Annotated in this window: 53 protein-coding genes, 1 tRNA gene and 1 pseudogene (2 of these 55 only partly in view); 21 read left to right on the top strand and 34 right to left on the bottom strand. The window is 66.9% G+C overall.

Features of this window, described 5'->3' with window-relative positions; translation table 11 throughout:
• The 3 genes from G4D77_RS06005 to G4D77_RS06015 all read right to left on the bottom strand — a co-directional run.
• Positions 1–54 (bottom strand) — tRNA-Leu (locus tag G4D77_RS06005) (it extends 33 nt beyond the left edge of the window).
• Between the two features lie 120 nt (positions 55–174).
• Complete coding sequence (locus G4D77_RS06010; RefSeq protein ID WP_016449589.1) at positions 175–3,390, bottom strand: efflux RND transporter permease subunit; 3,216 nt, start codon at positions 3,388–3,390, stop codon at positions 175–177.
• Positions 3,387–4,610 carry an efflux RND transporter periplasmic adaptor subunit gene (locus tag G4D77_RS06015; RefSeq protein ID WP_154834815.1) on the bottom strand — a complete coding sequence of 408 codons (1,224 nt, stop codon included), beginning with the start codon at positions 4,608–4,610 and terminating at the stop codon, positions 3,387–3,389. The genes G4D77_RS06010 and G4D77_RS06015 overlap by 4 nt, the downstream gene beginning before the upstream one ends.
• A 174-nt stretch (positions 4,611–4,784) precedes the next feature.
• On the opposite strand from G4D77_RS06015, the gene hpnC reads away from it, so the two are divergent.
• The 4 genes from hpnC to G4D77_RS06035 all read left to right on the top strand — a co-directional run bounded on the left by hpnC (position 4,785) and on the right by G4D77_RS06035 (position 9,127).
• Positions 4,785–5,669, top strand: a complete 885-nt coding sequence (gene hpnC / locus G4D77_RS06020; RefSeq protein ID WP_017404284.1) for a squalene synthase HpnC — start codon at positions 4,785–4,787, stop codon at positions 5,667–5,669.
• A 67-nt stretch (positions 5,670–5,736) separates the two neighbouring features.
• Positions 5,737–6,582: a presqualene diphosphate synthase HpnD gene (hpnD, locus tag G4D77_RS06025; RefSeq protein ID WP_016449592.1), complete on the top strand. Its 846-nt coding sequence runs from the start codon at positions 5,737–5,739 to the stop codon at positions 6,580–6,582.
• The gene (hpnE, locus tag G4D77_RS06030; RefSeq protein ID WP_154834816.1) at positions 6,579–7,982 is read left to right on the top strand and encodes a hydroxysqualene dehydroxylase HpnE; all 1,404 of its coding nucleotides are present in this window, start codon (positions 6,579–6,581) and stop codon (positions 7,980–7,982) included. Before hpnD ends, hpnE begins: the two co-directional genes overlap by 4 nt.
• Positions 7,983–8,107: 125 nt before the next feature.
• Complete coding sequence (locus G4D77_RS06035; protein WP_017404287.1) at positions 8,108–9,127, top strand: Bug family tripartite tricarboxylate transporter substrate binding protein; 1,020 nt, start codon at positions 8,108–8,110, stop codon at positions 9,125–9,127.
• Between the two features lie 45 nt (positions 9,128–9,172).
• Here the strand turns inward: G4D77_RS06035 and G4D77_RS06040 are convergent, their stop codons facing one another.
• The gene (locus G4D77_RS06040; protein ID WP_016449595.1) at positions 9,173–9,856 is read right to left on the bottom strand and encodes a GntR family transcriptional regulator; all 684 of its coding nucleotides are present in this window, start codon (positions 9,854–9,856) and stop codon (positions 9,173–9,175) included.
• A 167-nt stretch (positions 9,857–10,023) separates the two neighbouring features.
• Here G4D77_RS06040 and pcaC point away from each other — a divergent pair, with 167 nt between their 5' ends.
• The 3 genes from pcaC (at position 10,024) to G4D77_RS06055 (ending at position 12,412) form a co-directional block, all read left to right on the top strand.
• Positions 10,024–10,422, top strand: a complete 399-nt coding sequence (gene pcaC / locus G4D77_RS06045; RefSeq protein ID WP_016449596.1) for a 4-carboxymuconolactone decarboxylase — start codon at positions 10,024–10,026, stop codon at positions 10,420–10,422.
• A gap of 10 nt (positions 10,423–10,432) precedes the next feature.
• On the top strand, positions 10,433–11,296 hold the full coding sequence (locus tag G4D77_RS06050) for an NAD(P)-dependent oxidoreductase (protein WP_154834817.1): 864 nt from the start codon (positions 10,433–10,435) through the stop codon (positions 11,294–11,296).
• A 132-nt stretch (positions 11,297–11,428) separates the two neighbouring features.
• Positions 11,429–12,412, top strand: coding sequence for a tripartite tricarboxylate transporter substrate binding protein BugD (locus G4D77_RS06055; protein WP_154834818.1), 984 nt, complete (start codon positions 11,429–11,431; stop codon positions 12,410–12,412).
• Between the two features lie 7 nt (positions 12,413–12,419).
• Here G4D77_RS06055 and G4D77_RS06060 read toward each other — a convergent pair whose 3' ends face one another.
• The 4 genes from G4D77_RS06060 to G4D77_RS06075 are packed head-to-tail and all read right to left on the bottom strand — an operon-like array spanning position 12,420 to position 14,933.
• Positions 12,420–13,010 (bottom strand): class I SAM-dependent methyltransferase, encoded by a 591-nt coding sequence (locus G4D77_RS06060; protein ID WP_154834819.1) that lies wholly within the window; start codon positions 13,008–13,010, stop codon positions 12,420–12,422.
• 19 nt (positions 13,011–13,029) lie between these two features.
• Positions 13,030–13,242, bottom strand: a complete 213-nt coding sequence (locus tag G4D77_RS06065; protein ID WP_016449600.1) for a DUF2788 domain-containing protein — start codon at positions 13,240–13,242, stop codon at positions 13,030–13,032.
• Positions 13,243–13,298: 56 nt separating this feature from the next.
• Positions 13,299–14,132, bottom strand: a complete 834-nt coding sequence (locus G4D77_RS06070) for a DUF2189 domain-containing protein (RefSeq protein ID WP_016449601.1) — start codon at positions 14,130–14,132, stop codon at positions 13,299–13,301.
• Between the two features lie 30 nt (positions 14,133–14,162).
• Positions 14,163–14,933, bottom strand: a complete 771-nt coding sequence (locus G4D77_RS06075; protein ID WP_016449602.1) for an HAD family hydrolase — start codon at positions 14,931–14,933, stop codon at positions 14,163–14,165.
• Positions 14,934–15,024: 91 nt separating this feature from the next.
• Here G4D77_RS06075 and hemH point away from each other — a divergent pair, with 91 nt between their 5' ends.
• The 4 genes from hemH (at position 15,025) to G4D77_RS06095 (ending at position 18,619) form a co-directional block, all read left to right on the top strand.
• Complete coding sequence (gene hemH, locus G4D77_RS06080) at positions 15,025–16,122, top strand: ferrochelatase (RefSeq protein WP_154834820.1); 1,098 nt, start codon at positions 15,025–15,027, stop codon at positions 16,120–16,122.
• A gap of 146 nt (positions 16,123–16,268) precedes the next feature.
• Positions 16,269–17,243: a sulfurtransferase gene (locus tag G4D77_RS06085; protein WP_017404609.1), complete on the top strand. Its 975-nt coding sequence runs from the start codon at positions 16,269–16,271 to the stop codon at positions 17,241–17,243.
• A 93-nt stretch (positions 17,244–17,336) separates the two neighbouring features.
• Positions 17,337–18,434, top strand: a complete 1,098-nt coding sequence (locus tag G4D77_RS06090) for a YeeE/YedE thiosulfate transporter family protein (RefSeq protein ID WP_016454056.1) — start codon at positions 17,337–17,339, stop codon at positions 18,432–18,434.
• An 11-nt stretch (positions 18,435–18,445) separates the two neighbouring features.
• The gene (locus G4D77_RS06095) at positions 18,446–18,619 is read left to right on the top strand and encodes a hypothetical protein (protein WP_016449605.1); all 174 of its coding nucleotides are present in this window, start codon (positions 18,446–18,448) and stop codon (positions 18,617–18,619) included.
• Between the two features lie 37 nt (positions 18,620–18,656).
• Here the strand turns inward: G4D77_RS06095 and G4D77_RS06100 are convergent, their stop codons facing one another.
• From G4D77_RS06100 to G4D77_RS06145, 10 genes are all read right to left on the bottom strand, one after another.
• A complete protein-coding gene (locus tag G4D77_RS06100; protein WP_016449606.1) occupies positions 18,657–19,652 on the bottom strand; it encodes a rhodanese-like domain-containing protein in 996 nt (331 codons plus the stop codon).
• A gap of 110 nt (positions 19,653–19,762) precedes the next feature.
• Positions 19,763–20,683: an alpha/beta fold hydrolase gene (locus G4D77_RS06105; protein WP_154834821.1), complete on the bottom strand. Its 921-nt coding sequence runs from the start codon at positions 20,681–20,683 to the stop codon at positions 19,763–19,765.
• 62 nt (positions 20,684–20,745) lie between these two features.
• Positions 20,746–22,950, bottom strand: a complete 2,205-nt coding sequence (locus G4D77_RS06110) for a 3-hydroxybutyrate oligomer hydrolase family protein (protein ID WP_154834822.1) — start codon at positions 22,948–22,950, stop codon at positions 20,746–20,748.
• A gap of 52 nt (positions 22,951–23,002) precedes the next feature.
• On the bottom strand, positions 23,003–24,070 hold the full coding sequence (locus G4D77_RS06115; protein WP_013803326.1) for a branched-chain amino acid ABC transporter permease: 1,068 nt from the start codon (positions 24,068–24,070) through the stop codon (positions 23,003–23,005).
• 13 nt (positions 24,071–24,083) lie between these two features.
• Positions 24,084–25,076: a branched-chain amino acid ABC transporter permease gene (locus G4D77_RS06120; protein WP_034391650.1), complete on the bottom strand. Its 993-nt coding sequence runs from the start codon at positions 25,074–25,076 to the stop codon at positions 24,084–24,086.
• Positions 25,073–25,822: a branched-chain amino acid ABC transporter ATP-binding protein gene (locus tag G4D77_RS06125; protein ID WP_016454051.1), complete on the bottom strand. Its 750-nt coding sequence runs from the start codon at positions 25,820–25,822 to the stop codon at positions 25,073–25,075. Before G4D77_RS06125 ends, G4D77_RS06120 begins: the two co-directional genes overlap by 4 nt.
• Positions 25,819–26,601: an ABC transporter ATP-binding protein gene (locus G4D77_RS06130; protein ID WP_154834823.1), complete on the bottom strand. Its 783-nt coding sequence runs from the start codon at positions 26,599–26,601 to the stop codon at positions 25,819–25,821. The genes G4D77_RS06125 and G4D77_RS06130 overlap by 4 nt, the downstream gene beginning before the upstream one ends.
• 3 nt (positions 26,602–26,604) lie before the next feature.
• On the bottom strand, positions 26,605–27,798 hold the full coding sequence (locus G4D77_RS06135) for a substrate-binding domain-containing protein (RefSeq protein WP_047474939.1): 1,194 nt from the start codon (positions 27,796–27,798) through the stop codon (positions 26,605–26,607).
• Positions 27,799–28,146: 348 nt separating this feature from the next.
• A complete protein-coding gene (msuE, locus tag G4D77_RS06140; RefSeq protein ID WP_154834824.1) occupies positions 28,147–28,728 on the bottom strand; it encodes an FMN reductase in 582 nt (193 codons plus the stop codon).
• A 297-nt stretch (positions 28,729–29,025) separates the two neighbouring features.
• Positions 29,026–29,928 (bottom strand): LysR family transcriptional regulator, encoded by a 903-nt coding sequence (locus G4D77_RS06145; protein WP_016449615.1) that lies wholly within the window; start codon positions 29,926–29,928, stop codon positions 29,026–29,028.
• A 111-nt stretch (positions 29,929–30,039) separates the two neighbouring features.
• Here G4D77_RS06145 and G4D77_RS06150 point away from each other — a divergent pair, with 111 nt between their 5' ends.
• The 3 genes from G4D77_RS06150 (at position 30,040) to G4D77_RS06160 (ending at position 33,145) form a co-directional block, all read left to right on the top strand.
• Complete coding sequence (locus G4D77_RS06150) at positions 30,040–31,014, top strand: Bug family tripartite tricarboxylate transporter substrate binding protein (protein WP_074923848.1); 975 nt, start codon at positions 30,040–30,042, stop codon at positions 31,012–31,014.
• 54 nt (positions 31,015–31,068) lie between these two features.
• On the top strand, positions 31,069–31,914 hold the full coding sequence (locus G4D77_RS06155; RefSeq protein ID WP_154834825.1) for a substrate-binding domain-containing protein: 846 nt from the start codon (positions 31,069–31,071) through the stop codon (positions 31,912–31,914).
• A 163-nt stretch (positions 31,915–32,077) separates the two neighbouring features.
• The gene (locus G4D77_RS06160; RefSeq protein ID WP_481764313.1) at positions 32,078–33,145 is read left to right on the top strand and encodes a porin; all 1,068 of its coding nucleotides are present in this window, start codon (positions 32,078–32,080) and stop codon (positions 33,143–33,145) included.
• 32 nt (positions 33,146–33,177) lie between these two features.
• Here the strand turns inward: G4D77_RS06160 and G4D77_RS06165 are convergent, their stop codons facing one another.
• Entirely contained in the window at positions 33,178–33,426 is a 249-nt protein-coding gene (locus G4D77_RS06165; RefSeq protein WP_154834827.1) for a hypothetical protein, read from the bottom strand.
• A 29-nt stretch (positions 33,427–33,455) separates the two neighbouring features.
• A complete protein-coding gene (locus G4D77_RS06170; RefSeq protein WP_154834828.1) occupies positions 33,456–34,223 on the bottom strand; it encodes a hypothetical protein in 768 nt (255 codons plus the stop codon).
• A gap of 338 nt (positions 34,224–34,561) precedes the next feature.
• Here G4D77_RS06170 and G4D77_RS06175 point away from each other — a divergent pair, with 338 nt between their 5' ends.
• The gene (locus tag G4D77_RS06175) at positions 34,562–34,990 is read left to right on the top strand and encodes a hypothetical protein (RefSeq protein WP_154834829.1); all 429 of its coding nucleotides are present in this window, start codon (positions 34,562–34,564) and stop codon (positions 34,988–34,990) included.
• Between the two features lie 70 nt (positions 34,991–35,060).
• Here the strand turns inward: G4D77_RS06175 and G4D77_RS06180 are convergent.
• Positions 35,061–35,842, bottom strand: a protein-coding gene (locus G4D77_RS06180; protein ID WP_411529076.1) for an IS5 family transposase whose coding sequence is annotated in 2 segments (ribosomal slippage) — positions 35,061–35,530 and positions 35,530–35,842 — 783 coding nt in all. Because the reading frame shifts where the segments join, the coding sequence is not laid out codon by codon here.
• Positions 35,843–36,307: 465 nt separating this feature from the next.
• On the opposite strand from G4D77_RS06180, the gene mauJ reads away from it, so the two are divergent.
• Together mauJ and G4D77_RS06190 are read left to right on the top strand one after the other, a co-directional pair.
• Positions 36,308–37,657, top strand: coding sequence for a methylamine utilization protein MauJ (gene mauJ, locus G4D77_RS06185; protein WP_154834830.1), 1,350 nt, complete (start codon positions 36,308–36,310; stop codon positions 37,655–37,657).
• 156 nt (positions 37,658–37,813) lie between these two features.
• Complete coding sequence (locus G4D77_RS06190) at positions 37,814–38,686, top strand: HNH endonuclease (protein WP_046988657.1); 873 nt, start codon at positions 37,814–37,816, stop codon at positions 38,684–38,686.
• Positions 38,687–38,753: 67 nt separating this feature from the next.
• Here G4D77_RS06190 and G4D77_RS06195 read toward each other — a convergent pair.
• Together G4D77_RS06195 and G4D77_RS06200 are read right to left on the bottom strand one after the other, a co-directional pair.
• Positions 38,754–38,981: pseudogene (locus G4D77_RS06195) on the bottom strand (IS5/IS1182 family transposase); the annotation flags it as partial.
• Between the two features lie 140 nt (positions 38,982–39,121).
• Complete coding sequence (locus G4D77_RS06200) at positions 39,122–39,772, bottom strand: LexA family protein (RefSeq protein ID WP_046988656.1); 651 nt, start codon at positions 39,770–39,772, stop codon at positions 39,122–39,124.
• 73 nt (positions 39,773–39,845) lie between these two features.
• Between G4D77_RS06200 and G4D77_RS06205 the strand changes: the two genes are divergently transcribed.
• From G4D77_RS06205 to G4D77_RS06220, 4 genes are read left to right on the top strand one after another with little or no spacing between them, the layout of a single operon-like run.
• On the top strand, positions 39,846–40,076 hold the full coding sequence (locus G4D77_RS06205; RefSeq protein WP_012204455.1) for a helix-turn-helix domain-containing protein: 231 nt from the start codon (positions 39,846–39,848) through the stop codon (positions 40,074–40,076).
• A 4-nt stretch (positions 40,077–40,080) separates the two neighbouring features.
• Entirely contained in the window at positions 40,081–40,779 is a 699-nt protein-coding gene (locus G4D77_RS06210; RefSeq protein ID WP_154834831.1) for a hypothetical protein, read from the top strand.
• Positions 40,722–41,516: a hypothetical protein gene (locus G4D77_RS06215; protein WP_227740802.1), complete on the top strand. Its 795-nt coding sequence runs from the start codon at positions 40,722–40,724 to the stop codon at positions 41,514–41,516. Before G4D77_RS06210 ends, G4D77_RS06215 begins: the two co-directional genes overlap by 58 nt.
• Complete coding sequence (locus G4D77_RS06220) at positions 41,516–42,259, top strand: hypothetical protein (protein WP_016454041.1); 744 nt, start codon at positions 41,516–41,518, stop codon at positions 42,257–42,259. The genes G4D77_RS06215 and G4D77_RS06220 overlap by 1 nt, the downstream gene beginning before the upstream one ends.
• Positions 42,260–42,277: 18 nt before the next feature.
• Here G4D77_RS06220 and G4D77_RS06225 read toward each other — a convergent pair whose 3' ends face one another.
• The 11 genes from G4D77_RS06225 to G4D77_RS06275 form a co-directional block, all read right to left on the bottom strand.
• The gene (locus G4D77_RS06225) at positions 42,278–44,788 is read right to left on the bottom strand and encodes a TonB-dependent siderophore receptor (protein WP_154834832.1); all 2,511 of its coding nucleotides are present in this window, start codon (positions 44,786–44,788) and stop codon (positions 42,278–42,280) included.
• Positions 44,789–44,899: 111 nt separating this feature from the next.
• Complete coding sequence (locus G4D77_RS06230) at positions 44,900–46,006, bottom strand: FecR family protein (protein ID WP_046988654.1); 1,107 nt, start codon at positions 46,004–46,006, stop codon at positions 44,900–44,902.
• 120 nt (positions 46,007–46,126) lie between these two features.
• Positions 46,127–46,684 carry a sigma-70 family RNA polymerase sigma factor gene (locus G4D77_RS06235; protein WP_047471487.1) on the bottom strand — a complete coding sequence of 186 codons (558 nt, stop codon included), beginning with the start codon at positions 46,682–46,684 and terminating at the stop codon, positions 46,127–46,129.
• 162 nt (positions 46,685–46,846) lie between these two features.
• The gene (locus G4D77_RS06240; RefSeq protein WP_154834833.1) at positions 46,847–48,022 is read right to left on the bottom strand and encodes a DUF4272 domain-containing protein; all 1,176 of its coding nucleotides are present in this window, start codon (positions 48,020–48,022) and stop codon (positions 46,847–46,849) included.
• Between the two features lie 96 nt (positions 48,023–48,118).
• Positions 48,119–49,651 carry a sigma-54 interaction domain-containing protein gene (locus G4D77_RS06245; protein WP_154834834.1) on the bottom strand — a complete coding sequence of 511 codons (1,533 nt, stop codon included), beginning with the start codon at positions 49,649–49,651 and terminating at the stop codon, positions 48,119–48,121.
• A 42-nt stretch (positions 49,652–49,693) separates the two neighbouring features.
• Positions 49,694–50,014 (bottom strand): ArsR/SmtB family transcription factor, encoded by a 321-nt coding sequence (locus G4D77_RS06250; protein WP_016449629.1) that lies wholly within the window; start codon positions 50,012–50,014, stop codon positions 49,694–49,696.
• Between the two features lie 140 nt (positions 50,015–50,154).
• Complete coding sequence (locus G4D77_RS06255; protein WP_154834835.1) at positions 50,155–52,677, bottom strand: TonB-dependent receptor; 2,523 nt, start codon at positions 52,675–52,677, stop codon at positions 50,155–50,157.
• A gap of 86 nt (positions 52,678–52,763) precedes the next feature.
• Positions 52,764–53,804: a siderophore ABC transporter substrate-binding protein gene (locus tag G4D77_RS06260; RefSeq protein WP_154834836.1), complete on the bottom strand. Its 1,041-nt coding sequence runs from the start codon at positions 53,802–53,804 to the stop codon at positions 52,764–52,766.
• A gap of 65 nt (positions 53,805–53,869) precedes the next feature.
• Positions 53,870–54,832, bottom strand: coding sequence for an iron chelate uptake ABC transporter family permease subunit (locus tag G4D77_RS06265; protein WP_016454036.1), 963 nt, complete (start codon positions 54,830–54,832; stop codon positions 53,870–53,872).
• Entirely contained in the window at positions 54,832–55,836 is a 1,005-nt protein-coding gene (locus G4D77_RS06270) for an ABC transporter permease (RefSeq protein ID WP_016449633.1), read from the bottom strand. Before G4D77_RS06270 ends, G4D77_RS06265 begins: the two co-directional genes overlap by 1 nt.
• Positions 55,833–56,333, bottom strand: partial view of an ABC transporter ATP-binding protein gene (locus tag G4D77_RS06275; protein ID WP_154834837.1) — the 3' portion only. It continues 1,305 nt past the right edge of the window; only the last 501 of its 1,806 coding nucleotides appear in the window; the start codon falls outside the window, past its right edge; its stop codon occupies positions 55,833–55,835. Before G4D77_RS06275 ends, G4D77_RS06270 begins: the two co-directional genes overlap by 4 nt.

Genomic DNA, 56,333 nt, shown 5'->3' on the forward strand with positions numbered 1-56,333 from the left:
ATTGCTGGCGTCAGGACCTAAACCTGGTGCGTCTACCAATTTCGCCACCCGCGCTGGTTCTTGGGGGAGCCGCCTGCGCGGCGGCTCCTAGGTCAGGGCGCAGATTCTAGCCGCAATTGCGGGGTGCATTGCCATACCCCGGATTTGAGCGGCGGCCTCCGCGTTTTCGCTGCATCAATGCGTGGGCTCGCGGCGCACGCGGAACACGGCGGCGTACATGGCCGGCAGCGCCAGCAGTGTCAGCACCGTGGCCACGATCAGCCCGCCCATGATGGCCACGGCCATGGGGCCCCAGAACACGCTGCGCGACAGCGGGATCATGGCCAGCACGGCGGCAGCGGCCGTCAGCACGATGGGGCGCAGGCGGCGCACGGCGGCTTCGATGATGGCGTCCCAGGCCGGCACGCCGCGCGCGCGGTCGGTCTCGATCTGGTCGATCAGGATCACCGAGTTGCGCTGGATCATGCCCATTAGCGCCACCACGCCCAGCAGCGCCACGAAGCCGAAGGGCCGGCCCAACAGCAGCAGCGCCGCCGCCACGCCGGGAATGCCCAGCGGCCCGGTGATGAACACCAGCAGTGAACGACTGACACTGCGCAGTTGCAGCATGAGCAGCGTGAAGGTGAGGAACAGCATCACCGGCACGCCGGCAACGATGGCGTCCGAGCCCTTGGAGCTTTCCTCCACGGCGCCGGCCACATCGATGCGGTAGGCCGTGTCGCCTGCGGCGTGCCAGCGCGCCTCGATCTCGCGCAGGCCCGGCAGCAGCGCATGGGTCAGCGTTGCGCCCTGCAGGCCCTCGCGCACATCGCCCTGCACGGTGATGGCGAACATGCGCTTTTCTCGCCACATCACGCCGGGTTCCCAGACCATCACGGGCTTGGCGATCTGCGTGAGCGGGATCGACTTGCCCGATGCCGTGGGCAGGTAGGCATTGGCGATATCGGTGATGGCGTCGCGCTCCGAATACGGCGTGCGCAGCACGATGTCGATGAGCTTGTCACCCTCGCGGAACTGGCCCACGGTGGAGCCGCTGAGCATGACGCGGGCCGCCTGGGCGATGGCCTGGCTGCTCACGCCCAGGGCGCGCGCCTTGTCCTGGTCCACCTCCAGGCGCACGGCCTTGACGGACTCGTTCCAGTTGTCGTTGACGCCGCGCATGTCGGCGTTGGCGATCATGGCCTGCTTGACCTCGTCGGCATAGGCCCGCAGCTTTTGCGGGTCGGTGCCGGAGACGCGGAACTGCACCGGATAGGGCACGGGAGGCCCGTTGGGCAGCAGCTTGACGCGGCCGCGCACCTCGGGGAACTCCTGGGCCAGCAGCGCCGGCAGCGCCTTGCGCAGCCGCTCGCGCGTGGGCAGGTCCTGGGCCACCAGGATGAACTGCGAGACGTTGTTCTGCGGGAACACCTGGTCCAGCGGCAGGTAGAAACGCGGCACGCCCGAGCCTACCCATTCGCTGACCGTGCGCACGCCGTCGAGCTTCATGAAGCGCTCTTCCACGCGGCGCGTGACGGCCTCGTTGGCGGCCAGCGACGTGCCTTCGGGGAACCAGATGTCCACCAGCACCTCTGGCCGGCTGGAATCCGGGAAGAACTGCTGCTGCACGCGCGACATGCCCACCAGGCCCAGCGCGAAGACCAGCACCGTGATGGCGATGGTCAGCCAGCGGTGCGTCACGCACCAGTTCACGGCGCGCCGGAAGCGGTTGTAGAACGGGCTGTCGAAGACCTCATGCTCGGCTGAGGACGCATTGAGGTTGGTCTCCTCGATGGGCACCTCGCCCGAGGCCACCTCGGGCGGCAGCGTGGCCGCGTGCGGCGGGCGCTTGAGCAGCAGCATGCCCAGGTAGGGCACGAAGTACACCGAGGCGAACCAGCTGAGCACCAGCGCAATCACCGTCACCGCGAAGATGGCGAAGGTGTACTCGCCCGTCATGGACTTGGCCATGCCGATGGGCAGGAAGCCCGCCGCCGTGATCAGCGTGCCGGTCAGCATGGGCTTGGCCGTGATCTCGTAGGCAAAGGTGGCAGCGCGGTACTTCTCGTAGCCCTCCTCCATCTTGCGCACCATCATCTCCACGGCAATGATGGCATCGTCCACCAGCAGGCCCAGCGCGATGATCAGCGAGCCCAGCGACACCTTGTGCAGGCCGATGTTCCAGTACCACATGGCCAGGAAGGTCGCGGCCAGCACCAGCGGAATCGTGATGGCCACCACCAGTCCCGGGCGCGGATCGATGTACCAGCGCTTCCACAGCGGCTGGTGGCCCTCGCGCTTGTGCAGGCCCAGGCTGATGAAGCTCACGGCCAGCACCACCACCACGGCCTCGATCAGCACCTGCAGGAATTCGTTGACCGAGTCGGCCACGGCCTTGGGCTGGTCCTGCATGTTGGCCAGCTCCACGCCCGCCGGCAGCGTGCGCGCGATGTCGCCCACGGCGCCGCGCAGGGACTTGCCCAGGCGGATGATGTCGCCGCCCTTGGTCATGGACACGCCCAGCGCAATCGTCTCGCGCCCCTGGTGGCGCACCTTCACATTGGCCGGATCGGCATAGCCGCGGCGGATCTCGGCGATATCGCCCAGGCGCAGCTGCGCGCCCGATGCGCCGCGGATGGGCATGGCGCGCAACTCGTCCACCGCCAGGAACTGGCCGGCCACGCGCACCTGCACGTCCTCCCGCGGCGTCTGCAGCACGCCTGCGCCCTCGATGGCGTTTTGCTGGCCCAGCTGGCCGAGCACCTGGTTCATGTCCAGGCCCAGCTGCGACAGGCGGCGCTGCGACAGCTCGATGTAGACCTTCTCGTCCTGCACGCCGAACAGCTCGACCTTGGCCACATCGGGCACGCGCAGCAGCTGCTGGCGCACGTCGTCGGCCATGGTCTTGAGCTCGGCGTAGCTGAAGCCGTCGGCCTGCAGGGCGTAGATCACGCCATAGACATCGCCGAACTCGTCATTGAAGAACGGCCCCTGCACGCCCTGCGGCAGGGTGTAGCGCATGTCGCCGATCTTCTTGCGCACCGTGTACCACAGCTGCTGGACATCGCCGGGGCGCGAATTGTCCTTGAGCTGGAAGATGATCAGCGACTCGCCGGGCTTGGAGTAGCTGCTGATCTTGTCGGCGTAGGGCACCTCCTGCAGCGTACGCTCGATCTTGTCGGTGACCTGCTCGGCCATCTGCTGCGCCGTGGCGCCCGGCCAGTTGGTGCGCACCACCATGGCGCGGAAGGTGAAGGGCGGGTCTTCGTCCTGCCCCAGCTGGAAGTACGAGGCAAAGCCCAGCAGCAGCAGCACGACCATGAAATAGCGCGTCAGCGCCACATGGTCCAGCGCCCAGCGCGAAAGATTGAAGTGCCCGCCCTGCGGCGCCTTGTGCTTGGGCCCGCTCATTGGGCCGCCCCGCTGGACGCAGCACCTGCGGAAGCTGCGGCACCTGCGGCGGCAGGCGCCTGTGCCGGCTGCTGCGTCTTGTCATACCGGTCCTGATAGACCGTGACCTTCTGCCCAGGCGTGAGCACATGCACGCCGGCGGCCACCACCTGCATGCCGGGCGTCAGGCCGGCGGCAATCACGGCCTCGTTGCCATCGGCCGTGGCCAGTTGCACGGGCTGCAGCTTGACCGTGCTGCTGGCGGCATCGAACACCCACACGGCCGTGCCCTGGCCGCCGCCGCCTTCCTGGCGCAGCGCGGTGGTGGGCAGCTTGATCACGGGCTGGCCCGTGGGGCCCATGCCCTCGGGCAGCGCATGGACCGTCGCGCCCAGCGGCGGCACGGCGGCTGCGTCCGAAGTGGGCAGTGCCACCTTCACCTGGTAGGTGCGCGTGACCGGATCGGCACTGGCCGCCACCTCGCGCACCTGGCCCTGCAGCGGCTGCATGCCGGCCGACCACGGGCGCACATTCACTTTCTGGCCCACGCGGATGGCGCCGCGCTTGTCTTCGGGTACCACGAACACAACGTCGCGCGGGCCGTCCTGGGCAATGCGCACCACGGGCGAGCCGGCCGACACCACCTGGCCCGGCTCGGCGTCTATGCCGGTCACCACGCCGGGCACATCGGCCAGCAGTTGCGCATAGGCCTCCTGGTTGCTCTGCGATGCCAGCTGCGCCTTGGCCTGGTCCAGCGTGGCCTGGGCGGACTTGAGCGTGGCCTCTCGCCGCTCCAGCTCCGCACCGCTGATGAAGTTCTGCGCCTTCAGCTGCGAGTAACGCCTCACATCGGCGGCGGCAAGATCGCGCTGCGTGGTCGCGGCCGCCACCTGGGCGCGCGCGGCGTCAGCTCCCAGCCGGTAGTCGCTGGCATCGAGCCGCGCCAGCAACTGGCCTGCCTGCACGTGCTGGCCCAGTTCCACCTCGCGGCGCACGAGCTTGCCGGCCACGCGAAAGCCCAGGCGCGACTCTATGCGCGCGCGCACCTCGCCCGCGTATTCCAGTTGCGTGTCCAGCGCGCCCACGCCTACAGTGAGCAGCTTGACGGCGCGCACCGGCTCGGGCGGCGGCTCGGCCTTGGAGCAGGCGCCCAGTGCCAGCGCGGCGGCCAGGCACAGAGGGGCAAGAAGAAGATGGCGCGGCAAAGCGCGCGCGGCAGGGTTCGATGGCAAGTCGGGCATGTGGATCCGGGAGGGCTGGTGCGAAAAGCGGCTGCGGGCTGCAAGATCCGGGCAACATGCCGCGGCAGCTGGCTGGCGCCGTTTACTGACTGACGGGTTAGTAATTTAGGAGAAGCCCTTGAGCCCGTCAAGTGAAATGCATGGCCTTGCGCGCAGCATCGACAATCGGCCACCGTGAAGTCCACCGCTCCCACCCTGCCCGCCTCCCCCGCCCCGGTCACGCACTACGAGAACTTTCCCGTGGCGTCCTGGCTGTGCCCGCCCCGCTTGCGCCCGCCGATTGCCGCGCTCTACCACTTCGCACGCACTGCAGACGATCTGGCCGACGAGGGCGACGCCACGCCGTCCGAGCGCCTGGCTGCGCTGGCCGCCTACCGTGCCGACCTGATGGCGCTGGGCACCGAAGGCGAGGCCTCCATGCTCGCCCGCACGGCCTGGCCTCTTGTCTTTGCAGGGCTGGCGCCGCAAGTACGCGCCCACCAGCTGCCGCTGGCGCTGATGGACGACCTGCTCAGCGCCTTCGCACAGGACGTGCGCAAGACCGATTCCGGCACCACCTACGCCGACCGCGCCGAGCTGCTCGACTACTGCCGCCGCTCGGCCAACCCCGTGGGCCGGCTGCTGCTGCATCTGTACGGGGTGGATGATGCCGAATCGCTGGCCCGCAGCGACGCCATCTGCACCGCCCTGCAGCTGATCAATTTCTGGCAGGACTTCAGCGTGGACCTGCCACGCCAGCGCCACTACCTGACCGATGCCGACTGCGCCGCCCATGGCGTGCGGCGTGAAGACCTGCGCGCCGAGCCCGCTGCACTGACCCCTGCCGTGCGCGCACTGTTGGCCGAGCAGTCGGCCTGGGCGCGTGCACTGATGCAGTCCGGCGCACCGCTGGTGCACCACCTGCCGGGCCGCATCGGCTGGGAGCTGCGCCTGGTCGTGCAGGGCGGGCTGCGCATCCTGGACAAGGTCGATGCGCTGCAGGGCGCCAGCCTCTACCGCCGCCCCACCGTCGGCAAGGCCGATGCGCCGCTGCTGCTGTGGCGCGCCCTGCGCATGTGATGGCGGGCCGGCCGTTGCGACACCCAGGCTTTGGCCCCCAGCCGTCCATGGGACAATCCCGCCCCATATGAATCCGGATCAGTACGTCCAAGACAAGGCTGCCGCCTCGGGCAGCAGCTTTTATTACGCCTTCCTCTTCCTGCCGCGCGAGCGCCGTGCCGCCATCACCGCCTTCTATGCGTTCTGCCGCGAAGTGGACGACGTGGTGGACGAAGTCTCCGACCCCGGCGTGGCCGCCACCAAGCTCGGCTGGTGGCAGAACGAAGTGCACCAGGCCTTTGCAGGCAAGCCCTCCCATCCCGTGATGCGGGCGCTCATGCCGCATGCCCCGGTCTACGCCATCGAGGAGCGCCACCTGCAGGCCGTCATTGACGGCTGCCGCATGGACCTGGAGCAGACCCGCTACCTGGACTTCCCGGGCCTGGCGCGCTACTGCCACCTGGTCGCAGGCGTGGTCGGCGAAGTGGCCGCGCGCATCTTTGGCCAGACGCAGGAAGAAACCACGGCCTACGCCCACAAGATGGGCCTGGCCTTCCAGCTGACCAACATCATCCGCGACGTGGGCGAGGACGCCATGCGCGGACGCATCTACCTGCCCATCAGCGAGCTGCAGCAGTTCGACGTCAAGGCGCATGAGATCACCAAGCGCGAATACTCCGACCGCTTCACCGCGCTGATGCGCTTTCAGGCCGAGCGCGCCCACCGCCTCTACGACGAGGCCCTGGCCCTGCTGCCCGCGGCCGACCGCCGCACGCAAAAGCCCGGCCTGATGATGGCCAGCATCTACCGCACCCTGCTGCGCGAGATCGAGGCCGACGACTTCCGCGTGCTGCACCAGCGCATCAGCCTGCCGCCGCTGCGCAAGCTCTGGCTGGCCTGGAAGATGCAGGCGCTGGGGCGCATGGCGCGGTGAGCAGAGACAGCGCCAAAGACAAGCCGCGCACCTCTGTGCCTCGCGCCGCTCAGCCGCGCGCCGCCATCCTCGGCGGCGGCTGGGCCGGCTTCGCGGCCGCCCTTGCGCTGGCGCGCAGCGGCTGGCACATCACCCTGCACGAGGCCGCACGCGAGCCCGGCGGCCGTGCGCGCGGCATGGACCTCGACACGCCACAGGGCCCGCTGCGCGTGGACAACGGCCAGCACATCCTCATCGGTGCGTACACCGAAAGCCTGCGCCTCATGCGCGAGGTGGGTGTGGACCCTGAACGGGCGCTGCACCGCCAGCCCATGGCCCTGCCCTACGCCGATGGCAGCGGCCTGCGCTTTCCCGACTGGCCTGCGCCGCTGGATGCGCTGGCCGGCATTGCCACCGCACGCGGCTGGAGCCTGGGCGAGCGTGCAGCCCTGCTGGCGCGTGCCGTGCGCTGGCGGCTGGCGGGCTTTCGCTGCGTGCCGCAAGCCACCGTGGCCGACCTGTGTGCCGGCCTGCCGCAGCGCCTGGTCAGCGAGTTCATCGACCCGCTGTGCATCTCGGCGCTCAACACACCCATTCACCTGGCCAGCGGCACGGTGTTCCTTCGCGTGCTGCGCGATGCGCTGTTCAGCGGCCGTGGCGGCTCGCATTTCCTGGTGCCGCGCCGTGACCTGGGCAGCCTGTTCCCCGCGCCGGCCGCGCAGTGGCTGCAAGAGCGCGGCCACGCCGTGCGCCTGGGCAGCCGCGTGGCCGAACTGCAGCCCCAGGGCCCGCACTGGACGCTGGGCGCAGCCCAGGCCGAAGACGCGCCCTTCGACGCCGTGCTGCTGGCCTGCCCCGCGCCCGAGGCGGCGCGCCTGGCACTCACCGCTGCCGAGCACGACAGCCTGCCTGCACGCGACGGCATAGCCCTGCAGCGCTGGGCGCAGCTGGCCCAGGACCTGCAGCACCGCCCCATTGCCACCGTCTATGCGCAGACCTTTGACGCCTCCCACACATTGCCCCCGGGCGCGCCCTGGCTGGCGCTGCGCTCCACGCCCGATGCGCCTGCGCAATTCGTCTTCGACCGTGGACAACTCGGCGGCCCGCAGGGCCTGATGGCCTTCGTCATCAGCGACAGCGCATCGGACCGCGAAACCCTGCAAGCCCAGGTGCTGGCCCAGGCCCAGGCGCAGTTGGGCTGGCATGGACTGGTTGCGCTGCGCACCGTGATCGACAAGCGCGCCACCTTCGCCTGCCTGCCCCAACTTCAGCGGCCCGGCGTGGAGCTGGGCCACGGCCTGTGGGCCTGCGGCGATCATGTGGACGGGCCGTATCCGGCCACCATCGAAGGCGCCGTGCGCAGCGGCATGCAGGCTGCCGCGGCCGCGGCCGCAGCCCATCGCACAGCACACACCGACTGACCCCCGGGTATCTCCGTAGCCTGCGGACCCCGGTTTGACAGCAGATTGACAGCCGCCAGCGCCACCATCGCTGGCGCCGCATCTGCTGCGGACCATCCACTACAACGATATCCAGGAGACCAGACATGCCTTCGCGCGACTTTCTTCACCACGCAGACCTGCCCCCGCTCAGCCGCCGCCAACTGCTGGCCGGCACGGGCGCCATGGCCCTGTCTGGCCTGCTGCCTGCGGCCGCGCTGGCGCAGGACGCCTGGCCCACGCGTCCCATCCGCTTTGTCGTGCCCTTTGCGCCGGGCGGCAGCTCGGAAATCGTGGCGCGCTCCACGGCCGCCGAGCTGTCCAAGACCCTGGGCCAGAACGTCTTCGTGGACAACAAGCCCGGCGCGGCCGGCAACATCGCCATGCAGGAAGTGGCGCGCGCCGATGACCAGAGCACCGTCATCCTGGGCCACATCGGCACCCTGGCCGTCAACCCCTACATCTTCGACAAGCTGCCCTACGACGCCAACAAGGACTTCCAGCCCGTCAGCCTGCTGGCCAAGGTGCCCAGCCTGTACGTGGTCCACCCCGATGTGCCGGTCAAGAACCTGCGTGAACTCATCGCCTATGCCAGGAAAAAGCCCGGCCAGCTCAGCTACGGCTCGGCCGGCAATGGCAGCGCCGGGCACCTGGCCTTCGAGTACCTGAAGATGACGGCCGAGATCTTCATGCTGCACGTGCCCTATCGCGGCACGGGGCCCATGATGACGGACCTGATGTCGGGCCGGCTGGACGCCGCCTCGGTCGGTGCCGCCGCCCTGCTGCCCTTCATCAAGGCGGGCAAGGTGCGCTGCATCGCCACGGGATCGACCCAGCGCCTGCCCCAGTTGCCCGACGTGCCCACCGTGGCCGAGCAGGGCTTCCCGGGCTTCGAGATGACGCAGTGGTACGGCATGCTCGCCCCCTCCAGCATGACCAAAGCCCACGTGGACAAGCTGGCCGCCGAGTGCGCCAAGGCCGTCAAGGCGCCGGACGCGCTCAAGCGCCTGCAGGGCGATGCGGCCGAGCCCATCGGCAGCACGCCCCAGCAGTTCGCGCAGTTCATTGCCTCCGAGCAGACACGCTGGCAGAAAGTGCTCAAGCGCGCCCAGGTCAAGCCGGACTGAGCGCACACGGACTGACACTCCCAGGTACAGGCGCAGGCCCCGGCATCAGCTGGCCGGGCCAGCCTTCTCGGCCATGGCGCGCAACACGCCCTGGCTGGCCTTTTGCACATGCTCGGCGCTCAGGCGCGCAGCCTGGTCCGCGTCACCCTGCTCTATTGCCGTCACGATGGCATCCAGCTCGGCCAGCGTCTGCGGCAGGCGCCCGGGCTGGGACATGGAGATGCGCCGCAGCACCGTCACGCGGTTGTTCAACTGCCGCAGCATCTGGCCGGCCACCAGATTGCCGCAGCCCTCGATCAGGATGTCGTAGAACTGGTTCTTGATCGCCAGCAGGGCCACCTTGTCGCTGGCCACGGCGGGCACGGCCAGCTCGCCCAGCTTGGCGCGCAGCGCGGCGCGCTGGCCTGCCGAGGCATGCAGCGCAAAGCCCCGGCTGGCCAGGCCCTCCAGGCTGGCCCGCACCTCGTAGATATCGCGCACTTCCTGCACCGAGATGTCCGTGACCTCGGGACCCCGGTGCGGAACGATGGTGATCAGCCCCTCGGCCTGCAGGTGCTGCAGGGACTCGCGCAGGCACGAACGGCTCACATCAAGGCTCTCGCACAGTTCGCGCTCGGACAGCTTCTGGCCCGGCGCAAACACGCCATCGAGGATGGCCGTGCGCAGGGTCTGCGTCGTGCGCTGGCGCAGCGACGTTTCTTCGCGGGGGACACGCAGCATCTGGTTCATGGGACGAATCCTACCCGCCAATCCAGGGGCCGGACGGACTGACGGATTGTCATACACACACCTGGCCCGGCAGGCAATCCCGATTTTCATCAAGTAGGATTGTCTGACAATCTGATTAAATCCATTCCACCGAAAGACACCTTCACCGCCTTCCATCAGGAGTTTTCATGACCCGAGCCTACGCCCCCAAGAACCCCGCCCTCTTCGACCAGGGCCTGTCCACCCGCCGCGAGGTGCTGGGCGCCGAGTATGTCGATGCGTCCATCCAGAACGCCACGGACTTCAATATCGACATGCAGGAGCTGGTCACCCAGTACTGCTGGGGCGATGTCTGGAACCGCCCGGGCCTGGACCGCAGGACGCGCTCCTTCCTGAACCTGGCCATGATCACGGCGCTGAACCGCCCGCATGAACTCAAGCTGCATGTGCGCGGCGCCATCAACAACGGCCTGAGCAAGGACGAAATCAAGGAGGTCTTCCTGCAGACCGCCATCTACTGCGGCGTGCCGGCCGCCATCGACTCCTTCCGCGTGGCGTCGGAAGTCTTCAAAGAGATGGACATCTGAGGCACGCAGCATGACCACCATAGGATTCATCGGCCTCGGAATGATGGGCCAGCCCATGGCCCACCTGCTGCACGCCGCAGGGCACACCCTGGTCATCCGGGACGCCGTGCCCGCTGCCACCGCACGATTCGCGCAGGAGCATGCGGGTGTGGCCGTGGCATCCGGCGCGGCCGACTTTGCCGGCTGCAGCGTGGTCTTCACCATGCTGCCCGACTCCCGCATCGTCGATGCCGTGGTGGGCGAACTGGCCCCGCACCTGCCGCCCGGCGCCTGCATCATCGACATGAGCTCGGCCGACCCCAACCGCACGCGGGCGCTGGCCGGCCTGCTGGGCGAGCGCGGCATCGGGCTGCTGGATGCGCCGGTCTCCGGCGGCGTCAAGCGCGCGATTGCGGGCACGCTGTCCATCATGGTCGGTGGCGATGCGGACCTGCTCGCCCAGCACCTGCCGCTGCTGCAGCGCATGGGCCAGGCCATCACCCATGTCGGCCCCGTGGGCGCAGGCCATGCGCTCAAGGCGCTGAACAACTATGTCTCGGCAGCGGCCCTGATCGCCACGGCCGAGGCCATCCATGCGGGAGCGGCCTTCGGCATTGCGCCGGCCACCATCGTGGACGTGATCAACGCCTCCACCGGCAAGAACAACACCACCGAAAACAAGGCCCACCAGTTCATGCTGAACGGCGCCTTCAACTCGGGCTTCTCGCTGGCGCTGCAGGCCAAGGACGTGGGCATTGCCCTGTCGCTGGGCCAGGCCATGCACACGCCCATGGCACTGGCCGAACAGGTCAGCGCCATGGCGGCCGACGCCTCCAGGTCCCTGGGACCCGCCGCCGACCACACCGAGCTGTACAGGTACGTGGCCCCGGCCTGAGCCTGCGCCGTCTCGCCGTCGGCAAGGGCCGCATGCGGCCCTTGCCTTCCTGCCTCACGCCTCCAAACACGCCACCGACAACCGGCCGCACAGAGCCGGCGGCCCCTGCACGCGCCTCCAGGAGACAAACCCATGCGCCCCCTCATCCACAATCCCCTCGCCCAGACCCTTCTCGCCGCCGCGCTGGCAGCGGCCAGCCTTGCCGCCCAGGCCTTCCCCAACAAGCCCGTCACCATCGTCGTTCCCTACGCGGCCGGAGGCTCCACCGACGTGCTGGCCCGCGTGCTGGCCGAGGCCATGACGCGCGACCTGGGCCAGCAGGTCATCGTCGAGAACCTGGGCGGCGCCGGTGGCACCATCGGCACCAGCCGCGTCACACGCGCCCAGGCCGACGGCCACACCCTGCTGCTGCACAACATGGGCATCGCCACGGCGCCCGCGCTCTACAGCAAGCTCGCTTTCGATGTGAGGCGCGACCTGGAACCCATCGCGCTGGCCGGCGACGTGCCCATGATCCTGGTGCGCAGCAAAGGCTTTGCGCCCGCCACGCTGGCGGACTTCATCGCCCACATGAAGGCCAAGCCGGGCGAAGTGCGCTTCTCGCATGCCGGCGTAGGCGCCACCTCCCACCTGTGCGCCATGCTGCTGCTGCAGACCACCTCCACCGAGGCCACCCTGGTGCCCTACCGTGGCACGGGTCCGGCCCTGCAGGACCTGGTGGCAGGCAATGTCGATGTCATCTGCGACCAGCCCGTGGCCACCGGCCCGCACATACAGGCGGGCATGCTCAAGGGCTACGCCGTCGCCACGCGCGAACGCCTGCCCTCCCTGCCCGATGTGCCCACCTTCGCGCAGGCAGGCCAGCCCGGTTTCGAGCTTGCCGTATGGCACGGCCTCTACGCCCCGCGAGGCACGCCCCAAGCCGTCATCGAGCGCCTCAACAAATCGCTGCGCACCGCCCTGGCCGAACCCGCCCTGGTCAAGCGCTTCACGGACATGAGCGTCATCATCCCGCCCGCAGACCGCCTCACCCCCGACGCCCTGCGCCAGCACACCGTCGCAGAAATCAAGCGCTGGGACCCAGTGATCAAGGCTGCGGGGGCCAAGGCCGAGTAACGCCGCACTACGACGACACCGGCCTGCGGGCCACGACATCAAAGCGATGCCAGTGCTTGGGGCCCCGCATGCTGGGGGCCATGCCATCGAACTCATTGAAGGCCAACAGCTCCATGCCATCCAAAAGGCGCAAGACCTGATCACGCGAATGAAAGCTCATGGACTGCGAATCGGCCCAGGCATCGCGCGGCCCAAAAAAATGACCGGCGAACACACCGTCCGGACGCAGCGCAGAACGCACCAGCGACCAAAACGCATCGAAGCACTCAGGATGGCAAAAGGGCAGGCTCAGTCCAGCGTGGATCAGATGCGCTGCAGGCAAAGAGGAAAGATCCTCGAAACGGCAAGCCTGCAGCGTCAAAGCGCCGGACGCCTGCGATGCCAGGGGGCGCAAGCCCTCGATGGCCGCAGGTTCGCTGTCGATGGCGTGGACGCGCCAGCCGGTATGGAGCAGCACGCGGCACTCATGGCCCGCGCCACAGCCCAGATCGATGGCCGCTTTATCTGCCGTATCACCCGCCAACGCGTCAAGCGCCTGCACCAGCAAGGGAGATATCTTGCGTCCCTCGGTAAAGCGGTAGTAGTCCGTCCAGCTCATGGGTATGACGCCTGCGGCGTCATCTCTCCATCCACCACTGGATGACGATCTTGGCGACGTAGCCGACAAAGCCCACGCCCAGGCCCAGGAAAATCACGAAGGTGCCGAACTTTCCTGCCTTGGACTGGCGTGCCAGCTGCAGGATGATGAACACCATGAAGAGGATGAAGGCCCCCACGCCATAGGTGAGGAAGAAATGGGCGATCTGTTCTTCTGTATACCCGAATATCACGACAACACCGTCCTACATCCTCCCCTGCAGGCCCGGCCGGTCCGGGCCCGCCCGGCTCAGCGCGCCGCAAAGGTCGACGCATCCACCAGGTCGCGGTACGCATGCCAGCTCGCGTGCCCCAGCAGGGGCATCACGGCCACCAGTCCCAGCAGCCAGCTGCCCAGGCCCAGCAGGGTCAACAACACAATGAGGGCGGCCCACAGTGCCAGAGGCACAGGGTTGGCCAGCACGGCCAACCAACTGGTCAGCACGGCCTGGCGCACCGTCACCCGCCTGTCCAGCATCAGCGGCATGGCCACCACGCTGGACGCAAAAATAGGCGCTGCCAGAAAACTGCCCAGCGCCAGCCATATCGCAAACAACTGCCCGTCGCGGGCCAGCACCACGTGCTGCACGAAATCCGCCGGAGTGGCAATGCGCACGGGCGAGAGCACGGTGATCAGCGACGCCGACACCAGCACCCAGCCCGTGGCCGCCAGCGACAGCAGCAGCCCGAACTGCACCAGGCACCAGTAGCCGCCCTGCCCCTCGGCCTTGGCCGCATGGCCGTTTTGCCAGCGCGTCCAGGTACGCCGCACCAGGGACAGATCGGCAGCCTCGCCGCGCTCCAGCGCGCGGCTGATGGCGTAGAGGCTGGTCGCCACGACAGGGCCGATGATCAGGAACCCCGACAGGGCCCCGGCCATCAGCCAAAAGCGATTGTGCCCCAGCGTCAAGATCAAAAACCCGATCAAGGTCAACACCAGGCCATGAGCCAGGCTCAGCCAGGGTGCCCTGGCCATGTCGCGCGCGCCACGCGCCAGCCAGCTCAGGGGGTGTTTCCAGCCGATGCTGCGCACGGCGGGGAGGACGGGGGGGTGGAGGAAAGCTGTGCTGTGGCTGATGGGCATGGCGTGGCGCGGCTTCGCGGGCAGGCAGGGTCAGCTGTCAGCCAGCCCCTGGCACAACTGCGCAAGGCTGGCCACCGTGACGTGGGGCGTGGACCCCTCGTGAGGCCATGCTACGCCCGTGCGGTTGAGCCAGACTGCGTGCATACCCGCATCCATGGCGCCCAGCGCATCGAGCCGCGCGTCGTCGCCAATGTGCAGCACCTCGTCAGGCGCCACGCCAGCCGCCGCCGCTGCCGCGTGGAAAAAGCGCACATCGGGCTTGGCCATGCCGGCCTTGCTGGCGCTCAGCGCGGCATGGAAATGCTCGCCGATGCCCACCACATGCACGCTGGCGTTGCCATTGCTCAAGGCCACCACGGGCCAGCGCGCGGCCAGGAACTGCAGGGCGGGCAGCGCGTCCTCGTACAGGTCCACGCGCTGGCGCTCGGCAAAGAAAAGATCGAAGGCCGGCTCGGCCAGCGCGCCGTCGTCGCCATTGCGCTGCAGCGCCAGGCGGATGGACTCGCGGCGCAGGCCGCTCAGGTCATGGGCCAGGTCGGGACGATCGCGCTCGATCTGCACGCGGATGGCGCGCACGGCGGCCACGTCGCGCAGCGCCGCGGCCGTGGCCGGCGCATGGGTGTGCAGCCAGTCCAGCAGCACCTGTTCGGCACGCGAGATGGCCGGCCACACAGGCCACAGCGTGTCATCCAGATCGATGGATATGGCGCGGATGCGGCCGCTGCGGCGCAACTGCTGCAAGGCGGTCAGTGCAGGGGCAAATGAGGATTCGGCGAGGGGAGCGGTGGTGGCTTGGGACATGGTCCGAGCATAGCGAAGGCAGCCGCTGCAGGCTGCCGCCGGGTCATCGGGCTCGCATGGCAGGCCGCCGCGTCCTGCCACAATCGGGTCCATGCCATCCCGCTTTGCGCCAGAACCCCCATTCCGCCACGACCAACCCCAGCGGACCGCCGTGCTGCTGTGCAACCTTGGAACGCCCGACGCGCCCACGGCCCCGGCCGTGCGCCGCTACCTGGCGCAATTCCTGGGCGACGACCGCGTGGTCGAGATCCCCAGGATTGCCTGGCTGCCCATCCTGCACGGCATCATCCTGCGCACGCGGCCGGCCAAGTCGGCGGCCAAGTACGCCACCGTCTGGCATGAGAAGGACGGCTCCCCCCTTCAGCACTGGAGCGCGCGCCAGGCCCTGCTGCTGCGCGGCTGGCTGGGCGAGGCCGGGCACAACGTGCTGGTGCGCCATGCCATGCGCTACGGCAACCCGTCCATCCCCAGCGTGCTCGATGCCCTCAAGGCCGAAGGCGCCACGCGCATCCTCATCCTGCCGCTGTACCCGCAGTACTCGGGCACGACCACAGCCAGCGTGTTCGACGCGGTCTACGACTGGGGCCGCACCCAGCGCCACATCCCCGAGCTGCGCTTCGTCAACCGCTACCACGACGACGATTCCTACATCGACGCGCTGGCCCAGCGCATCGAGGCCCATTGGCGCGGCAACGGCCGTGGCGAGAAACTGGTCATGAGCTTTCACGGCGTGCCCGAGCGCACGCTGCACCTGGGCGACCCCTACCACTGCGAATCGCGCAAGACCGCACGCCTGCTGGCCGAGCGCCTGGGCCTGTCGCCCTCGCAATACCTGGTGACCTTCCAGTCGCGCTTTGGCAAGGCCAAATGGCTGGAGCCCTATACCGAGCCCTCGCTGATCGAGCTGGCACGCAGCGGCACCAAGCGCGTGGACGTGGTCTGCCCCGGCTTCACCAGCGACTGCCTGGAAACGCTGGAGGAAATCAGCCAGGAAGCGCGCGAGGCCTTCATGCATGCGGGCGGTGAGCAGTTCGAGTACATCGCCTGCCTCAACGACAGCGCGCCCTGGATCACGGCGCTGAGCCGCATCGCCCAGCAGCACCTGCAGGGCTGGCCCACGCAGAAGGCGCCGCAGGCCGACCTCGACGCCAGCCTGGAGCGCGCCAAGGCCGTGGGCGCACAGCGCTGAGGCCGTCCTGCATCCTGTGCACCGCGCCATATAACCCTGCCTCATGAGCAGAATGCATAAGCGTCTTTGTATATAGATGCTGCAAGCGGGACAATTGCACCTCTGTTGCTTGTCCCGCCGGTCTTCCATGGCCGGCCCCAGCCATCATGACCAAGACCTTTTCCCCTGCTCTGCGCCTGGCGGCCCCGCTGCTGGCGCTGGGCCTCGCCTGCACTGCCCTGGGCACGGCCCACGCCGCCGAACCCCTGCTCACGCCCGCAGGCGTGCAGGCCGCCGCCGGCCAGGACGCCGTGCGCATCATCGACATCCGCGATCCCAAGGCCTATGGCGAGCGCCACATTCCCGGTGCGCTCAACGCTCCCTACGGCAAATGGCGCGGCCCCGCCACCAACCCCGGTGAACTGCCGGAGCTGCCCAAGCTCACCGAACTCGTGCAGTCCCTTGGGCTGACGCCGGCCACCCACGCCATCGTGGTCTCCACGGGCGCGGACGCCACCGACTTCGGCGCCGCAGCGCGCGTGTACTGGACGCTCAAGCTGCTGGGCCTCAAGGAGCTGTCCGTGCTCAACGGCGGCATGAAGGCCTGGAACGAGCAAAAGCTCCCGCAGGACAACGAGGCCGTCAAAGTGGCCCGCAGCAGCTACCAGCCCCAGCTGGACACCAGCCTGATCGCCACGCGCGAGGATGTGGGCCAGCACGTCAGGCTCAGCAATGCGGCCCTGGTGGACTCGCGCCCCGACGCCTTCTACCAGGGCAAGACGCGCGCGCCGGCCGCCAAGCTCTCGGGCACCCTGCCCGGCGCGCAGCAGCTGGACTTCAACCAGTGGTTCGTGCCCGGCACCTCCACCTTTGTCGATACCGCCACGGCCAAGCAGATCGCGGCCAAGGTCAAGCGCGAGCAGGGCCAGGACATGGTGGCCTTCTGCAACACCGGCCACTGGGCGGCCACCGACTGGTTCGGCCTGTCCGAAGTCGCGGGCCTGCCGGGCGTCAAGCTGTATGCGGGCTCCATGGTGGACTGGACGCAGCAGGCCGATGCGCCGCCCATGGCCAACCAGCCCGGCCGCGCCGAATCCCTGGCCTACGACGCCAAGCAGTGGTGGGAAAAAAAGTTCAAATAAACACTCCCTGAGGCGCTTGCGCGCCTTTCCCCCGTGGCACGGCGCCTCTCTACCCGCTTCGCGGGGGAGGGCGACTGCATGGAGAAAAATGATATGAAACGACTTCCTCTTGCGGCCATCCTGGCCGTTTTCTTTGGCTGGCTGCTGTGGAGCGTCTCGGTGCGCCAGGCCGCGCTGTTCGCCGTGGGCCTGGGCCTGGGCGCGGTGCTGGCGGGCAAGCGCTTCGGCTTCACCACCGGCTGGCGCATGCTGATCGAGGACAAGGACGCCAGCGGCGTCTTCGGCCAGTTGCTGCTGCTGGCGCTGGCCGCTGCGCTGGCCATGCCGCTGCTGGGCCACTATCCCGAACTCACGGCTGCCCTGGGCCCGCCCAGCATCAGCCTGCTGGTGGGTGCCTTCGTCTTCGGCCTGTGCATGCAGATCGCGGACGGCTGCGGCAGCGGCACGCTGTACAAGGCCGGCATGGGCATTCCCATGAATGCGGCCATCCTGCCCGTGTTTGCCATCGGCAGCTTCCTGGGCAGCCTGCACCTGGGCTGGTGGCTGGACCTGGGCAACACCCAGCCCGTGGGCCTGGTCACGGCCTGGGGCTGGGCCCCTGCCCTGCTGGCCACGCTGGCTGCGCTGGCCGTGGTCGCGCTGGGCGTGGCCTGGTATGTGCGTGGCGCCAACGTGGCACTCAAGCGCCCCGCCAAGCCGCTGTTCGTGCGCAAGTGGGTGGTGGGCGCCGTGCTGCTGGCCGTGCTGGCCACGCTCAACCTCATCATTGCGGGCCAGCCCTGGGGCGTGGTCTACGGCTTCGGCCTGTGGGCCGCCAAGATCGCCAACGCCACAGGCGCCGTGGACCTGGCCGGCAACTGGTTCTGGAGCCAGCCCGGCAACGCCGCGCGCCTGCACGAGACCGTGCTGCTGGACGTGACCAGCATCACCAACATCGGCATCCTGGGCGGCGCCCTGTGGGTGGCTGCCGCCAAGCCCGTCAATGCCAAGCCGCTCACGGGAACGCAATGGATGGTGGCCCTCGTGGCCGGCCTGGTGCTGGGCTACAGCTCGCGCCTGGCCTTCGGCTGCAATGTGGGCGCCATGCTCTCGGGCATCTCCACGGGCAGCATCCACGGCTGGATCTGGGTGCCGCTGGCCTTTGCCGGCACCATCTTCGGCCTGCGCATCCGCCGCCACTTCAACTTCTGAAAGGACCCGCCATGACACAACAGAACAGCCTGCGCGCGGTCTTCTGGGCCGTGCTGGTCCTCTTCCTCGCCTGGGACCACCTGCACTCGCCCCCCGTGGACCTGCGCTTCGAGGCACCGCTGATCGCGGCCGGCTCGGGCAAAGCCACGCAAGGCGGGCACTGCTCGATGCCGGCGGGCAAATAGACCAAGACCAAGACCAAGACCAAGACCAAGGCCAAGGTCAGGGGACGCTGGGCGCCGGCCCCTCATCCGCGCCAGCCGTCACGGGCAGCGGCGCGGTTTCCACGTCGAAGCCAGCCGCCTGCCAGGCCTTGAGGCCGCCCACCAGCGGGCGCACGTTGGCGAAGCCCGCGCGCTGCAGCTGGCGCGCCAGCCGCGCGGCCGAGATTTCATTGGGACAGTCGCAATAGACCACCACCCCGTGGGGATGGTCGTGCTGGGGCAGCAGGTGCGCATGCGACTCGCCGCCATCGCGCGGGCGCAGCTCCCAGGACTGTGCACCCGGGATATGGCCCTGGCGGTACTGCGGCAGGGCGCGCACATCGATCACCGTGGGCTGCATGCCCTGGGCATGCAGGCCCGCCAGCTCGCGCACCGACATGCGCGGCATGCGCAGGGACCGCACCATGCGATGGCGCTGCCACCACTTGCGCACGATGAACAGCCCCAGCGCCACGGCCAGCAGCAACAGACCCCACTGGCCCAGCGCGGTGAGCACGCCCAGCAGGTCTTCCACCGTGGAGCTGAACAGCGAGCCCAGGTACACGGCCGAGCCCACCCAGATCAGCGCACCCAGCCCGTCATACAGCACGAAGCTGCGCAGCGGCGTGCCCATCACGCCGGCCAGCGCGCTGGCGATGGAGGCGAAGCCCGGCACGAACTTGGCCACCAGCAGCGACCTTGCGCCCCAGCGGCCATAGACGGTCTCGGTCTGGCGGATGCAGGCATCGGGCGACAGCGAGATGCGGCAGATGCGTCCCAGCACACGGTGGCCGTAGGCCTTGCCGGCCTGGTACCAGAACAGGTCGGCAATCAGCGCCGCGCTCACGGCCACGGCCACCAGCCACAGCAGGCGCACCCAGTCGGCGCCTTCCAGCGCACCGGTCACGACCAGCACCGGGTAGGCCGGAATCGGCGCGCCCAATTGCTCGACGAACACATTGAGAAAGACGATGCCGAAGCCGTACTCACGGATCAGCTCCACCAGAAAACCCATGTCAGGCCTCTCTTGCCCAGACGGTGCCCGCACCCGAAAAAGAAGGCGAGGCTGCACCCGTCGCAAATGCTAGCGCGGCAGCAACATCCGCGCCCGGCCCGGGTTGATGCTCAGCCGCGCTGCAGATGCTCCAGCACCCATTGCCAGTGCGCGGGCACGTTCAGCGCCGGCGCATGGCCGCAGCCGGGCACCTCCTGCCAGTGCAGCAGGCCGCGCGCGCCGGGGCCGCGCGTGGTCATTTCCCTGGCCACCTCGGGCAGCACCAGGTCCGAGTCCACACCCCGCAGCAGCAGCACGGGGATCTCCAGCGCGTCGTAGTGCGGCCAGATGCCGTAGTCGTCGTCATGGGCCGTGAACTGCTCGATCATGGCCGGGTCGTAGTGCGGCGTGACGCGCCCATCGGGCAGGCGGCGCACGCTGGTTTCGGTGAGCTTGCGCCACTCGGCCTCGCCGAGCCAGCCATAGGGCCGGTAGGCCTGGCGAAAGAAGGCCTCCAGCTCGCCCACCGTATCGAAGGCCGGGGGCTGGCCCGCATAGGACCTGATGCGCGCCAGCGCTGACTCGGCCAGTTGCGGCGCATTGTCGTTGAGCACCAGCGTCGCAATGCGTGCACGCAGCGAAGGCTCGAACAGGCCCGAGGCGCAGACCGTGCCGATGGCCCCGCCCATGGACGTGCCCACCCAATGCGCGCGCTCCAGCCCCAGCGCATCGAACAGCCCGCGCGCAATGCGGGCGTAGAAGCCCAGCCGGTATTCCTCGCGCGGCGCGCGGCTCCACTGGCTCAGGCCCCGGCCCAGCGTGTCGGGGCAGACCACGCGCCAGCCCTGCCCCGCCAGGAACTGCGCCAGCGCATCCATGTCGCGCCCCGTGCGTGCCAGCCCGTGCCAGGCGATGACCGTACCTGCAGGCTCCGCGCCGGGCGCAGGCTGCCAGTCCATGTAGTGGATCTCATAGCCCGAGCAGTGCGCGTAGCGGGAATCCGGCACGGCAACAAAAGGGGATGCGGACGAGGGTGATGCTGTGGAAGCCATGGAAGAAATCTCTGTGCAGGAGCGGCCGGCCGCCGTGGCAGCCGGCCGCCCCGGGGCCTGGCTCACTCAGGAATGCGGATCAGCCCGTCGCTGACCTCGATGGTGTTGGCCGTGCTGGGCCGCGCCACGAAGGGCGGCACCTGGGCCGCCGTGATGGCGGGCGCCGCGCCCGGCTGGCCGCCACGCGGCGTGGTCCGCACCACCTGGCTGGCGGGCAGCGCGGTGCTGCTGCGCAGGTTGGCCCACACGGCATCCATGGCCTGGTTGAAGTAGGGATGCAGCGGCACGAAGCGTGTGTCAAAGCCCGAGAACGGCAGGAAGGCATCGAAGTGCTGGGCATTCACCACCTCGATATAGCGCAGCCGCGTGCTGGAGCCATCCAGGCCACGGTTGAGCACCGTGTAGGCGCGCGCATTGTGGTTGACCGGCACCAGCGCATCGCTGCGGCCCGCCACGATGATGGTGGGCTTGCCGCGCAGCCTGCCGGTATGCAGCACCTCGTTGATGCCGGCGCGCACGGCGTCGCTCTGGGCGCGCGTGGGCACGCTGCTCTCGGACAGGTTGAAGCCGGTCACCGGATCGAAGCCCGTCACCAGCGCGTGCTGGCACAGCGCGTTGTCCAGCCCGAAGTCGGCCACGCGCGTGGAGGGCGACACGGCAAACTGCCAGGCCTTGGCCCCGCCCACCGAGTCGTTGTAGACCACCGTGGCGGGCGTGCCGTTGGCCGTGCCATTGGCCGTGGCAAAGCTCTGGGCCAGCGCAGCCCCCGTGGCGGGCACCACGTCGCCCGTGGCATTGGCGGCCGCAAAGCTGGTGCGGCACAGGTTGGCATCCACGCCAAACCGGCCATAGGCCATGGTGTACATGGCCGACAGGATGGGGCCGTTGCCCAGCGCGTAGTGGGCGTTGTGCATGCGGTCGTGGTCGCGCGTCCAGCCGTACAGGCGCAGCTTGCTCAGCGCATTGGCGGCGCGGTCGGCCGTGGTGGCGCCGATGACCAGGCCCTTGGCGGCCAGGCTGGTGCAGCGTGCCTCGGCACGCGCCGTCATGGCGGTGAGGCCTATGTAGTTGAAGATGGATGTCTCGGTCAGCGCCGCATCGGGCGCCAGCGCCGCGCAGGGCTGGTAGATGTTGCCGTAGGTGGTGTACTCGGCCAGCGTGCGGCCCGGGTTGGGCATGGTCGCATTGCCCACGGCAATGGTGTAGCCCTGGCGCGTGGGCATCTCGGTCACGGGTTCGGAGGCCACCACGCCGTCGATCAGGCCGTCCGTATCCAGCTCGGCCGCGCGCAGCACGGCCGCGCCGCCGTTGGAAGCCGAGCCCGCCAGCACCAGCGTGTTGTCCTTGCCGAAGGGCACGGGGTCCTGCGTGGTGCCGTAGCGCGCATTGAGCACATACAGCGCATAGCGGGCCGCGGCCAGCGTGTCGTTGCCCCAGTCCTTTTCAGGGTTCTGCTGGGAATGCGCGTGCTTGATGGCAATGCGGTTGGGAAACGCCGCGTTGTAGGCGGCGCGCGCCGCATCGGTCAGCCGTGCGGCAAAGAAGGACAGGCTGCCGGCATCCGTGCGCGCGGCGCGCGTGCCGTCCAGCTTGTTGACGGTGTCGTCGCTCAGGTTGTGCAGGCCCACGCCCTTGCCCGCGTCGGTCAGCGCCACGGCGCAGCCCTTTTTCAGGCCCCACTCGCCCGCCGTGCCGATGGCGCCATACACGCCGCGCGAGCCCGAGGACGGGCCCAGCACGATGCAGGGCCGGTTGCGGTCAAAGCTGTCCGGCACCTGCACGGCCACCATGGTCTGCTTGCGGCCCGTGCCGTCGTCCAGCACGGCCAGGTACTCGCGCCCGGGGATCAGCCCTTCGCCCGCAGTCACCTGCCCGTCTGCCGTGATGTTGGGGCCGTACAGCGTGCCGTAGCCGCCGCCCGCCGTGGGGTCCAGGATGCCCCGGTAGTTGGAGTACAGCGCATTGCGCCGAAGCTCCGCCGCCGTGGGATTGGCCGGGTCCGCGTACAGGGGCGCGGCTGCGGCGCCCAGGCCCGTCTTGCCCAGGCCGCCCGTCAGCAAGTCCTGCGTGGCTGCCGTGGCACCCGTGCCGGTAGCCGTGGCCGGATACACCGTGGCGCCCAGCTCGGTAAAGCCCTTGGGCAGGTCGTTGCTGGGCTCACGCTCGCCGCTGCCGCAGGCCGCCAGCGCGGCCGCCGCCAACGCCGTGAAGGCCCAGCGCCAGGGGGTTGCAGGAATCGACGACACCATCTCTTCACGCTTCAACATGCCCATCTCCTTGTGGTAGTTCTCTGATGCACGAATGCGCCAGGGGCCCTGGTCAGGCTCCGGCGCGGGAAGAACGCAGACGCCCCACGACGCCCGTGGGGAAATAGTAGACCGACAACACGAACAGCACGCCCAGCCACAGCAGCCAACGGTCGGGCGACAGCAGCGCGGCCAGCCAGGGCAGGCTGTGCGCGGCCTCGCTGGCCACGCGCAGCAGGTCCTGCAGATAGCTCTGGGCGATGAGGAACAGCACCGAGCCGATCGCCGCGCCATAGATGGTGCCCATGCCGCCGATCACCACGATCAGCAGGCAGTCCATCATGATCTCGAACGACAGCGAGGTATCTGGCCCGTTATAGCGCAGCCACAGCGCCAGCATGGCACCGGCCACACAGGCGAACAGGGCCGACAGCACGCTGGACAGGGTGCGGTACACCACCACCCGGTAGCCGATGGCCTCGGCACGGAACTCGTTCTCGCGGATGGCCTGCAGCACGCGGCCGAACGGGGAATTGACGATGCGCAGCAGCGCCAGCACCAGCACCACGGCCAGCACGAACAGCAGGTAGTAGGTGATGATGCGCCCGTCGATCAGCACGCCCAGCACCTCGTTCTCGAAGGGCTCGAAGCTGGGCGACAGCCACTCGGGCAGCTTGAAGCTCAGCCCGTCCTCCCCGCCCGTCCATTCCGACAGCTGCGAGGCAAGCGTCTGGAACGCCGCCGCCACGGCCAGCGTGATCATGGCAAAGAAGATGGCCCGCACCCGCAGCGAGAACAGGCCGATGGCCAGCGACAGCAGCAGCGACACCAGCAGCGCCGCGCCCAGGCCCAGCGCCAGAGCGCCCCAGCCCGCACCCATGCGCGAGGACGCTATCGCCACCCCATAGGCGCCAATGCCGAAGAACATGGTGTGCGCAAAGCTCACGATGCCGGTATAGCCCAGCAGCAGATCGAAGCTGGCCACCAGCACCACGAAGATCAGCACCTTGGCCGCCACGTTCAGCGCCTTCACGCCAGGGAACACGAACGGCGCCGCCGCCAGCCCCAGGAAGATCAACAGCAGCAGCACCGCCAGCACGCGGCTGCGCGGCAGGTCGCCGGAAAGCAATCGGTTGAGCATGTCGATCACTCCTTCAGCGGTTCGCCACGGGATAGACGCCCTGAGGCCGCCACAGCAGGATGGCCACCATCAGCGCGATGTTGGAGAACAGCGCCACCTTGGGCACCAGGAACCCCGTGTAGTTGGCCATCAGCCCCACCAGCAGCGCGCCGATCAGCGCCCCGCCCGTGCTGCCCAGCCCGCCGATGATGATCACGATGAAGATCAGCACATTGACCTGCGCCCCCATCTGCGGCACCACGCTCTGCTGGTACATGCCCCACATCACCCCGCCCAGCCCGGCCAGGGCCGAGCCCGCCACGAACACGCCCACGAACAGGCGGCGCACGCGGTAGCCCAGGGCCTCCACCATCTCGCGGTCCTGCACGCCCGCGCGGATCAGCAGGCCGATCTTGGTGCGCGACAGCGTCCAGGCCAGCAGGGCAAACACCGCCAGCCCCACCAGCACGGCCACCACGCGGTACTTCTCCACGGCGGCATCGCCCAGCAGCCAGGCGCCCTTCATGCCCTGGGGCAGCGGCAGCGGAATCTGCTGCGGGCCCCAGATGAGCTTGATCAGTTCCTCGCCGATGATCATGCCGCCCATGGTGATCAGGATCTGCTTGAGATGCTGGCCGTACACGGGCCGCACGATGAAGCGCTCGAACGCCAGCCCGATGGCGCCCGCCACCAGCATGGCCACCACCATCGCCGGCAGCACGGCCAGCAGGTTGCGCCACAGCTGCTCGGACCCCGTCCAGTCGCCCATGGCACCCAGCACGCTGGTGGCCACGAAGGCACCCAGCGCGATGAACACGCCGTGGCCGAAGTTCAGCACGTCCATCAGCCCGAACACCAGCGTCAGCCCCGAGGCGATGATGAACACGATCATCCCCATGGCCAGCCCCGCCACCGTCAGCGTCAGCCAGGTCGAGGCCGAGCCCACCAGCGGCAGCGCCACCAGGGCCAGCACGGGCACCAGCAGCAGCGGCTTGAAATCCACATCCAGCCTGTTCAGCTTGTTCATAGCGAAAGCCCCAGCAGCGACTGCTGCAACGCCGCGTCTGCCGAGAACTCGGCCATGCCGCCCGCGTGCACCACGCGGCCGTTGTCCATCACCGCCACGCGGTCGCCCAGGCGGCGCGCAAAGCCCAGGTTCTGCTCCACCAGCACAATCGTCGTGCCGCCCGCCTTGAGCTGGGCGAAGGCCGCGATCATGTTCTCGATGATGGCCGGTGCCAGGCCCTTGCTGGGCTCGTCCACGATCAGCAGGTCGCGCGGCTCCACGATGGCGCGCGCCACCGCCACCATCTGCTTTTGCCCGCCCGACAGCTTGCCGGCCGGGTGGTTCCAGAACTTCTCCACGGCCGGGAACATGCCGAAGATCCACTGCAGCCGCTGCGCGTCCATGCGGTCGGCGCGCGAGGCGCCGCGCGCGGCCAGCAGCAGGTTTTCCTGCACCGTCAGGTCCGCGAAGATGCCCATGTTCTCGGGCACATAGGCAATGTTCAGCCGCGCAATCGCCGGCGTGGGCAGGGCCGTGATGTCGGCCCCGCCAAAGGCGATGCGCCCCTGGCTGGCCCGCCACAGGCCCATGATGGTGCGCAGCGTGGTCGTCTTGCCCGCGCCGTTGCGCCCCAGCAGCATGGTCAGCTGCCCGCGCGGCACGGCCAGGTCCACGCCATGCAGGATGTGATAGGCCCCGATATGCGTGTGCACGCCCGACAGTTCGAGCAGGTTGGGGTTTGGGTTGAGGTTGGCGGCAGCGCTCATGCGGCCTCCTTCACGGCGCCCTGCTCCGGCACCACACCCAGGTAGGCCTGCTGCACCACAGGCGAGGCAATGACCTCGGCCGGCGGCCCATCGGCCACCAGCGTGCCATTGGTCAGCACGATGATGCGGTCGGCCAGCTCGCGCACCACATCCATCTTGTGCTCCACCAGCAGGATGATCTTGCTGCGGTCCTGCTTGAGCTTGCGTATCAGGTCCAGGATCACCGGCGCCTCGTCATGGCTCATGCCCGCCGTGGGCTCGTCGAACATATAGACCTGGGGTTCCAGCGCCATCAGCAAGGCCACCTCCAGCTTGCGCTGGTCGCCATGCGGCAGCGCGGCCACGGCCTCGTCGCGCCGGGCGGACAGGGCCACCTGGTCGAGGATGTGCAGCGCCCGCTGCGTGAGCGCGCGGTGGTCGCTCCAGATGCTCCACAGGTTCAGGCCGCGCCGGTGCGGCCCCTCGTCGCGCGCCTGCACGGCCAGGCGCACGTTCTCCAGCACGCTCAGGTGCGGGAACAGATTGGTGAGCTGGAATGCCCGCCCCAGCCCGGCCCGCGTGCGCGCCGAAGGGGCCAGCCCCGTCAGCTCGCGCCCGCCCAGCAGCACGCGCCCGGCCGAGGCCTTGAGCTGCCCCGAGATCAGGTTGAAATACGTGGTCTTGCCCGCCCCGTTGGGGCCCACGATGGCCGTCAGCGTGCCCGGCTCGAAAGCGCAGCTCACGCCGTTGACGGCCACATGGCCCCCGAAGCGGATGGTCAGATCCTCTGTGCGCAACATTGCTCAGCGGCCGTTGCGGATGGGAACCTGCATCTCCTCGGGCTTGATCTCGCGCACCAGTTCCGGCACGCCCCAGGCCAGCGCCGGGTCCACGCGGATCTTGAAGTGGTACATGCTCTGCAGGGCCTGGTGGTCTTCCTTGCGGAAGGTCATCTGGCCCTTGGGCGTGTCGAAGCTCATGCCCTCCATGGCCTTGATCAGACCGTTGGTCTTGGTGTCTCCACCTGTCTTCTTGAGCGCCGTCACGATGGCCATGGCCGCAGAGAAGCCGCCGGCCGTGAAGAAATCCGGCGGCGTCTTGTACTGCTTGTAGTGCATGGACACCAGCGCCTCGTTCACCGGGTTCTTGGGAATGCCGTAGTAGTAGTACGTGGCGCCCTCCATGCCCGGCAGATTCTTGTAGGCCGCCATGGCGGGCAGGATGTTGCCGCCCGTGGCGATCTCGATGCCGTAGCGCTTGAGGTCCAGGTCCGCGATCTTGAACGGATTGCCCGCCCCGGCCCAGACGATCCAGATGATCTTCCTGCCCGGCTGGTCCTTGAGCTTGTCGATCAGCCGCTGCGCCCCTGCCGTGAAATCCGTGGTGGCGGCAGGCAGGTACTCCTCATGCGCCAGCTTGCCCTTCTTGATGGCGTCCTTGAAGGCCTTCACCCCGTCGCGGCCGAAGGCGTTGTCCTGGGCCAGCGTGGCAATCGTCACGCCCGCCCTGTCGATGGCCACCGCATTGCTGATGGCGTCCTGGCTGGAGTTGCGGCCCGTGCGGAAGATGTACTTGTTCCACTTGTCGCCCGTGATCGAATCGGCCACGGCCGGCTCCACCAGCAAAATCTTCTTGTACTCCTCGGCCACCGGCAGCATGGCCAGCGCCACGCCGGACGACGTGGGCCCCACGGCCAGATCGGCCTTGTCATCGGAATACGCCGTGGCCAGCAGGCTCTTGCCCAGGTCGGGCTTGCCCTGGTCGTCCTTCTCGATCACCACCAGCTTTTTGCCATTCACCGCCATGCTGCCGCCCGTGGCGTACTCCAGCCCCATCAGCAGCCCGGCCTGGGTCTGCTTGCCATAGGCCTCCAGCGCGCCGGTCTTGCTGTAGACGTGGGCAATGCGGATCTCGCCCTGCTGGGCCAGTGCAGCAGGAGCTGCAGCGGCCATGGCGGCGAGTGCGATGGCGCAATGGAGGAAGGGGCGGCGGTGCATGGTTTGTCTCCTTTGGGGTTTTCGGCTTGATGGCCTGGCTGGGCCTGCCGTTTTGCAAGGGGACCATGCATGCTTTGTGCCAGGCACGCCCAGACGGCACCCAGGCGGCACCAAGACGGGGACGGCCTTGTGCCCCCGGGGCCAGGCAGCCCGTGCCAGGGCCGAAAGTGTCTGGCCATTGGACAGATTCAGTGTCTTTTTCCAAGACAGCTGCCTGAATCCGATACAGGGCAAACCATGAATTCCTGGGATGTTCCCCTGCGCCTGGCCCACCATCACGTCCTGGCCGGCCAGCAGCTTCATGAGTTCAGGAGGCCCATGGGCGTGGAGAGAAAACCGTTGTTTTCTTCAGGCAACAGCCGCTGATTCGGCCAGATGGGGCATGGTGCGCTGCCTCAGCTCGACCAGCGGCAATGCCCGCTGAACCGCCAGCGCGGCCCGCTGTAGCAGTGCCTCGTCGTGCAGGCGGTAGTCCACGAAATCCTTGTCGGTCGCGTAGACACCCAGTGGCAGGGTGCGCGCCTGTAAGAAGCTGAACAGCGGCCGCAACTGGTGGTCGATCACCAGGGCATGGCGCTCGCTGCCACCGGTGGCCGCCAGCAGCACGGGTTTGTCGATCAAGGCGTCCTGGTGGACGAAGTCGAAGAAGTGCTTGAACAGTCCGGTGTAGGCGCCGCGAAAGACCGGTGTGGCCACCACCAGCACATCCGCCTGCTCCACCGCCGCAAGCTCCCGCTCCACCGTCTCGGGCAACTGCGAGCGCCACACCGCGCCGGCAAGCTGCGGCGCGAGCTGGCCCAGTTCCACCAGGCGTTGTTCGCACGGAACTTCGTCGGCGATCAGATCAGACAGATGCTCTGCCAGGGCGGCAGACTTGGAGGGGCGCTGCAGTCCGCCGGATACGGCGACCAGACGAAGTGGACGTGTCATTGCTGCTCTCACGCAAGATGGCCGGGGTTCAACGCGGGAGCCGGTTGTGGCGACCATGCGGTCCGAGGTGAAGTGATGGCCATGACTGCTTCCCAAAATGCAAACGAACAATGGGAGCGGATGATATGGAGCCAAATCAATGAAGTAAAATGGTTTTATCTCACAATTACATGATTAAAACTCATATAAAGCTTTAAACCTGCCCCGTCGGTGCTGTTCGGGGGAGCATCCGGGTCACAAGCGAGGCGGGCATCTGCATCGCGCACAAGCGGGCCGTTGCCGAACCGGCATTCCCGCTCAGCGGCCCGCTTCCTGGGCCTGCACCAGACACTCCCGCAACGCCTGCGCCACAGGCCCGAGCATGCGATCGCGCCGCTGCAGCAGGCCCAGCGTGCGCCACACATCGGGCGCGGTCAGCGGCACGCCGCAGACCTGGGCATGGTCCTGGCGCAGGGCCAGCTGGGGCACGGCGGCCAGGCCCAGGCCCGCTTCCACCAGGGCCAGGGCGCCCGTGACGTGGTTGCATTCGTGCCAGGCCACGGGCTGCTCTGGCAGGCCGGCCATGACCTGGTCCAGCAGCAGGCGGTTGCCGCTTTGGTGGGAGACGGACACCAGGCGCTTGCCCGCCAGCTCGGCCCATTCCACCTGACTGCGCCCGGCCCAGGCATGGCTGCGCGGCATGGCCAGCACATAGCGCTCGCGCGTGAGCGCCTCAAAGCGCAGCGATGGCTCCTGGCTGCCCGTGAAGCTCAGGCCGAAATCCGCCTCCCCGCGCAGCACGGCCTCCACCACCTGGTGCGCGCTCTCGTCGATGACGTGCACCTGCACATCGGGCTGCTCCACGGCAAAGGATTTCAGTACCGGGGGCAGCAGATTGGTGGCCACCGAAGGCACGCAGGCAACCGTCACCCGGCCACGGCGCAGCTTGACCTGGTCATCCACGCGCTGCACGGCCTCGTCCAGGCCGGCCAGGGCCCGGCGCGCCTCCTGCAGGAATTCATGGCCTACCTCGGTCAGCTTCACTTGCCGCGTGGTGCGCTCCAGCAGCCGCACGCCCAGCACCGACTCCAGGCGCTCCACGCGCCGGCTCAAGGCAGGCGGCGACAGGAAAAGCGCTTCTGCGGCCAGGCGAAAACTGGCCTTCTCGGCCGTGGTCACGAAGGCGATCAGCTCCCCCATGTCGAATTTGATGCGCTGCATGCAACAGTCCCTCCAAAAGTTGCAATTCACAGAATAGCAGCCCCTGCATAGGATGGCGCCCTTGATAACGCTGCCCCCTGCGGGCAGGCAAGACCAACAAACGGAGACGACATGCACCAACGCAGACTGATCGCGGGCGGCGCCCTGGCAGCCCTTCTTTCCCTGGCCGTGGGCGCTGCCCAGGCCCAGGACTTCCCCCCCAAGAAACCCGTGGTCATGGTGGTCGGCTTCGCCGCAGGCGGCTCGGCCGACATTGCCGCGCGCATCATCGCCAAGAAGCTGGGCGAGAACATCGGCCAGAGCGTGGTCGTGGAAAACAAGCCCGGCGCAGGCGGCAACCTGGCCCACACGCAGGTGGCCAATGGCCCGTCCGATGGCTCGGTGCTGCTCTTCGGCTCCATCGGCCCGCTGGCCATCGCGCCGCACTTCATGAAGATCGGCTACGACCCGCTCAAGGACCTGGCCCCCATCACCATGGGCGTGAACTTTCCCAACGTGCTCGTCGTGCCTGCCGCCACCGGCATCAAGACCCTGGGCGAATACGTGGCCAAGGCCAGGCGCGAACCCGGCAAGCTGGACTTCGCCTCCACCGGCCCCGGCTCCGCATCGCACCTGGCCGGTGAACTGCTCAACGATGTCGCCAAGATCGACACCCTGCACGTGCCCTACAAGGGCGGCGCGCCCGCGCTGCAGGACGTGCTGGGCAACCGCGTGACCTCCTTCTACGCAGCCCCGCCCACGGCCCTGCCCCACATCGAATCCGGCAAGCTGATCCCGCTGGCCACCACGGGCCTCACGCGCCCGGCCTACCTGCCCAACGTGCCCACCGTGGCCGAGAGCTTCCCCGGCTTCAACGCCACCAACTGGTACGCCTTCGTGGCATCCGCCAAGACGCCCAAGCCCTTGCTGGACCGCTGGAACACCGAGCTGGTCAAGGTGCTGAACACCCCCGAAGTGCGCGACAACCTGCTCAAGCACGGCCAGACCGCCGCCCCGGGCACCCGCGAGGAACTGGGCCAGTTCATTGGCGCCGAGCACGCCAAGTGGGGCCGCATCATCCGCGAGCGAAAAATCACCGCCGATTGATTCCCTCGGCAGCCGTTAGCCGTTCCCCAACCATAAAAAACCAGGAGACAAACCATGACCGCCATCCGTTCCACCCCCCTGCAGTCCCCCGTGCCATCCACCCTGCGCCGCCGCACCCTGGGCGCGCTGCTGGGCGGCGCCCTCAGCCTGGGCCTGGCCCTGGGCGCTGCCGCGCCCTCCACCGCCGCCGCAGATGAAATCCGCGTGGTCACCTCGGGCGGCTTCTCTGCCGCCTACGACCAGCTGATACCCCTGTACGAGCAGGCCACGGGCCACAAGGTCGTCACCTCGCGCGGCGCCTCCATGGGCAATGCGCAGGACTCCATTCCCAGCCGGCTGGCGCGGGGCGAGCAGTTCGACGTGGTCATCCTCGCCGACTCGGCCCTGGACAACCTGGCAGCGCAAGGCAAGGTGGAAGCGGGCAGCCGCGTGGACCTGGCGCGCTCCATGATCGGAATGAGCGTGCGCAAGGGCACGCCCAAGCCCGACATCAGCACCGTGGACGCGCTCAAGCAGACCCTGCTGGATGCCAAGACCATTGCCTACTCGGCCAGCGCCAGCGGCACCTATCTGGCCAACGAACTGTTCCCGCGCCTGGGCGTGGCCGAGCAGATGAAGGGCAAGGCCACCCGCATCCTCAGCGAGCGCGTGGGCGCCGTGGTGCTGCGTGGCGATGCGGACATCGGCTTCCAGCAGGTCAGCGAACTGCTGCCGTTCAAGGAACTGGAATTCGTCGGCCCCCTGCCCGATGAAGTGCAGCAGCGCGTCTTCTTCTCCGCAGGCGTGGCCACCGGCGCCAAGAGCCCTGACACGGCGCGACACCTGATCCGCTTCCTGGCAGCCCCCGCCGCCGCGCCCATCGTGCGCAGCACCGGCATGGAGCCGGCGGCCAAGCCCTGACGGCAGGCCCCCGAGCCCTCAAGGCCCTCTAGGCCCGCAAGGCACTCAGGCCCTCAACACACAGGGGGCCTTCACCCCTCCCCGGTTCGACCTCCATTCAGCGGCGCTGCAACGGCACTGCTGCGGCATGCCGCTGCCCAGCCCTATCACCCTCGCCACACCCATGAACACCAAAACCCTGGTGCTGATCACCCTCGCCGCCGCACCGCTGTCGGCCCTTGCGCAATCCAGCATCACGCTCTACGGCATTGCCGATACCGGCGTGCGCTACACCAGCGGCCTCACCGCTGCCAACGCGGCCAGCAACACATCGGGCGCCGCGCTGTCCAGCGGCGTCAACACCACCAGCCGCTTCGGGTTTCGGGGCCGCGAAGACCTGGGCGGCGGCATGTACGCCCTGTTCAACCTGGAAACCGGCCTGAACCTGGACACCGGCACCACCGCCAACTCCAGCAAATTCTTCGACCGCGCGGCCATCGTGGGCCTGGGCGGCAACTGGGGCCAGGTCACGGCCGGCCGCCAGACCAACCTGCTGGCAGAGGCCATCAGCCCCGTGGACCCCGTGGGCATGCGGTTTGCCGCCTTCAACCCCAACATCGCCACCGCCGCGCTCAGCAGCCACGGCCTGGGCGTGGAATACGGCAGCGCGGGCGCCACCACGGGCTCGTACCGGCTGGACAACTCGGTCAAGTACACCGGCCGCTTCGGCGGCCTCACCGCCCGCGCCATGTACAGCTTTGGCGAGACGGCGCAAGGCGGCTCCGCCCGCTCATCGGCCGGCGCGGGCCTGGCCTATGGCACGAAGACATGGACCGTCTCCGGCGCCTACCAGCGCTTCAAGACCGCAGACCAGTGGGAGCTGAAAGCCGCCACCCTGGGCGCAACCTACAAATGGGACAACCTGCGCCTTGCGCTGAACACCGCGCGCAGCGACGGCCAGACCAACGCCACCACCGCCCGCACCGTGCAGCGCGTGCACTCGCTGGGCGCCACCTGGTCTGCCCGCAGCACGCTGGACCTGACCGCCGCCCTGTACCGCGTGGAACGCGAACGCAGCGGCCGCGCCGCAGAAGGCTACACCCGCGCCCTGCTGTTTGCGGAATACAAGCTGTCACGCCGCAGCAAGCTGTATGCGGAACTGGACCGCACGCATTGGAGCGGAGGGTTTCAGGGCGGGCAGAACAAGGATGTGGCTACGGGGGTGACTGCGGGGTTGATGCATAGCTTCTGAGGGGCGCTGCGAGCACTCGCCCCATTGCCAACTCAACCGCCCAGCTTTTTGAATGGCGTGTCGGAAGTGATCCAGCCCTTGCCCTGGGGGCAGATCACTTCCTTGTAGCGCAGCTCCTTTTCAAAGCTCCACTGCTGGCCGAATGCGCAAACGTCCCCTGCGTTGAGGACAAATGCCACCGTCTGTGGATCGCCTTTTTTCAGCAGAACATCGACGCTTTGCGTCGCTTCCCACCGCCCACTCGGCGACTGGCTGCATCCCAGAGTTGCCAGCAACGCCATGATCGCGCCCCTTCGCAATACGGTTCTCATCAACTGCCTTTCTTGTAGTTGTCGCGCTTCAGAACTCTGTCGGATCGAGAGATGGCGATCAGAAGCTCTTTGGGAGAGACCATACGCGATGAAGACGGAACCATCTGGAACCGTGGGTCATGGGCAAGAATCCCAGCGATCTCAAGCACTTCAGCCACATTGGTAGAGCAGCTGTTGTCTGTAAGACTGTATGGCTTCTGGGCGGCGACACGGCTGTCAAGTTCAGACTTGATTTTTGCCTTTTCCGCCAATGAAACTCGCAAAGTCAGCCCCACAACATCCCGGTACTCCAAGTTGGAACTCAAATAGCCAGATCTTTCAAGAACGGCGTAGCGGCTGTGCGACTGGCTATAGACCTTGCCATCCAAATCAATCGCCGCGTGCCCCCACTGCGATCCTGTGCTGATCAAACGTCCATCAAAGATCAGCACCTCAATCGTTGATGCTTGCTGCACAGGCTCTACGCGCATGCGTTGCGCCATTCTTCTCTCGTAGCCAAAAATCGCAGGCGGCTGCTTCAGGAGCTCGAACATACGTGTCGCTGGTGCTATACGCCCCTTGATCATCACCTGATCACCGGTCAATAGCTGAAACGCCTCGATAGCACGCTCCAGTTCCTGGGACCATCTTCCATCTACCCGCAACTGTCTGCGGCAAGGATCACGTTCAAAGTGCCCATTGAGCAATTTCTGAACAACCACCACGTCCTTGGGATGGTTCATTGCCGAACGGCCCACCGGGCCCGAAATTTTCTCAGTCTGTGACATTCCCGCTCCCTCCGTAGCTATGCATCATGAAAACGATAGTTATAAGCTATCAACAAAGAATGCAAAGCTTTATCTGATAGAGGTACACAGGTTTCACGTATGCTCAGGTCAAGAGAGCCCCTGCAAACTGCTATCGCTTACCCTCGAGAGGGCCGAAAACTCCGTTTCCAACGACACTGGACCACCGCAGGAAGGAAGCCGCTGTGGTCATACGCTGACGGGCTACACGAAACGTGCAGTCTGCCCACTTTGCGACGGGGTCACGTCTTTAACGTGAGGCGCACTTCGGCCAGCACCGGACTTTCGATGCCAACACCCAGCTTTGCTCAGGAGACCCTGTGAATCACGCAATCGAGGACTTAACGGCAAAGCCGCCACTGCTGGAAGACCCGACATATCCAGGGCGCACCGGCGGGTACGTGGCGCGCATCACCGGGAAGCTTTTGCAGGAAGCGGCGATTGCTGGGCATCGTCAATTGTTTTTGCCCTCGCCGACTTCGGCGACGAGCTCGTGCGTGTATTTGGGCTCGGACGCCAGAGGAACGCCATTGTGCGAGGTGCCTGGCGAGTTTTACGCCGCCGTCTTTTCGCGAATCAAGACTCTGTTCAGTCCTGATGCGGTAGACGACGCAGGGGTGCGCATCGTAGCGTACGGCGGTTGTTCATTTGCAATCTCCATCACCGCTCCCTTAGCGGAGCATTGCGGCGCATCGCTCAGCATCCGTCCAGCAGGAGTGGACGAGGTAGACGCCAAGGATGGGGGATAGTGGGCATGGCCTGCAAGAATCGGCCATGAACAGTCAGCCACAGCGACTTCCGAGCAGCGGCTTAGAGTGGCTAACACCACCGATCCACGAAGCGCGCACAGATGATCGCCGCGGCCAGTTTCAGCAGCGCTTCGTGGATATCCAGTCGTCTTTCAAAGCGGATTCGCAGCTTGCCAAAGCCTGCAAACCAGCTGTGCGTCCTCCCCACCACCCACCGGTGTTTGCCCAGCCGCTCGCTGCTCTCAATGCCTCGTCTAGCAATCCGGCCAATGATGCCCCGCTGCCTCAGGTGGGCTCGGCATCGCTTGAAGTCGTAGCCTTTGTCGGCGTGCAGCTTTACCGGTCTTCTACGGGGACGTCCTGGCAGGCCTGCAATCGCAGGAATCGCGTCCACGCACCTCTCGAACATCTTGGAGTCGTGCCGGTTCGCTCCGCTGACTAAGATCACCAGCGGGATGCCTCTGGCATCTACAACGATGTGTCGCTTGGAGCCGAGCTTGCCTCTGTCCGTCGGGTTGGGCCCCGTTTCCTGGCCCCCCGGGGGCTTGGCACCGAGGAGCCATCAATGCTGCCTCGGCTCCAATCGATTTGGTCATGTTCACGCAAGCGAGTCAGCATGGCCTGGTGCAACTGTTCCCAGACACCAGCGGCATTCCAGTCGCGCAGGCGCCTCCAGCACGTCATGACGCTGCCGTACCCAAGGGATTGGGGAAGGTCTTCCCACGGAATGCCTGTTTGCAGTACGAACAAGATGCCGTTGAGGGCGGCTTCATCGCTGACTGCGAGCTTGCGGGCACCACCTTTGGCGGAAGGTACGAAGGCTGGGACGAGGGGTTGTAGCTGTTGCCACAGTTCTTTGCTTACGGTCGTCGTGCCATGAGGGCAGCGAGCATAACTGCTCCGCGAGGGCTATGACGAGGTGGTGTTAGCTACTCTTAGCGAGATGAAACGTCGTTCGGTGAAGAGGTTCCGCCGCGTTCTGTTTCGCTGCGAGCGCGCAAAGGCAATGGCGTGCGGGTTTTCACGAGAAGAGACTTGAGGCTGTCCCGCAGCAGGATTTGCTTGGCAGCACAAGCCTCGCTCACGCTCCGTGCAATGGCCCCACGTCGAAAGATTCCATGACGCGGCGGTCAGACGATACGTCCCCATCTTGTAGCCCTGAAAACTACGCGCACATCCACCCTCTGCCAGCCTCGGCATCTTCATGCGCGTGCCTAGACAGCCGCTGCCGCCTGCCAGGGGAACGGTTGGAGTGAGGCAAAAAACACAAGCCGCACGGGATGGGGGCGAACCAGCTTTCGTCTTATGCTTAGCGTGATGAAGCATGGTCCCTATATCGTTCATGAGTTTGGTACAGATGCGGAGTCTCACTACAGCGCCATGCGAGGCTGGTTGACGGCGGCCTGCTACACCTCTATCGCATGGCCCGAAAGCGATGTTCGCCTCAACTACGATGGTGACGACTATTTCTTGCGCGGCGCACAAATTCGCAACGGTCGTCGCGACACCCCGGGAATCACAATGCGTTGTCAGAGGGGTCAAGAGAGCGAGGTGATGGGAAAAATTCTTCGTTTCGCATCCATTCTTGGCTGGTTCAAACGGGGATACGTGGATGTTGGCGGTTACGTGGCCGGTAGCCATGCGAACCTTTACTCGGAGGGACAGGGCCAAAGCACGATGATTGCATGCGGGCCTCATGGCTTCGAATGCAACTATCTGCCTTTGATCCGAGATGAGCGAACGAGGCGGGCCCTTGCCTTCTGGCGAGAAGGCTTACGTCTTCGCCAAATTCACGTAGGTTACGCGTTTCTAAGCTTCTTCAAAGTCATCGAATCTCAGTTTGACCGCAGCGCCTTGCGAGTGGCTTGGATCGCGGAGGCATTGCCTGTCTTGGAAGGCGACGCTGGCGCACGCGTCAGAGCGCTGAGTTCCGAGGTGGCCGACGTTGGCAAGCACATTTATGACAGCGGAAGATGCGCCGTCGCGCACGCTCAATTTGCCGATGGACGAGGTGATCCCGACGTACCGGAAGATCGGAGAAGGTTGGAACAGGATCTGACGGTCATGGAGGCGCTGGCAAGACAATACATCGCGTATGAACTTGGAGTGCCTGACGAGATGGTCGTCCATCGCGACCGCGACCGGCTAGAAGCTGTCGCGCAGTTTGTCCCTGAACCGGTGGCGCGAGCCTTACGGGAAAAGGTACATGTATCAAGGCGCAGCGTCGGTCTGCAGGGGTTGATAGTCGGTTTGGCGCGTTGGCCACAAGCTCCGGTAGCGACATTTTCGTCGCTTTCCTTACGGGTCCGTGAAGTTCAAGGAGGGAAGCTATTTATTACGGCAAGCAACCCATCGGACTCAATCACGCTTGGCTTTGTGCTTGACTTTTCAGAAAACCGCGCCCACGTAATTTTGGGTCAACTGAACTATAGATTGTCTGACAACCCTATGTCGACAGATGATGCCATCGCGGTTGTCGACCTGCGAAAGAATATCATTGGCAACGCGCTTCTTGAGTTATGGCTCCCTAACGGAGAAAGATTGGATTTTGAAGTTTTTATACCTGTGAACATAGATATTGCTGCAACATGGAAAAGCATGGATGCTGAAATAGCGATGCTGCGAAAAAAAACACACAAGCGTACGCCGCCAGTTAGCCGCACATAGGATCAATCGCGAAACCGCCTCTTATATGGATTCGTCAATTCATGACACGGAACTCCAGTCGCCGAACCTGCTTTGCAACCATGATAACGAGACAATATGCTGGGTGGACGGCTATCGGATATATCCCAACGGCCAATGATTGAGAAGGACTAGACGATGCGTATCGTGGCTAAATTCTATGAGACCTACAGCATCTGTGATTTTGTCAGCGGCCTATTGAAGGACACATTCGACCATGCGCCTCTATTGGAGGGATTCCACTGCGATCAACAGTGGTCCACTTGGCTCGCGCCCTATGCAAAGCACTCGATGCTGCATCAATTCATCAGCTTTGCCGCACAGATACTCCACTCAGAACAAGCTGAAGGTTTTGATATTGAAAAGCAAAAGGCAATCTACGCAAATTTCAAAAGCATGCCTCTCGCAATTGCCGATCTAAAGCCACACAAACTGCCCATCGAGCACGCCTTTGAATATCATGGCATTGATCATCTCACTCTGTTTACGTTTCTTAAGGACAAGGGAAAAAATTTCGAAAATACCGATGCGAATGATATTTACGAATACATGAATGAGATATGGATGTCTGCGGCATACGAAGATCTCATAAAGCAAACGGTAGATGAGGTCTTTCACGTTCTTTTTCAAAATCGTGAGCTGATGATGAATTTTAATTCATATCTCTCGGGTATTTTGGAAATGGCGAATTGGGATGAAGCCGAAACACTTGATCGCTCGCTACTTTCAACCAATGGGAAGATTGCACGGGTAAGCCCCCCGATGTGGGCGAAGCGTGCCGTTTTTTTTCGCGATCGTGGGTGCTGCGTGTTCTGCGAAAGAGACCTAACGGGACTCATGAATATTGACAACGTTGGAAACTACGATCACATCGTTTCCCTGTCGAACTGGGGACTCAACGATATCACCAATCTGCAATTGCTATGCGTTTCCTGCAATCAGCACGACAAGCGGGACGGTCCGCCAGCCACGTCTAGAAAGTACCAATCCTGGTACTCAATGGATGAATGACTCACTCAGCGATGAGAATTCTCCTTCTGTCATCAATTGGTCTCACTCGCTATAAGTCTGGCTAGCACTACCAATCCACGAAGCGTGCGCAGATGATCGCTGCCGCCAGTTTCAGCAATGCTTCGTGGATATCCAGCCTTCGTTCAAAGCGGATTCTCAGCTTGCCAAAGTCTGCAAACCAGCTATGCGTCTTCTCCGCCACCCACCGGTGCTTGCCCAACCGTTCGCTGCTATCAATGCCTCGTCTGGCAATCCAACCAATGATGCCCCGATGCCTCGGGTGTGCTCGGCATCGAAACCCGTCGCTCGGCCGGCTTGAGCCTTGGTGCTCGGACGACCGGCCAAGCCGGTTGACCAGTCCGGAGGAGATGCTCCGTGTCGCATTGCTTTCCAAGGCGGCGTTCACGGAGTTGCACAAACTGGCAGATCCTAGGCTCAAGGGCGCGGAAACTTCCGCCGCAACTCCAGCATGGTTCCGATCACAGAAAGCCCATGTTCGTCACTGCGCATGACGGGATGGTCTTGATTGAGCGGGATCAGCTCAAACACCTCATTACCCAGCCTATCGTTTCCGTGTAGCCGGTATTTCCGAAACAGGGCTTCGGTCTTTCCCGCCTGGGCGGCCACGTAGTCTCCAGGCTGAGGCTTGACACCTGGATCGATCAGTACACGGTCTCCTTCACGGAACTCCGGAGTCATGGAGTTTCCAGCCAACTGGAGGAAGAACGCATGAACTGACGCATCGTTGGCAGAGACTTCCGTGCCCAGGCTCTCCAAGCCCTCGACGGCTTCACTTCGGGCAACGGCCTGGCTGGAAGTAAGCACCGGGTATCGCCGAATTCCGCAGGGAAGCTGAGCAAGCATCGCCGCCTCGTCAGGCGTCATCATCCCCTCGCCGCTTTCCAGCCAAAGAGCGCTCACTCCGCACGCTGCTGCCATCGTGGCAGTCCGCTTGGAACCATGTCCCTTCGACTCAAGATCCCCAATGGAGGACTGCTTCAACCCTGCCTTTGCGGCGAGCTCCTCTTGAGTAAGACCTGCATGAGCACGAGCTGCTTTAAGACGCTTGGCGAAATCTGTGGACATAGCGCCGAAGCTTACGGAAAACCGATAACGATATATCGTTTGTCTTTTAACGATTAAACGTTAGACTGCGTGCATGCAATGGAAAGACTACCTCGCCAAGCTTGCAGCGAAGGGTGTCAGTCAAAGCCAGATCGCCCGCGAAGTGGGCTGCGGTCAAGCAACGATTTCTGACCTCGCACTGGGCAAGACCAAGGAACCACGAACATCTTTGGGTATGGCGCTCATGCGCATCGGTGCCCGCTGCGGTATCGAGACACCCTTCGGATCAGTTCACCCAGGCCAAAGTCGCAAAACCGATGAGTGAAGCGATGCACATCACCCACCACTTCACTCCCGGCCTGCACTTCGCCGCGCGCTGGAAGTACGCCGCCCGCGCGCCATCGGGGCGGGCCTGTTGGTCGCGGCTGCCGCTGGGGCAGCCGGATGCGGGCAGAGCCGATCCGCATGGCGCCTGGTGGTGTGTGCGGCGCTGCGCTGCCGTGCTGCGGCGGGAGATGTGGCAATCGGTGGATCTGCCGCCAGGCATGCCCTTGCGGCCGGGGCCGGAAGTTGTGGCGCTGGCTCTGCACGCGCTGATGCCGCGTTGGCAGGTGCAGCTCAGCGCAGGAGCCGGGCACAGCCCGCTGCAGTCCTGCACCCGGGCGCTGCTGGCGGGCGGCGGGGCCGTGCTGCAACTGCAGTCAGAGGCGCTGCACCGGCGCCCGCAGAGCACGTTCTGGGCCTGGGTGATTGGCGTGGAGATGCATCAGAGAATGCTGCCCGCGCCGGTGAAGCCATGGCCGTCATGCCGTGCGCCAAGCCCTGCCGCGCTACTCGCCATTCCCTTTGGCTGGAGCATGCCTTGGGCCTGCTGCTATGCGGCGCGGGTGCAGATGAACCACGACGGGCATTGCGATGTGGACGGCATTGCCGGGCAGTGGCGCGAGTGCCGCTGCCTTGCCGCAATCACGTGGTCGCCCGCGCAACGCGGCAATGCAGGGCCATTGACGGGGCCCGCACTGTGTTGAAGTCCACCACCACAAGGCTCCACATGGCTGAGACCGCGCACGTCACCCACCGCTTCACCCCTGGGCTGCGCTTTGACGGGCTGTGGACGTACGCGGCGCGCATGCCGTCAGGCCGTCGCTATTGGGCGCGACTGCCGGCAACCCGCGCAGGCGGCGTGGCTGCAGCAGATCCACAGCGCGCGTGGTGGTGCGTGCGCCAGTGCGTTGCGGTGCTCAATCGCATGCCCTGGCATTCCGTGCATCTGCCCCCGGGCCTGCCTGTGCAGCCGGAATGTGGCGATGTGGCATTGGCCCTGGGCGCAATGCTTGCGGACTGGAACGTCAAGGTGCTCGACGAGAGCACGGCACAGGCGCCGCTGCTGCGCAGCACCGATGCGCTGCTTGCCAATGGCTGCTCTTTGCTGCAGTTGCAGGCCGAAGATTTGAGTGTTGGCGCGCCACCCGTTTTCTGGGCCTGGGTGGTCGGCGTGGAAATGCATGAGAAGTTCAAGCGCGCCAAGCGCACTTCGGCCTTTGACGTGCCCGGGCGTCCTCGCGCCCTGCTGATCTGGCCCTTCGGCTCGAAATCTCCCCTGACAAGGAACCACGCCTTGAGGATGACGGTGGATGGCGAAGGGCTGTGCGGTGTGGATGGCATCGATGCGCGCCGGGGCCGGTACCGGTGCATCGGGGCCATTACCGTGGCGCAGTCGGACAACCACAGCGCCGGCAACGGCGGCCTTTCCGGATCCGAATAATGCAAAAGCCCGACGACGCACCAGAGCCATGTGAGCGGGAGGTTCCGCAGGAAGGCATCCGTCTCGATCACCGCCTCATCTGCGGCCTGCGCTTTGATGAGCACTGGCAATACAGGAGACGCACGGAATCGGGCCACACCAGTTGGACACAGCTGCCAATGGCATCCGACCCCGTTGCCCCGGCCGACCCCTATGGCGTCTGGTGGTGCGTTCGCCGGTGCACCGTGGTGCTGGAGCAGCGAAGCTGGCTGTTCCTGCAGCTTCCCACTCACCTGCCCGCTGTTGCCGGCGTGCAGGAGATGGCGCAGATCCTCGATGTGCTGATGCCCGATTGCAACGTGCAGGCACATGCGCAATGCGCCGAGACACACTTGCTCTGCGCCCATGCGGTGGAGCAGGCAGGAAGTGCATTGCTAATGCTGGAGTCGCCGGAATGTGACGGCCCCAAGCCCGGCATTTTCTGGGCCTGGGTGGTGGGCTACGAGCCGCAACTGCCTTTGCCGTGCACCGAAGATTGCGTTGCACCCGACACGTGGCAGCCACTGGACATACAAGCCATGGCACCGCCCCAGGCCCTGCTGGTCCTGCCCTTCGACTGGACCATCCCCTGGTCCAGCGGATACCCCACCCGGATCCAGGTGCAAGCCGACGGGTCCTGCCATCTGCAAAATGCCGACGGGCCATGGCACCCATGCCGTTGGCTTGGCACTGTCACGCTTGGAGCCAGGACCGCACCGGCCTGACGGTGGCCCGCCTGCCTCTCAGATGCGCGGCGTGTACTTGAGCGTGAACATGACGTTGCGCGGGTCGCCGAAGTCGTTGTTGCCGTTTTGCTCGGCAAAGCCGGGGATCCAGTAGCGCTTGTCGAAGACGTTGTTGAGGTTCATGGCAAGGCTGACTTCGGGGGTGAGCTGGTAGGCCAGGCGCATGTTCCAGACGGTGAAGCCGGGGACCTTGAAGGAGCGGTCATAGCCCAAGGTATGGGTCTGTGCAGTGAAGCCGGCACCCACGTTCAGGCGGCTCCATTGACCGGGCAGGCGATAGGCGGCCCAGGCGCGCAGCATGTGCCGGGGCGTCCAGGTGCTGAAGACCTTGCCCTGGTTGACGGGGTCGCTGAGGAACCTGGTGGTGTTGTAGGTGTAGCCGGCCATGAGCTGCAGGCCGCGCAGCACTTCGCCGCTGACTTCGGCTTCCAGCCCCTGGCTGCGCACCTTGCCCGAGGCGGTGGAGCAGTACCAGTCGTCGCAGGCCATGCCGGAGGCTACGTCGTTGACGGCGCGGTTCTTGTGGTCATAGCGGAACAGGGCCAGCGAGGTGTTGACGCGCCCGTCCAGCAGTTCGCCCTTGAGGCCGATTTCGTAGTTGGTGCCGATGATGGGGTCCAGCACGTTGCCGGCCACGGTGCGCTCGGACTGCGGCTCGAAGACGCTGGTGTAGCTGCCGTAGGCCGACCACTGGGGCGTGAGCGCATAGACCAGGCCCGCATAGGGCGTGATCTCGCCCGAGGCGGTGATGGAGGTGCGGGCGTTGGACAGGGGCACGCTGTAGAGGTAGTCGTACCAGCTGGCGCGTGCGCCCGCAATGGCGGTCAGCGGCTCGGCCAGCTTGGCACGCCAGCTGGCGTAGATGCCTTTTTGCTCCACGTCGTACCGTGGCAGGGTCTTGATCCCGCCCCCGGCCATGATGGTGTCCAGGTTCTGCCAGGGCCGGTTGTGGTCGATGTTGAAGATGTTGCCGCCCGGCGTGAAGGTGCGCGCATACATGTCGTTGGATTTGTACCGGGAGTAGTTGGCGCCCACGGTGATTTCATTGCGCAGGCCCAGCGCCTGGAAGCGGCCGTTGACGAAGGCGTCCAGGCCGACCTTGGTGGAGTCGAAGTCGGTGACCCAGTTGGCATAGGTGAGGCCGCTGCCGTCGGCCGCGACGTTGCCGTGCATGCGCTGGTGGGCGGAGGTGTTTTTCTCGCTCATGCGCAGGGTGGAGACCTTGAGCCTCCAGTCGGCGTTGAAGCGGTGGTCCAGGTCGGCATAGAAGGTGGTCTGTTCTATGCTGGCCCGGTTCCACCAGGCGCCGACGAAGGTGGAGCGCGGCAGGCCGAGGTCGCGTCCATCGGCAAAGCGCGGCAGGCCCCGGATCATGGGGCGGCCGTTGCTGTCGGAGTGGCTGATGCCCAGGCCCACGGTGGTGTCGGGGCTGATGTCGTAGTCAAGGGCGGCGTACAGGGAGCGCGTGCGGTCGTTGACGTAGTCCACGAAGGAGTGGCTGCGCGATTCGTCCAGCACGACGCGGCCGCGCAGGGTGCCTTCGCTGTTCAGGGGCCCGCCCGCATCGAGCTGCAGGCCGTAGCGGTCCCACGAGCCGGCACGGGCGGTGATGGCGACGGTGCGCTCCGCCTGCCCGCGCTTGCGCACGAGGTTGACGGCACCGCCGGGGCTGCCCGTGCCCTGCAGCAGGCCGGAGGCGCCGCGCAGCACTTCCAGCCGGTCATAGAAGACCATGCCTTCGGTGCCCCAGTTGCCCAGGGCGTAGTTGTTGCGGGGGATGGCGACGCCGTCGTACTGCCAGGCGTCGATCTGGAAGCCCCGGGCCGAAAGCACCATGCCCTGCCCCACGCCCTTGACGCCCACGGTCCCGGTGACGTTGTTGGCGGCCACGCGCAGGTCGGTGATGCCCTGGTCGTCCAGCTGGCGGCGCGTGAGCACGCTGACAGATTGCGGTATGTCCTTGAGCGCCTGGTCGCCCTTGGTGATGCTGATGGCGCGCGCGGCCAGGGATTCGGAGCCCTCGGTGATGGCGCTGCGCTCTGCCTTGGCCGAGACGTTGACGGGCGCAAGGGTGAGCGAGCCGGTGGCCGCCCCCTGGGGCATGCGCCGCACGATGACGGCGCTGCCGTCGATTTCCGCATACAGGCCGGTGCCGGCCAGCAGGCGGCCCAATGCCTCGGAAGCGCTCAGGCGGCCTTCCACGGCGGGTGCGGTCCTGCCCTCCACCAGTGCGGGCTGCACCATCAATTCAAGCCGAGCCTGGCGGGCCAGCGTGTCCAGTGCCTGCGCCAGGGGCTGGGAGGCGATGCGGATCTGCACCGGCACGGAGGCCATGGCCGACGCGCCGCCCGCGCCAGGCAGCGCCTGCAACGGAGCCTGGGACTGGGCGCGGGACGGCGCGGCCATGGTGGCCAGCAGCAAGGCCGTGGCCAGGGCCAGCGGGACGGGGGTGAAGAGGACGGAACCGGGAATGGAGCCGGGAATGGAAATGGAACTGGAACGGGGCATGAGGGAAATCTCCGGAAGGCTGCGAATACGAATCCTTCTCAGGTAGACGCACGGCACGGCAAAACCCCAACCCGCCCGTGAAAAATTTTTGAGGAACTCGCAGCGCCCGTCTCAGGGCGCGGCGACGATGAGGGTCTGCGCGCCTTCCCCACCCTGGGGGTCGAGCAGGCGCACGGGCAGCACCTTGGGCAGGGCCTTGCGGAAGTTGTCCAGGCGGCGCGGGTCGAAGGTGCCGGACAGGCGCATGGCGGCCACGGCAGGATCGCGCACCGCCAGGCGCGTGGGGCCATAGCGCTCGAATTCCGCCAGCGCCTGCGACAGCGGCACGTTGTCGAAGCTGACGCGTCCGTCGCGCCAGGGCGCGATGCCGGCAGGCGGCACGGCGCCGACAGCCGAGAGGCGGCCATCGCCATCGGCCTGCACCTGCTGGCCCGCAGTGAGCAGCACGGCATCGGAAGGGCCGGCCGCAGACACCCGCACCTGCCCTTCCTGCACGGCCACCTGCACCGGGCTGCCGGCCGTGTGGCGCACGGCAAATTGGGTGCCGACCACGGTGACCTTCACGCTGCCGGCGAGCACATCGAAGGGCCGGTCCGCATCGCCGTGCACCTGGAAGACGGCCTGCCCTTCGGGCAGGCGCACTTCGCGCCGCTGGCGGTACAGCGCCACATGCACGCGGGTGGCGGTGTCCAGCCGCAAGCGGCTGCCGTCGGGCAGCTCCACGTTCAACTGCTGGCCGCGCCCGGTGGCGTAGTCCTGGACAAACAGGGGCCGGCTCTGCCAATGCTCCCAGGCCATGCGGCCCGCGCCACCGGCCACCAGGAGCACGGCGGCCGCCAGCGCGGCACGGGGCACGGCGGCCGTGCAGCCGCGCAGCCAGGCCAGCGGAGCGGACCATGCTGGCCGGGCTGGCTGGACAGCGGGGGCGGGCCGTGGCTGCGCCCTTTGCCCGAGCAGGTCCGCGGCCTTGTCGGCAGCCAGTTGGCGACGCAGCTGCTGGACGGCGGTGTCAGGCAGCGTATCAAGGCGGCGCCAGTCGGCCTGCCAGCGCTCGAAGGCGGCCCGGTGGTCCGGATCGACGGCCAGCCAGGCCTGGAAGTCCGCATCATCGAAGGCGGCCTGCGGCTGCTGGCTGAATTGCGCAAACCAGTCCAGCGCCTGGGCATCGGCGCTGCGGCTGGCATCGGTGGGCCGGGCTGGGGGGAGGTGTTCAGTCATGCGAATGACGCAGGCTACAGGGAAGCAGACGCACGGACAGCCGCGAACCCAACCCCGCGTGCGGGGCATACGGGGTGAGGGCACAGGCCGCAGTCCGCGCAGGCCATGCAAGGTCTGGCCTCATCGAGCGTCTCCCGGCCGGGGCGATGCGGCGGGCGCAGGCGTGCCGTCCATGCGGTCCTGGCAGGCGCGGCAGGCCTGCATGCCCAGCTTGATGTGGCGCTCGACCATGGTGGTGGAGATGCCCATGTGCCGGGCCACTTCCGCCTGGGACATGCCGTCGAACTTGTGCAGGATGAAGGCCTCGCGGCAGCGCAGCGGCAAGGCGCCGATGGCGGCCAGCAGCGCTTGCACGGACTGGGAGGACATGGCGGCGATCTCGGGCTCGCAGGCCTGGGGGCCGGCCAGGTCATCCGCGCCCTGCGCCTGCTCCGCGCCCTGCGGCCCGGCATCCAGCGGCGCATGCGCTCCACGCACCTCGCTGCGGCGGTACTGGTCGATCACCAGGTTGCGCGCTGTGCGGTACAGCAGGGCACGCGGTTCGGCAATGCCCTCTCCAGAGCGCTGCACGGCCAGCAGGCGCGCATAGCTTTCCTGAGCAAGATCCTCGGCCGTGTCGCGATCCTTGACGGCCCTTTGCAGGAACCTCAGCAGTTCTCGGTAATAGCGTACGACCACGGGAGCCAACAACGGATCAGTCAACGGATGGCCATGCCCGGCCGCCTTGGCCCAACGGCAGGCGGTGCCGGGGGCTGCGAAGCGGCGAGTATAGACAGTTGAATGAGTTTCAATCTCAAACAGGAATAAAAAGAGGGCCGGCCGTGCGGCCATGCCACGTGCTCAGGTCGGCGTGTCCACGTCATCCCAGTCATTGCCCTCGAAGCGCACCAGCCAGTTCAGGGCGTGGTGGCGCTCCATGAGCACGTCGGCGTTCAGCCCCGCGGGCGCGGGCTGCTGCTGCACCTGGGCCTGGCGCACGATCCAGTGCAGGCGGTAGTGCTGGTCCAGGGCGTCGAGGATTTCGCTGTCGGGCCGCATGCGTGCGGCATGCAGGGCGCCTTGCAGGTCGCCGGCCTGCAGCAGGACGCGCGAGGTGAGCGGCACGTCGCAGATGGCATCGGGGAACGGCAGCGTATCGACCAGGCCCAGCGCCCATTCCAGCAAGTACGCGGCTTCGTAGCGCCAGCCGAACTTGGCGATGGCCTCTTCGGAGGGCTGGGCAGTGGCCATGAAGTCGCGCTCGTTGGGAGTGAGCGCGGCCTGGGCGGCTGGCAGGCGCTGGAACAGCTCGTCGGGCGTGAGCGGTTCGCCACTGTTCATTGTTTCGTTCAGCGATTCGGCGCGCACGGCCACGGCCAGCAGGGCAAAGGCGCGTGCGGCGATCTCGTCGGGCGCGCGCATGCGCAGTTCGGGCTCGGAGATCAGCGGCGGCAGGCTGGCCGCTGGCGTGAAGCCGCGCTGCGCCAGCGTCTGCTCGCTGCGCTGCTTGCGCTGCCAGGCCTGCTGCGGATAGGGCAGCGCGGCCTGTTCATCGGGCTCGGCGCCGTTGGCGGCCAACAGGATGCGGCCCTGCGGGTCGCGGATGCTGCCGTCCGCCAGAAATGCGATGGCGTTGGCGCGCTGCGCCCAGCCGGCAAAGGCATCGAGCTGCTCCGGCGCAACGCCCAGGCTCAGGTGCTGCTGTACGCGCTGGATATGGCGCATGGCGTGGTAGCGGTTGCGCGTCATCTGCCCATCGCCGCGCCCCAGCACATAGCCGACAAAGCCGGAAAGATGCGGTGCCAGCTCGGGGTACGACAGATCGCGGCGCCCGGCCAGCGTGTGCGGAAAGTCAAGCGCAGGAAGGTCCCAGACGGTGCAGTAGGCGTTGATGAGTACTTCGTCCTTTGCAGCATCCGCCTGGGGTTCCTGCTGCTGGCGCTGGTGTTGCTGGTGTTGCTGGTGTTCCTGTGGGCGAGCGGGCTCTGGGGCAGGCTTGCTGAATGCGGTCTTGAGGCGGGTAAGGAGGTTTTTCATGTTCACGGACTGGGTTCCGGGATGGGCTCCGGGATGGGGAACAGCAGGAATCGCCCTGCCTCTTGGCCACGGTACGGCCTGCAGATGGCGGGTGACTCAGCCCCCCAGCTCCAGCACCGCCATGCGGTCATACAGCGTGGCCCGCGAGATGCCCAGCTGGCGCGCCGTGGCCAGCTTGTTGCCGCTGTTGGCGGCCAGGGTGGCGGTGATGGCCTTGCGTTCCAGCTCGGCCACCTGCTGGGCCAGGGGGCGCAGCAGGTCGGTGTCGGCGGGGCTGTTGTGGGCAGGGGACGGCGCGGGTGCAGTCTCGGGGCCCGGCGCGGGGGCGGCGGGTTCCACTCCTGATGAGCGCAGCACTTCGCGCAGTTGCTCTGCGTTGATGGCGGTGTCTTCGCTGCGCATGGCGGCCTGCTCCAGCACGTTGCGCAACTCGCGGATGTTGCCGCGCCAGGTCTGGCCGGCCAGCAGGGCCAGGGCGTCGGGCAGCAGTTCGGGCGGGGGCATGTCGTTGCGCAGGGCCAGTTCTTCGGAGAGGACTTCGACCAGTGCCGGGATGTCGCGCCTGCGTTCGCGCAGCGGGGGCACGCGGATGGGCAGCACGTGCAGGCGGTAAAAGAGGTCTTCCCTGAAGCGGCCGTCGCGCACCATCTGCGGCAGGTCGCGCGAGGTGGCAGCGACCACGCGCACGTCAAAGCGCACGAGCTGGTTGGAGCCCAGCGGTTCGATCTCGCCTTCCTGCAGCGCGCGCAGCAGCTTGGCCTGCAGGTTCAGGGGCATGTCGCCGATTTCGTCGAGGAACAGCGTGCCGCCGTCGGCCAGCCTGAATTTGCCGTCGCGCGGCTTGCGGTCTGCGCCGGTGTAGGCGCCAGGGGCAACGCCGAAGAATTCGGCCTCCAGCAAGGCGTCCGGCACGGCGGCGATGTTGACGGTGACGAAGGGGCCGCCGCTGCGGGCCGATGCGGCGTGGATGGCATGGGCCAGCAGCTCCTTGCCGGTGCCGGTCTCGCCCAGCAGCAGCACGGGGCTGAGCGACTGGGCTGCGCGGCGCGCCTGGCGTTTGACCTCCACGGCGGCCGGGCTGCTGCCGACAAAGCTGGCAAAGCTGTACTTGGCGCGGCGCTCGCCCTGCACGGCCACGCGCAGGCTGCGGTTGCGCTGGGCCGCCAGCTCGCGGCGGGCCTCGTCCAGGTCGCGCTGCAGAACGGCGAACTTGCTGATGAGGGGTTGCAGCGTGGTCTCCGGCTGGTCGAAGAGCACGATGCCGATGGCACCGATGACCGCGCCCGCATCGTCCTTGAGCGGGATGCGGCTGACCACGAAGGTGCCGGCACGGTTGGTGAGCAGGTCGATGAGCACGGGCTCGCCGGTTTCCAGCACGCGGCGCATGCGGGTGTTGGGAATGACGTCCTCGACCATGTGGCCCAGGAACTCATCCACCGAGGCCACGCCCAGGTCGGGCAGGAAGCGCTGGTAGCCCTCGTTGACCCAGACGATGCGCCCCGCCCTGTCGGCCAGGAACATGCCCTGGCTCATGGTGGAGAACAGCTGGAACATGGAGCGCGCTGCCAGCGCGAGGATGCCGTCGGCATCGAGCGGCAGGGGCTGGACCAGGGTGGGTGTGGGCGGCATGGATGGCATCCTAGCCGAGTCGCCCCTGCCAGGCTGCGGCACTCAGCCCTGCTCGATGGCGACCTGGGTGCAGATGGCGCAGCACATCTGTGCAGCCTGCTCGTTGGCGATGAAGTAGTAGATGCTGACGCCTTCGCGGCGCCGGCCCAGCACGCCGGCCTGGTACAGCGTGTTCAGGTGCTGGGACATGTTGGGCTGCGTGGTGGCGATGCTGGCGAGCAGCTCGGTCACGTTCTTCTCGCCATTGCACAACACGCTGATGATCTTCAGGCGCACGGGCGCCGCCATGGCACGGAACAACTCCGCAGCGCTCTCGAAAACGCTGTCGTCGCTCAGGTCCATGCTGTCATTGCGGCTGTCCATAGGCGTCTGTCATCCTGGTATACGGCGGGAGGGCAAGGGGGCTGGCACGCTTTGCCGCCCGACCGGGCTAGTTTATAGCCCGCAGGGCGGCAGCGCAGGCTCGGTGCGGCTTGATGGAAGGCAAGCCGCCCTGTCATCGCTCAGAAATCAACCGTGGCCGACAGCATGAAGGTGCGCGGTGCGCCCAGCCCGAGGCTGGTCCACAGCGGCGTGGCCCAGTAGGCCTTGTTGGCCACGTTGGTGATGCTGCCGCGCAGCGTGAGCGGATGGCCGGCCGCCGTGGTCACGTAGCGCGCGCCGATGTCGAACACGGTGCGGCCCGGCACGGACAGCGAGTTGTCGGCATTGATGTACTGCCTGGACGCCGTGGTGGCGTTGGCCGTCAGCGTCAGGCCCTGCACGGCGGGCAGGTCCCACTCCACGCCCAGCTTGCCCTGCAGCCTGGGCACGCCCGCCGCCAGCTTGCCCTGGTTCACGCCGCCTGCCGTGCGGGTGAGCTTGGGCTGTACGTAGGCAATGCCGCCCATCAGGCGCACGCCCGTGGCCACGTTGCCGAAGAAGCCCCATTCCACGCCCCGGTTGCGCTGCTCGCCGCCGAAGGAGAAGACGTTGGAGACGGGATCGGTGTAGCCGTTGGGCCGCTGGATCTCATAGAGGCTGAAGGTGTGGGCGAAGTCGCCCAGGTCCAGCTTCAGGCCCAGCTCCTTTTGCCGGGACTTGTAGGGCGCGAACACTTCGCCCGCGTTGGCCGCCGTCATGGGTGCGGTGGCGCCCTGGCTCAGGCCTTCGATGTAGTTGGCGTAGACCGAGACACGCTCGCTGGCCTTCACCAGCAGCGCGGCGGCCGGCGTGGTGGCGCCTTCGTCATAGCGCGCGGTGCGCGCGCCCGTGGCCACGTTGAAGGTGTCGCTGAGCACCTGCTGGCGGCGCAGGCCCAGGGTGAGCTGCACGCGGTCCTGCGCGAAGGACAGGGTGTCGGCCACGCCGATGCTGGTCAGCCGCAGTTCGGTGCGCGAGATCGGGGGCGCGTTGAAGCTGGTGGCCGGGCCCCAGATGGGGTGGTAGATGTTGGTGATCCAGTCCTGGGCCAGCACGTTGCGGCGGCCGAACTGCTTGTCGGTATGCGTGTAGTAGGTGGCGTTGAGCGCCCACTGGTGGCCCACGCCAGCCGTGTTGAACTTGCCCTTGAGGCCGGCCTCGGCCGACTTCTTGTCCATCTCGAAGCCCAGGTCGGCCAGGTTGGTGCGGTAGTCGCCGGCCGTGTTGAAGACCTGGATCAGGTAGGCCCCCGTGGAACGGTACCGGGTCTTGCTGGTGCCCACGGCGGCATAGGCCGTGACGCGGTCGCCCAGGTCGAGTTCGCCGCGCACCATGGCGCCCTTGTCCTTGGTGTCGTAGAAGGCCCAGCTGGGGTTGAGCAGGGTGTCGGCCTTGGGCGGCCTGGGCACGGGCAGGCCTGCGGCCAGGTTGATGCCGCGGTTCAGGCCGTCGGTGCGGTCCTCGCTGCTGTACAGGTCGGCCGACAGGCGGGCACGGTCGCCGCGCCAGTCCAGGCCCAGCGAGGCCAGCCGGGTCTCTTTTTCCTGGTGGTTCACGGCGCCGTCGCCGTCACGCAGCACGCCGTTGAAGCGGATGCCGAACTGCTTGCGCTCGCCGAACCGCCGGCCCAGGTCGATGTGGGCGCCCAGCTGCGCATCCGACATGAAGGAGGTGGTCAGCCGCGTCAGCGGCTCGTCGCCCGCGCGCTTGGGCACGAGGTTGACCGTGCCGCCCACCGAGCCACCGGGCGGCATGCCGTTGAGCAGGGCCGAGGGGCCCTTGAGCACGTCCACGCGCTCGAACATTTCTGGCGATGCGCGGTAGAACGGCGCCACGCCGAACAGCCCGCCAAACGTGACATCGCCGATGCTGGAGCTGAAGCCGCGAATGGAGTAGTTCTCGCTGATGATGCCGGTCATGCCCGTGCTGAACACGGTGGGGTCGGCGGCGGAGATCACGTCGGTGATGTCGCGGGCCTGGCGGTCGGCGATGAATTTTTCGGTGTAGCTGATGGTGTTGAAGGGCGTCTCCATGAAGTCCTTGTCGCCCAGCAGGCCCATGCGGCCGCCTGTGGAGACCTGGCCGCCGGCATAGGCTTCCGGCGCCTGCTGAGCCTGTGCGCGCACGGTGACGGCAGGCATGAGCACGCCGCCGTCCACGGGCGCTGCCGCGTTGCGGTCGCGGCCCAGGGTGTAGCTTCCGTTGGCTTCGCGCAGGGCGCGCAGGCCCTGGCCGCGCAGCAGCTCGGCAAAGCCTTCGGCCACGCTGTAGCTGCCCGACAGGCCTGAGCTGCTGCGGCCTTGCAGCAGGCTGGAATCCACCGTCAGCTCCACGCCGGCCGATGCGGCAAAGGCGTTGAGCGCCTGGCCCAGCGGGCCGGCCGGGATGCTGAAGGCGCGGCGGGCCTCGCCGGGTGCCGCCCCGGAGGCGGCTCCAGATGCGGCCCCCTGGGCAGCCGCCTGCGCCAGCGCGGACGGCATGGCCACGGCCAGGCCCCCCAGTGCCAGGCCCGCCATGCAGAGCATGTGCACGGCGATGGCCGTGTGCCTGCAGGCAAAGGCCGGGTGCGGCAGGGCGCGCGATGCGCCGTTGTGCGCGGGGCGGGATGGATGGCGTAGTGCCATGCGGGACTCCTTTCGATTCGGGTAGGCGTTGGGTGTTTCACCTTGTCTTCCGAACGAGAAAGCCAAACCCTCAATCGAGAATGCGATCAATTTGCAACCGCAGCGGCCACCGGGCCCGCGCCCGCTGCCGGCGCATCGCCGTAGCCCTTGAGCACGTCATCGACCATGAGCTTCACCGAGGTCACGCTGGCCGCCGTGACGTACCAGGCCTCGGAATCGACGAAGACCACGCGGTTGTTCTTCCAGGCGCTGGTCTGGCGCAGCAGCGGGTTGTCCATGCCGGCAGCATCCATGCCCGGGCGGCGCTGCATGATGGCCGTGCGGTCGATCACGTAGAGGATGTCCGGGTTGGCCTGCTGGATGAATTCGCTGGAGATGGGCTGGCCGTGCAGGTCGGCCTCGGCCGCCGTGCTGGCGGGCCTGACGCCCAGCGCGTTGAAGACAAAGCCGTAGCGCGACTGCGGCCCGAACGAGGTGAAGGCGCCGTTGTTGTGCATGACGATGAGGGCCGTCTCCTTGCGCCCTTCGGTGGCGCGCCGGGCCTGGGCCACCTTGTCGTCCATCTCGGCGGCCTTGGCGCGCGCCAGGTCCTGCTTGCCGAAGATGCGGCCCAGGGTCAGCAGGTGATCGCGCACGGTGTCCAGGTGCCGGGTGCCGCTGTTCCTGAAGTCCACGTCGAAATGCACCGTGGGCGCAAAGCCCGAAAGCTCCTGGTAGGCGCTGGCCTGGATGGGCGAGATCAGCACCAGGTCGGGCTTGAGCGCATGCACGCGCTCCAGGTTGGGTTGGACGATGGAGCCCAGGTCCTGCACGTTGGCATCGTCCTTGTACCGGGCCAGGAAGTGGGGCACGAAGTCCTTGGGCATGCCGGCAATGGGCACGCCGAGCTGGTCGAGGAAGTCGGCCTCGTTCATGTCCAGCGCGGCCACGCGCTGCGGCGGGCGCTCCACCACCGTCGTGCCCAGCTGGTGCTGCACGGTGACGGGCTTGAACTCGCCGGCGCCCGCCGCCTGCGGCGCTGCGGCCTGTGCCGACGGGTTGGCGGGCCGGTCGCAGGCCGACAGGGCCAGGGCAGCAGCCAGGGCCAACATGGGAGCGTGATGGGGAACGCGGAACAGACGGGTCACGGGCTTTCTCTCCTGAAAAATGGGATGCATTGCGTTGGGTGTTTTTGGTGGCGCCGGTGCTCGGCTCAGGCCCGGCCGCGCCCGCGCACCATGAGCGCGAGGAAGTAGCTGCCGCACACCAGGTTGACGAGGATGCCCACCGAGGTGCGGTAGTTGAAGACATGCTCCACCGCCAGTTGCGCCGCGAGGAAGATGGACACGGCCACGGCGCAGCCCAGCGGCAGCGTGACCCGGTGGCGCGCCGTGCCCGCCAGCGCATAGCTGATGTGGGCCACGAAGATGCCCATGAAGGCCGTGGGCCCCAGCAGGCTGGTGGACACCGCCACCAGCGCGGCAATCAGCGCCAGCTGCAGGCGCAGCTGGCGCTGGTAGTGCACGCCCAGCGAGATGGCCTGCTCGCGCCCCAGGGCCAGCACGTCCAGCACGGGCAGGCTGCGCCGCACGATCACGCAGGCCACGGCCACGATCAGCGCCGACCACAGCAGCTGCGCGGGCCGGGCGCGGTTGAACGAGGTGTAGCTGTAGCCCTGCAGCACCGAGAATTCGCCCGGGCTGATGCGCAGCTGCACGAACTGCGTGAAGGTGCCTATCACCATGCCCAGCACCAGGCCCAGCAGCAGCAGGAAGTACACGTTGTCGCGCCCCCCGCCCAGCAGCCAGCGGTGCAGGGCCCAGGAGTAGCCCAGCATGCAGGCCACCGACAGCCAGAAGTTGCCGCTGGGGCCCAGCACCACCAGGCTTTGCACGCCCATGGCCAGCACCAGCAGCGCCTGCAGCAGCAGGTAGACCGCCTCATAACCCATGATGGCGGGGGTGAGGATGCGGTTGCCCGCAAGCGTCTGGAAGACGATGGACGACAGCGCAATGCAGATGCCGCCGATGACGATGGCCGACAGCCGCGTCAGCCGCCGTGCAATGACGTAGCCGAAGTCCAGCCCCGAGCCCAGCAGCACGAAGCAGGCCGCCAGCGCGGCCACCACCAAGGCAGCCGCAATCCACGCGGTGGTGTGAGGCAAGGCCTTGCGCATCACGGCCTTCTGCGCAGGATGAGCACGAGGAACAGCACGCCGCCCACGCTACCCGCCGTCAGGCCGATCGGCACCTCGAAGGGGTGCATGATCAGCCGGCCCACGATGTCGCAGGCCAGTAGCAGCGAGGCGCCGCTGAGCGCGACGATGGGCAGGGTGCGGCCCAGGTTCTCGCCGCATCGCATGGCCACCAGGTTGGGAATGACCAGGCCCACGAAGGGAATGGCGCCCACGGTGATGACCGTGGCCGAGACGGTGACCGCCACCAGCACCAGGCCCAGCGTGGCCAGCGCCGGATAGCTCAGCCCCAGGCTGGTGGCCATGCCCTCGCCCATGCCCAGCACGGTGAAGCGGTGCGCAAACGCATAGGTCAGCACCACGATGGGCACGATGAGGTAGATGATCTCGTAGTGGCCCTGCACAATGCGCGAGAAGTCGCCCAGCAGCCAGCCCTGCATGCTTTGCAGCAGGTTGTGGCGAAAGGCATGGAACTCGGCAATGGCGCTGAGCACGCTGCCGTACATCAGGCCCACCACGGGCACCAGCACCAGGTTGCGCAGGCGCATGCGGCGGATGATGGCCACGTACAGCAGGCTGGCGCCCAGGCAGAACACCAGCGCGAACACCATGCGCCAGGCCACGCCCCACGCGCCCGAGGTGAAGGCCGAGGCGGGCGCCACCGTCAGCGACACCAGAATGCCCAGCTTGGCCGCATCCAGCCCCCCACAGGTGGCAGGCTCCACAAATCGGTTCTGCACGATCTGCTGCAGTACGACGCCGCACACCGACAGCCCCACCCCCGTGAGCACCAGCGCTGCCAGGCGCGGCAGGCGGCTGGCCGTGAGGGTAAGCCAGGCATCGCCCGACAGCGACAGCAGTTGCCCCCATTCCACCTGCCGCGCGCCGGTGAGCACGGACGCGCAGCACAGCGCGGCAAAGGGCAGCAGCCACGGCGCCAGGCGCGGGACCTGCGTCCCTGTCTTTGGCTTCGCAGGCTCGCTCAACGGAGGTCCTCACCCGTGCCCGTGCCCGCTGCCGTGCGCGTTCCCGCAATGCGCCAGCCCTTGGCGGCGCGCCGCCGCGCCAGAAAGCGCGCGTACAGGCCCGGCGCCTGTGCCAGCTGCTGCGGCGTGCCCTGCTCGCTGACGCGGCCCTGGTCCAGCACGATGATCTGGTCGGCCATGGCCACGGTGGACAGCTGGTGGGCAATCACGATCAGCGTGCGCCGGCCGCGCAGCCGCGCCAGCGCCTGGGCGATGGCGGCCTGGTTCTCGGCATCCAGCGCGGCCGTGGCCTCATCGATCAGCAAAATGGGCGCATCCTTGATGAGCGCGCGGGCAATGGCGATGCGCTGGCGCTCGCCGCCCGACAGGCGCGCCCCGCCCTCGCCCACCGGCGTGTCCAGGCCCTGCGGCAGGCGCTCGATGATTTCGGCCACGCCGGCCTGGCGGGCGGCTTCCATCACCTCGGCATCGCTGGCCTGCGGGCGGCCCATGCGGAT

The sequence above is a fragment of the Delftia sp. WY8 genome (genome assembly GCF_018437695.1).
Lineage (GTDB): Bacteria > Pseudomonadota > Gammaproteobacteria > Burkholderiales > Burkholderiaceae_C > Comamonas > Comamonas tsuruhatensis.

Bases quoted from the DNA above. Each gene is read 5' to 3' on its own strand.
- G4D77_RS06010 (WP_016449589.1), bottom strand. From the start codon at position 3,390: ATGAGCGGGCCCAAGCACAAGGCGCCGCAGGGCGGGCACTTCAATCTT.
- G4D77_RS06015 (WP_154834815.1), bottom strand. From the start codon at position 4,610: ATGCCCGACTTGCCATCGAACCCTGCCGCGCGCGCTTTGCCGCGCCAT.
- hpnD (WP_016449592.1), top strand. From the start codon at position 5,737: ATGAATCCGGATCAGTACGTCCAAGACAAGGCTGCCGCCTCGGGCAGC.
- G4D77_RS06035 (WP_017404287.1), top strand. From the start codon at position 8,108: ATGCCTTCGCGCGACTTTCTTCACCACGCAGACCTGCCCCCGCTCAGC.
- G4D77_RS06040 (WP_016449595.1), bottom strand. From the start codon at position 9,856: ATGAACCAGATGCTGCGTGTCCCCCGCGAAGAAACGTCGCTGCGCCAG.
- pcaC (WP_016449596.1), top strand. From the start codon at position 10,024: ATGACCCGAGCCTACGCCCCCAAGAACCCCGCCCTCTTCGACCAGGGC.
- G4D77_RS06050 (WP_154834817.1), top strand. From the start codon at position 10,433: ATGACCACCATAGGATTCATCGGCCTCGGAATGATGGGCCAGCCCATG.
- G4D77_RS06055 (WP_154834818.1), top strand. From the start codon at position 11,429: ATGCGCCCCCTCATCCACAATCCCCTCGCCCAGACCCTTCTCGCCGCC.
- G4D77_RS06060 (WP_154834819.1), bottom strand. From the start codon at position 13,010: ATGAGCTGGACGGACTACTACCGCTTTACCGAGGGACGCAAGATATCT.
- G4D77_RS06070 (WP_016449601.1), bottom strand. From the start codon at position 14,132: ATGCCCATCAGCCACAGCACAGCTTTCCTCCACCCCCCCGTCCTCCCC.
- G4D77_RS06075 (WP_016449602.1), bottom strand. From the start codon at position 14,933: ATGTCCCAAGCCACCACCGCTCCCCTCGCCGAATCCTCATTTGCCCCT.
- hemH (WP_154834820.1), top strand. From the start codon at position 15,025: ATGCCATCCCGCTTTGCGCCAGAACCCCCATTCCGCCACGACCAACCC.
- G4D77_RS06085 (WP_017404609.1), top strand. From the start codon at position 16,269: ATGACCAAGACCTTTTCCCCTGCTCTGCGCCTGGCGGCCCCGCTGCTG.
- G4D77_RS06090 (WP_016454056.1), top strand. From the start codon at position 17,337: ATGAAACGACTTCCTCTTGCGGCCATCCTGGCCGTTTTCTTTGGCTGG.
- G4D77_RS06095 (WP_016449605.1), top strand. From the start codon at position 18,446: ATGACACAACAGAACAGCCTGCGCGCGGTCTTCTGGGCCGTGCTGGTC.
- G4D77_RS06100 (WP_016449606.1), bottom strand. From the start codon at position 19,652: ATGGGTTTTCTGGTGGAGCTGATCCGTGAGTACGGCTTCGGCATCGTC.
- G4D77_RS06105 (WP_154834821.1), bottom strand. From the start codon at position 20,683: ATGGCTTCCACAGCATCACCCTCGTCCGCATCCCCTTTTGTTGCCGTG.
- G4D77_RS06110 (WP_154834822.1), bottom strand. From the start codon at position 22,950: ATGTTGAAGCGTGAAGAGATGGTGTCGTCGATTCCTGCAACCCCCTGG.
- G4D77_RS06115 (WP_013803326.1), bottom strand. From the start codon at position 24,070: ATGCTCAACCGATTGCTTTCCGGCGACCTGCCGCGCAGCCGCGTGCTG.
- G4D77_RS06120 (WP_034391650.1), bottom strand. From the start codon at position 25,076: ATGAACAAGCTGAACAGGCTGGATGTGGATTTCAAGCCGCTGCTGCTG.
- G4D77_RS06125 (WP_016454051.1), bottom strand. From the start codon at position 25,822: ATGAGCGCTGCCGCCAACCTCAACCCAAACCCCAACCTGCTCGAACTG.
- G4D77_RS06130 (WP_154834823.1), bottom strand. From the start codon at position 26,601: ATGTTGCGCACAGAGGATCTGACCATCCGCTTCGGGGGCCATGTGGCC.
- G4D77_RS06135 (WP_047474939.1), bottom strand. From the start codon at position 27,798: ATGCACCGCCGCCCCTTCCTCCATTGCGCCATCGCACTCGCCGCCATG.
- msuE (WP_154834824.1), bottom strand. From the start codon at position 28,728: ATGACACGTCCACTTCGTCTGGTCGCCGTATCCGGCGGACTGCAGCGC.
- G4D77_RS06145 (WP_016449615.1), bottom strand. From the start codon at position 29,928: ATGCAGCGCATCAAATTCGACATGGGGGAGCTGATCGCCTTCGTGACC.
- G4D77_RS06150 (WP_074923848.1), top strand. From the start codon at position 30,040: ATGCACCAACGCAGACTGATCGCGGGCGGCGCCCTGGCAGCCCTTCTT.
- G4D77_RS06155 (WP_154834825.1), top strand. From the start codon at position 31,069: ATGACCGCCATCCGTTCCACCCCCCTGCAGTCCCCCGTGCCATCCACC.
- G4D77_RS06160 (WP_481764313.1), top strand. From the start codon at position 32,078: ATGAACACCAAAACCCTGGTGCTGATCACCCTCGCCGCCGCACCGCTG.
- G4D77_RS06165 (WP_154834827.1), bottom strand. From the start codon at position 33,426: ATGGCGTTGCTGGCAACTCTGGGATGCAGCCAGTCGCCGAGTGGGCGG.
- G4D77_RS06170 (WP_154834828.1), bottom strand. From the start codon at position 34,223: ATGTCACAGACTGAGAAAATTTCGGGCCCGGTGGGCCGTTCGGCAATG.
- mauJ (WP_154834830.1), top strand. From the start codon at position 36,308: ATGAAGCATGGTCCCTATATCGTTCATGAGTTTGGTACAGATGCGGAG.
- G4D77_RS06190 (WP_046988657.1), top strand. From the start codon at position 37,814: ATGCGTATCGTGGCTAAATTCTATGAGACCTACAGCATCTGTGATTTT.
- G4D77_RS06200 (WP_046988656.1), bottom strand. From the start codon at position 39,772: ATGTCCACAGATTTCGCCAAGCGTCTTAAAGCAGCTCGTGCTCATGCA.
- G4D77_RS06205 (WP_012204455.1), top strand. From the start codon at position 39,846: ATGCAATGGAAAGACTACCTCGCCAAGCTTGCAGCGAAGGGTGTCAGT.
- G4D77_RS06210 (WP_154834831.1), top strand. From the start codon at position 40,081: ATGCACATCACCCACCACTTCACTCCCGGCCTGCACTTCGCCGCGCGC.
- G4D77_RS06220 (WP_016454041.1), top strand. From the start codon at position 41,516: ATGCAAAAGCCCGACGACGCACCAGAGCCATGTGAGCGGGAGGTTCCG.
- G4D77_RS06225 (WP_154834832.1), bottom strand. From the start codon at position 44,788: ATGCCCCGTTCCAGTTCCATTTCCATTCCCGGCTCCATTCCCGGTTCC.
- G4D77_RS06230 (WP_046988654.1), bottom strand. From the start codon at position 46,006: ATGACTGAACACCTCCCCCCAGCCCGGCCCACCGATGCCAGCCGCAGC.
- G4D77_RS06240 (WP_154834833.1), bottom strand. From the start codon at position 48,022: ATGAAAAACCTCCTTACCCGCCTCAAGACCGCATTCAGCAAGCCTGCC.
- G4D77_RS06245 (WP_154834834.1), bottom strand. From the start codon at position 49,651: ATGCCGCCCACACCCACCCTGGTCCAGCCCCTGCCGCTCGATGCCGAC.
- G4D77_RS06250 (WP_016449629.1), bottom strand. From the start codon at position 50,014: ATGGACAGCCGCAATGACAGCATGGACCTGAGCGACGACAGCGTTTTC.
- G4D77_RS06255 (WP_154834835.1), bottom strand. From the start codon at position 52,677: ATGGCACTACGCCATCCATCCCGCCCCGCGCACAACGGCGCATCGCGC.
- G4D77_RS06265 (WP_016454036.1), bottom strand. From the start codon at position 54,832: ATGCGCAAGGCCTTGCCTCACACCACCGCGTGGATTGCGGCTGCCTTG.